The organism is Mesorhizobium sp. M0019 (assembly GCF_040323975.1).
GTDB lineage: Bacteria > Pseudomonadota > Alphaproteobacteria > Rhizobiales > Rhizobiaceae > Mesorhizobium.
Genome location: NZ_JAMYVK010000041.1, coordinates 1 through 55,214 on the forward strand (window position 1 = coordinate 1; position 55,214 = coordinate 55,214).

The 55,214-nt window shown below is 62.3% G+C and carries 55 protein-coding genes and 8 pseudogenes (1 of these 63 running past the window's edge); 26 read left to right on the forward strand and 37 right to left on the reverse strand.

Going from position 1 to position 55,214, the window contains the following annotated elements; all coding sequences use genetic code 11:
* The first annotated feature begins 364 nt into the window (after positions 1–364).
* Positions 365–1,054 carry a phytochelatin synthase family protein gene (locus tag NKK47_RS25175; protein ID WP_502896499.1) on the forward strand — a complete coding sequence of 230 codons (690 nt, stop codon included), beginning with the start codon at positions 365–367 and terminating at the stop codon, positions 1,052–1,054.
* Positions 1,055–1,431: 377 nt separating this feature from the next.
* Here the strand turns inward: NKK47_RS25175 and NKK47_RS25180 are convergent, their stop codons facing one another.
* Positions 1,432–1,752, reverse strand: a complete 321-nt coding sequence (locus NKK47_RS25180; protein ID WP_352578635.1) for a hypothetical protein — start codon at positions 1,750–1,752, stop codon at positions 1,432–1,434.
* 74 nt (positions 1,753–1,826) lie between these two features.
* Between NKK47_RS25180 and NKK47_RS25185 the strand changes: the two are divergent.
* The 7 genes and pseudogenes from NKK47_RS25185 to NKK47_RS25220 form a co-directional block, all read left to right on the forward strand.
* Positions 1,827–2,498 (forward strand): annotated as a pseudogene (locus NKK47_RS25185) (IS256 family transposase); the annotation flags it as partial.
* A 323-nt stretch (positions 2,499–2,821) separates the two neighbouring features.
* Positions 2,822–3,673: pseudogene (locus NKK47_RS25195) on the forward strand (type IV secretion system protein); the annotation flags it as partial.
* Between the two features lie 78 nt (positions 3,674–3,751).
* A complete protein-coding gene (locus tag NKK47_RS25200; RefSeq protein ID WP_352578636.1) occupies positions 3,752–4,459 on the forward strand; it encodes a VirB8 family type IV secretion system protein in 708 nt (235 codons plus the stop codon).
* Entirely contained in the window at positions 4,456–5,253 is a 798-nt protein-coding gene (locus tag NKK47_RS25205) for a TrbG/VirB9 family P-type conjugative transfer protein (RefSeq protein ID WP_352578637.1), read from the forward strand. The genes NKK47_RS25200 and NKK47_RS25205 overlap by 4 nt, the downstream gene beginning before the upstream one ends.
* Positions 5,253–6,716 (forward strand): type IV secretion system protein VirB10, encoded by a 1,464-nt coding sequence (gene virB10, locus NKK47_RS25210; protein WP_352578638.1) that lies wholly within the window; start codon positions 5,253–5,255, stop codon positions 6,714–6,716. Before NKK47_RS25205 ends, virB10 begins: the two co-directional genes overlap by 1 nt.
* A complete protein-coding gene (virB11, locus tag NKK47_RS25215) occupies positions 6,713–7,738 on the forward strand; it encodes a P-type DNA transfer ATPase VirB11 (RefSeq protein WP_352578639.1) in 1,026 nt (341 codons plus the stop codon). The genes virB10 and virB11 overlap by 4 nt, the downstream gene beginning before the upstream one ends.
* 12 nt (positions 7,739–7,750) lie before the next feature.
* Complete coding sequence (locus tag NKK47_RS25220; protein WP_352578640.1) at positions 7,751–9,901, forward strand: type IV secretory system conjugative DNA transfer family protein; 2,151 nt, start codon at positions 7,751–7,753, stop codon at positions 9,899–9,901.
* A gap of 186 nt (positions 9,902–10,087) precedes the next feature.
* Here the strand turns inward: NKK47_RS25220 and NKK47_RS25225 are convergent, their stop codons facing one another.
* From NKK47_RS25225 to NKK47_RS25250, 6 genes are read right to left on the reverse strand one after another with little or no spacing between them, the layout of a single operon-like run.
* A complete protein-coding gene (locus NKK47_RS25225; protein ID WP_352578641.1) occupies positions 10,088–10,294 on the reverse strand; it encodes a TOBE domain-containing protein in 207 nt (68 codons plus the stop codon).
* On the reverse strand, positions 10,284–10,604 hold the full coding sequence (locus NKK47_RS25230; RefSeq protein ID WP_352578642.1) for a P-loop NTPase family protein: 321 nt from the start codon (positions 10,602–10,604) through the stop codon (positions 10,284–10,286). The genes NKK47_RS25225 and NKK47_RS25230 overlap by 11 nt, the downstream gene beginning before the upstream one ends.
* Before the next feature lie 38 nt (positions 10,605–10,642).
* Positions 10,643–10,837 (reverse strand): hypothetical protein, encoded by a 195-nt coding sequence (locus tag NKK47_RS25235; protein WP_352578643.1) that lies wholly within the window; start codon positions 10,835–10,837, stop codon positions 10,643–10,645.
* A gap of 54 nt (positions 10,838–10,891) precedes the next feature.
* The gene (locus NKK47_RS25240) at positions 10,892–11,047 is read right to left on the reverse strand and encodes a hypothetical protein (protein WP_352578644.1); all 156 of its coding nucleotides are present in this window, start codon (positions 11,045–11,047) and stop codon (positions 10,892–10,894) included.
* Positions 11,047–11,457: a TroA family protein gene (locus NKK47_RS25245; protein WP_352578645.1), complete on the reverse strand. Its 411-nt coding sequence runs from the start codon at positions 11,455–11,457 to the stop codon at positions 11,047–11,049. Before NKK47_RS25245 ends, NKK47_RS25240 begins: the two co-directional genes overlap by 1 nt.
* Positions 11,458–11,513: 56 nt before the next feature.
* Positions 11,514–11,726 (reverse strand): TroA family protein, encoded by a 213-nt coding sequence (locus tag NKK47_RS25250; protein ID WP_352578646.1) that lies wholly within the window; start codon positions 11,724–11,726, stop codon positions 11,514–11,516.
* Between the two features lie 331 nt (positions 11,727–12,057).
* On the opposite strand from NKK47_RS25250, the gene modA reads away from it, so the two are divergent.
* The 5 genes and pseudogenes from modA (at position 12,058) to NKK47_RS25275 (ending at position 14,036) form a co-directional block, all read left to right on the forward strand.
* Positions 12,058–12,858: a molybdate ABC transporter substrate-binding protein gene (gene modA / locus NKK47_RS25255; RefSeq protein ID WP_502905043.1), complete on the forward strand. Its 801-nt coding sequence runs from the start codon at positions 12,058–12,060 to the stop codon at positions 12,856–12,858.
* Positions 12,859–12,874: 16 nt separating this feature from the next.
* Positions 12,875–12,999 (forward strand): annotated as a pseudogene (locus NKK47_RS25260) (molybdate ABC transporter permease subunit); the annotation flags it as partial.
* Between the two features lie 57 nt (positions 13,000–13,056).
* Positions 13,057–13,298: pseudogene (locus NKK47_RS25265) on the forward strand (IS6 family transposase); the annotation flags it as partial.
* An 87-nt stretch (positions 13,299–13,385) separates the two neighbouring features.
* Positions 13,386–13,571 carry a hypothetical protein gene (locus NKK47_RS25270; RefSeq protein ID WP_352578696.1) on the forward strand — a complete coding sequence of 62 codons (186 nt, stop codon included), beginning with the start codon at positions 13,386–13,388 and terminating at the stop codon, positions 13,569–13,571.
* Positions 13,572–13,799: 228 nt separating this feature from the next.
* Positions 13,800–14,036: a hypothetical protein gene (locus NKK47_RS25275; protein WP_352578647.1), complete on the forward strand. Its 237-nt coding sequence runs from the start codon at positions 13,800–13,802 to the stop codon at positions 14,034–14,036.
* Positions 14,037–14,423: 387 nt separating this feature from the next.
* Here the strand turns inward: NKK47_RS25275 and NKK47_RS25280 are convergent, their stop codons facing one another.
* Together NKK47_RS25280 and NKK47_RS25285 are read right to left on the reverse strand one after the other, a co-directional pair.
* Entirely contained in the window at positions 14,424–16,025 is a 1,602-nt protein-coding gene (locus tag NKK47_RS25280; protein WP_352578648.1) for a relaxase/mobilization nuclease domain-containing protein, read from the reverse strand.
* A 635-nt stretch (positions 16,026–16,660) separates the two neighbouring features.
* A complete protein-coding gene (locus NKK47_RS25285) occupies positions 16,661–17,068 on the reverse strand; it encodes a hypothetical protein (RefSeq protein ID WP_352578649.1) in 408 nt (135 codons plus the stop codon).
* A 372-nt stretch (positions 17,069–17,440) separates the two neighbouring features.
* Between NKK47_RS25285 and NKK47_RS25290 the strand changes: the two genes are divergently transcribed.
* Both NKK47_RS25290 and NKK47_RS25295 read left to right on the forward strand, forming a co-directional pair.
* Entirely contained in the window at positions 17,441–18,121 is a 681-nt protein-coding gene (locus tag NKK47_RS25290; protein WP_352578650.1) for a nucleotide-binding protein, read from the forward strand.
* A gap of 44 nt (positions 18,122–18,165) precedes the next feature.
* Positions 18,166–18,528, forward strand: coding sequence for a hypothetical protein (locus NKK47_RS25295; protein ID WP_156942713.1), 363 nt, complete (start codon positions 18,166–18,168; stop codon positions 18,526–18,528).
* Between the two features lie 118 nt (positions 18,529–18,646).
* On the opposite strand, the gene NKK47_RS25300 is transcribed toward NKK47_RS25295, so the two are convergent.
* From NKK47_RS25300 to NKK47_RS25345, 10 genes and pseudogenes are all read right to left on the reverse strand, one after another.
* Positions 18,647–18,988 (reverse strand): hypothetical protein, encoded by a 342-nt coding sequence (locus tag NKK47_RS25300; protein ID WP_352578651.1) that lies wholly within the window; start codon positions 18,986–18,988, stop codon positions 18,647–18,649.
* A 58-nt stretch (positions 18,989–19,046) separates the two neighbouring features.
* Positions 19,047–19,370, reverse strand: coding sequence for a DUF736 domain-containing protein (locus tag NKK47_RS25305; protein WP_352578652.1), 324 nt, complete (start codon positions 19,368–19,370; stop codon positions 19,047–19,049).
* A gap of 711 nt (positions 19,371–20,081) precedes the next feature.
* Positions 20,082–20,492 carry a hypothetical protein gene (locus tag NKK47_RS25310; protein WP_352578653.1) on the reverse strand — a complete coding sequence of 137 codons (411 nt, stop codon included), beginning with the start codon at positions 20,490–20,492 and terminating at the stop codon, positions 20,082–20,084.
* Positions 20,493–20,801: 309 nt separating this feature from the next.
* Positions 20,802–21,305 (reverse strand): GNAT family N-acetyltransferase, encoded by a 504-nt coding sequence (locus tag NKK47_RS25315; RefSeq protein ID WP_352578654.1) that lies wholly within the window; start codon positions 21,303–21,305, stop codon positions 20,802–20,804.
* On the reverse strand, positions 21,306–21,587 hold the full coding sequence (locus NKK47_RS25320; RefSeq protein ID WP_352578655.1) for a type II toxin-antitoxin system TacA family antitoxin: 282 nt from the start codon (positions 21,585–21,587) through the stop codon (positions 21,306–21,308).
* A gap of 160 nt (positions 21,588–21,747) precedes the next feature.
* Positions 21,748–22,167, reverse strand: a complete 420-nt coding sequence (locus NKK47_RS25325) for a hypothetical protein (protein WP_352578697.1) — start codon at positions 22,165–22,167, stop codon at positions 21,748–21,750.
* The gene (locus tag NKK47_RS25330; RefSeq protein WP_352578656.1) at positions 22,157–22,417 is read right to left on the reverse strand and encodes a type II toxin-antitoxin system prevent-host-death family antitoxin; all 261 of its coding nucleotides are present in this window, start codon (positions 22,415–22,417) and stop codon (positions 22,157–22,159) included. Before NKK47_RS25330 ends, NKK47_RS25325 begins: the two co-directional genes overlap by 11 nt.
* Before the next feature lie 62 nt (positions 22,418–22,479).
* Positions 22,480–23,421, reverse strand: coding sequence for a DUF2493 domain-containing protein (locus NKK47_RS25335; RefSeq protein WP_352578658.1), 942 nt, complete (start codon positions 23,419–23,421; stop codon positions 22,480–22,482).
* Positions 23,422–23,660: 239 nt separating this feature from the next.
* Entirely contained in the window at positions 23,661–24,719 is a 1,059-nt protein-coding gene (locus tag NKK47_RS25340) for a DUF7146 domain-containing protein (protein ID WP_352578659.1), read from the reverse strand.
* 12 nt (positions 24,720–24,731) lie between these two features.
* Positions 24,732–29,240, reverse strand: a pseudogene (locus NKK47_RS25345) (strawberry notch-like NTP hydrolase domain-containing protein).
* 185 nt (positions 29,241–29,425) lie between these two features.
* Here NKK47_RS25345 and NKK47_RS25355 point away from each other — a divergent pair.
* Positions 29,426–30,619 carry a DUF1173 domain-containing protein gene (locus tag NKK47_RS25355; RefSeq protein ID WP_352578662.1) on the forward strand — a complete coding sequence of 398 codons (1,194 nt, stop codon included), beginning with the start codon at positions 29,426–29,428 and terminating at the stop codon, positions 30,617–30,619.
* A 35-nt stretch (positions 30,620–30,654) separates the two neighbouring features.
* On the opposite strand, the gene NKK47_RS25360 is transcribed toward NKK47_RS25355, so the two are convergent.
* On the reverse strand, positions 30,655–31,338 hold the full coding sequence (locus tag NKK47_RS25360) for a transposase (RefSeq protein WP_352578663.1): 684 nt from the start codon (positions 31,336–31,338) through the stop codon (positions 30,655–30,657).
* A 466-nt stretch (positions 31,339–31,804) separates the two neighbouring features.
* On the opposite strand from NKK47_RS25360, the gene NKK47_RS25365 reads away from it, so the two are divergent.
* Positions 31,805–32,200: a hypothetical protein gene (locus NKK47_RS25365; protein WP_352578664.1), complete on the forward strand. Its 396-nt coding sequence runs from the start codon at positions 31,805–31,807 to the stop codon at positions 32,198–32,200.
* A 546-nt stretch (positions 32,201–32,746) separates the two neighbouring features.
* Here the strand turns inward: NKK47_RS25365 and NKK47_RS25370 are convergent.
* A complete protein-coding gene (locus NKK47_RS25370) occupies positions 32,747–32,872 on the reverse strand; it encodes a hypothetical protein (RefSeq protein ID WP_352578665.1) in 126 nt (41 codons plus the stop codon).
* Positions 32,869–33,225: pseudogene (locus NKK47_RS25375) on the reverse strand (DUF1419 domain-containing protein); the annotation flags it as partial. The pseudogene NKK47_RS25375 and the gene NKK47_RS25370, both read right to left, overlap by 4 nt.
* Positions 33,226–33,371: 146 nt before the next feature.
* On the opposite strand from NKK47_RS25375, the gene NKK47_RS25380 reads away from it, so the two are divergent.
* Entirely contained in the window at positions 33,372–33,512 is a 141-nt protein-coding gene (locus NKK47_RS25380; protein WP_352578666.1) for a hypothetical protein, read from the forward strand.
* A 141-nt stretch (positions 33,513–33,653) separates the two neighbouring features.
* Here the strand turns inward: NKK47_RS25380 and NKK47_RS25385 are convergent, their stop codons facing one another.
* The 3 genes and pseudogenes from NKK47_RS25385 to NKK47_RS25395 all read right to left on the reverse strand — a co-directional run.
* Positions 33,654–33,776, reverse strand: a complete 123-nt coding sequence (locus tag NKK47_RS25385; protein WP_352578667.1) for a hypothetical protein — start codon at positions 33,774–33,776, stop codon at positions 33,654–33,656.
* A gap of 82 nt (positions 33,777–33,858) precedes the next feature.
* Positions 33,859–34,335: a UCP036055 family protein gene (locus NKK47_RS25390; RefSeq protein WP_352578668.1), complete on the reverse strand. Its 477-nt coding sequence runs from the start codon at positions 34,333–34,335 to the stop codon at positions 33,859–33,861.
* Between the two features lie 430 nt (positions 34,336–34,765).
* Positions 34,766–35,965: pseudogene (locus NKK47_RS25395) on the reverse strand (ParB/RepB/Spo0J family partition protein); the annotation flags it as partial.
* 176 nt (positions 35,966–36,141) lie between these two features.
* On the opposite strand from NKK47_RS25395, the gene NKK47_RS25400 reads away from it, so the two are divergent.
* Positions 36,142–36,762 (forward strand): DUF433 domain-containing protein, encoded by a 621-nt coding sequence (locus NKK47_RS25400; RefSeq protein ID WP_352578670.1) that lies wholly within the window; start codon positions 36,142–36,144, stop codon positions 36,760–36,762.
* Positions 36,763–37,526: 764 nt separating this feature from the next.
* Here NKK47_RS25400 and NKK47_RS25405 read toward each other — a convergent pair.
* Complete coding sequence (locus NKK47_RS25405; protein WP_352578671.1) at positions 37,527–38,723, reverse strand: DUF932 domain-containing protein; 1,197 nt, start codon at positions 38,721–38,723, stop codon at positions 37,527–37,529.
* Positions 38,724–39,094: 371 nt separating this feature from the next.
* On the opposite strand from NKK47_RS25405, the gene NKK47_RS25410 reads away from it, so the two are divergent.
* Positions 39,095–39,559 carry a Ros/MucR family transcriptional regulator gene (locus NKK47_RS25410; protein WP_352578698.1) on the forward strand — a complete coding sequence of 155 codons (465 nt, stop codon included), beginning with the start codon at positions 39,095–39,097 and terminating at the stop codon, positions 39,557–39,559.
* Positions 39,560–39,610: 51 nt separating this feature from the next.
* Here the strand turns inward: NKK47_RS25410 and NKK47_RS25415 are convergent, their stop codons facing one another.
* The 8 genes from NKK47_RS25415 to NKK47_RS25450 all read right to left on the reverse strand — a co-directional run bounded on the left by NKK47_RS25415 (position 39,611) and on the right by NKK47_RS25450 (position 47,130).
* Positions 39,611–39,946 (reverse strand): hypothetical protein, encoded by a 336-nt coding sequence (locus NKK47_RS25415; protein WP_352578672.1) that lies wholly within the window; start codon positions 39,944–39,946, stop codon positions 39,611–39,613.
* Positions 39,947–40,081: 135 nt separating this feature from the next.
* Positions 40,082–41,197 carry an ABC transporter substrate-binding protein gene (locus NKK47_RS25420; protein ID WP_352578673.1) on the reverse strand — a complete coding sequence of 372 codons (1,116 nt, stop codon included), beginning with the start codon at positions 41,195–41,197 and terminating at the stop codon, positions 40,082–40,084.
* Positions 41,198–41,270: 73 nt separating this feature from the next.
* Positions 41,271–42,206, reverse strand: a complete 936-nt coding sequence (locus NKK47_RS25425; RefSeq protein WP_352578674.1) for an SMP-30/gluconolactonase/LRE family protein — start codon at positions 42,204–42,206, stop codon at positions 41,271–41,273.
* 29 nt (positions 42,207–42,235) lie between these two features.
* The gene (locus NKK47_RS25430; protein ID WP_352578675.1) at positions 42,236–43,291 is read right to left on the reverse strand and encodes an ABC transporter permease; all 1,056 of its coding nucleotides are present in this window, start codon (positions 43,289–43,291) and stop codon (positions 42,236–42,238) included.
* Between the two features lie 19 nt (positions 43,292–43,310).
* Entirely contained in the window at positions 43,311–44,807 is a 1,497-nt protein-coding gene (locus NKK47_RS25435; protein WP_352578676.1) for a sugar ABC transporter ATP-binding protein, read from the reverse strand.
* Positions 44,808–44,889: 82 nt separating this feature from the next.
* Positions 44,890–45,774, reverse strand: coding sequence for an NAD(P)-dependent oxidoreductase (locus tag NKK47_RS25440; RefSeq protein ID WP_352578677.1), 885 nt, complete (start codon positions 45,772–45,774; stop codon positions 44,890–44,892).
* Complete coding sequence (locus NKK47_RS25445) at positions 45,771–46,298, reverse strand: gluconokinase (protein ID WP_352578699.1); 528 nt, start codon at positions 46,296–46,298, stop codon at positions 45,771–45,773. The genes NKK47_RS25440 and NKK47_RS25445 overlap by 4 nt, the downstream gene beginning before the upstream one ends.
* Before the next feature lie 19 nt (positions 46,299–46,317).
* Positions 46,318–47,130 (reverse strand): SDR family oxidoreductase, encoded by an 813-nt coding sequence (locus NKK47_RS25450; RefSeq protein ID WP_352578700.1) that lies wholly within the window; start codon positions 47,128–47,130, stop codon positions 46,318–46,320.
* Between the two features lie 98 nt (positions 47,131–47,228).
* Between NKK47_RS25450 and NKK47_RS25455 the strand changes: the two genes are divergently transcribed.
* The gene (locus tag NKK47_RS25455) at positions 47,229–48,149 is read left to right on the forward strand and encodes a 2-hydroxyacid dehydrogenase (RefSeq protein ID WP_352578701.1); all 921 of its coding nucleotides are present in this window, start codon (positions 47,229–47,231) and stop codon (positions 48,147–48,149) included.
* Between the two features lie 14 nt (positions 48,150–48,163).
* Positions 48,164–49,195 carry an L-idonate 5-dehydrogenase gene (locus NKK47_RS25460; protein WP_352578678.1) on the forward strand — a complete coding sequence of 344 codons (1,032 nt, stop codon included), beginning with the start codon at positions 48,164–48,166 and terminating at the stop codon, positions 49,193–49,195.
* Between the two features lie 40 nt (positions 49,196–49,235).
* On the opposite strand, the pseudogene NKK47_RS25465 reads toward NKK47_RS25460, so the two are convergent.
* Both NKK47_RS25465 and NKK47_RS25470 read right to left on the reverse strand, forming a co-directional pair.
* Positions 49,236–49,564: pseudogene (locus NKK47_RS25465) on the reverse strand (heme-binding protein).
* A 122-nt stretch (positions 49,565–49,686) separates the two neighbouring features.
* The gene (locus NKK47_RS25470; protein WP_352578702.1) at positions 49,687–50,679 is read right to left on the reverse strand and encodes a LacI family DNA-binding transcriptional regulator; all 993 of its coding nucleotides are present in this window, start codon (positions 50,677–50,679) and stop codon (positions 49,687–49,689) included.
* A gap of 333 nt (positions 50,680–51,012) precedes the next feature.
* On the opposite strand from NKK47_RS25470, the gene NKK47_RS25475 reads away from it, so the two are divergent.
* The gene (locus tag NKK47_RS25475; protein ID WP_352578679.1) at positions 51,013–51,462 is read left to right on the forward strand and encodes a hypothetical protein; all 450 of its coding nucleotides are present in this window, start codon (positions 51,013–51,015) and stop codon (positions 51,460–51,462) included.
* Positions 51,463–51,889: 427 nt separating this feature from the next.
* On the opposite strand, the gene NKK47_RS25480 is transcribed toward NKK47_RS25475, so the two are convergent.
* Positions 51,890–52,453 (reverse strand): SDR family oxidoreductase, encoded by a 564-nt coding sequence (locus tag NKK47_RS25480; protein ID WP_352578680.1) that lies wholly within the window; start codon positions 52,451–52,453, stop codon positions 51,890–51,892.
* Between the two features lie 106 nt (positions 52,454–52,559).
* On the opposite strand from NKK47_RS25480, the gene NKK47_RS25485 reads away from it, so the two are divergent.
* From NKK47_RS25485 to NKK47_RS25495, 3 genes are all read left to right on the forward strand, one after another.
* Positions 52,560–53,219, forward strand: coding sequence for a GntR family transcriptional regulator (locus NKK47_RS25485; RefSeq protein WP_352578681.1), 660 nt, complete (start codon positions 52,560–52,562; stop codon positions 53,217–53,219).
* Between the two features lie 132 nt (positions 53,220–53,351).
* Positions 53,352–53,888 (forward strand): flavin reductase family protein, encoded by a 537-nt coding sequence (locus NKK47_RS25490; RefSeq protein ID WP_352578682.1) that lies wholly within the window; start codon positions 53,352–53,354, stop codon positions 53,886–53,888.
* Positions 53,889–53,920: 32 nt separating this feature from the next.
* A protein-coding gene (locus tag NKK47_RS25495; RefSeq protein WP_352578683.1) for a 4-hydroxyphenylacetate 3-hydroxylase family protein crosses the window boundary here: on the forward strand, positions 53,921–55,214 show its 5' portion. 194 nt of this gene lie beyond the right edge of the window; 1,294 of the gene's 1,488 nt are visible here — the first part of the coding sequence; it begins with the start codon at positions 53,921–53,923; its stop codon lies beyond the right edge, outside the window.

Here is a 55,214-nt window from a genome sequence, read left to right on the forward strand (position 1 = left end):
TGCACGGCGTTCAGATCATTGCTGCACCCTCGCCACGGGGCGCCAGTGCCGCGCGAGCGGCTTCGTCCATGGGTCAGATCGCGTCATGCGACGCTCGCAACTGAACGACCGCCAAAAGGGTCGAACTCGGTCGTTCAGAGCGATTTGGATGGTTTTGGCGGCGAGAGCAGCCGGCCATGAGGAGATCCCGAACTTTGAACGAAGTTGTCGGCCGGGCGCGCCTGATACGGCCCCTCCTCTCGAACCCGACCTTCGACCCTGAACGGGGATGGTGATACACGCCCGTCCTTCTGGTATAGTGGCACGATCACCCAGCGGAGACGTTGCCATGTCTAAGCACTTCGTTCATGGGGCAGTGGTCGCATTGGGGCTGTTCGTCACCAGCGCAAGCGCCGAAACCCTGAAGCTTCCTGACAATCTGGCCGGCTTCAGTTCTGATATTGGCGAAAACTACTTCGTCGAAAGCGATGCACGGGAGGCCTATTTCCCTCTCGCAAGCAACTTTCTGACGCAGAAGACACAGTCCTATTGCGGTGTCGCCAGCATCGTCATGGTGCTGAATGCGCTCAATGTACCGGCGCCTTCGGTTCCGGAGTACGAGCCATATCGCACTTTCACGCAGGACAATGTCCTCGATGAACGAACGGACGCCATTCTCGCCCGAGATGTTTTGGCGAAGAAAGGTATGACCCTCGATCAGATCGGTGGAATTCTTGCGACGCAGCCGGTCAAGGCAGAAGTCCATCATGCCGCCGACAGCTCAGTCGACGAGTTCCGCAAGCTGGCGAGTTCCCATCTCGGCCAGTCGAACCATTTCGTGATCGTCAACTACCTCCGCAAGGCAATCGGACAGGAGAAGGGCGGCCATATCTCGCCGCTAGCAGCCTATGATGGGAAATCAGACCGCTTCCTCATCCTTGATGTCGCACGGTACAAATATCCTCCAGTGTGGGTGAAGACATCTGAGCTTTTCGATGCCATGAACACCCAGGACTCCGACAACGAGAACAAGACCCGCGGCTTCGTCCTGGTATCGGCGGCTTCTGTTCAATAGTGAGTCTGTGAGCGAGGGGTCACGCGCATTGATGCGGGGCCCCACAAACCATCCCGCCCCCGCCCGCCGATGAACCCGGTGGGTGCCGACCCGGCATGCGCTCGCCCCGGCGGCGGTGGTCTCACACGCTGGCGTTCTAGGGTCAAACTCTACCAACTGGCTGCCGCCAATGGCCGAGATGGATGGTTTGTTGCTGTTCGCCTCGTCCACTGGAACGAGTAAGGTGCGCCAGGAGTGGAAGCTTAGCAGGGGTCACGCCAGCGCCCAGTTAGCGCTACGAAGCAGACCTTCAGCCTGTGCCGGAAGCGGGGCCCGGCTTACCAAGTGGCATATCCAGGAAGCGCGTCCCCCTCCTCAGCTAGGCACCGTTTTCGGCTCTACGCTATACCTGCGCGACGAGCCCCTTCCTTAATCGCAGCGAGGGCCAGAGGATTGGTGACGGGATAGGTTCGGATGAAGTTCTCGACGGTGAACCTTGGAAACTCGACGGCAATCCGCCTGGCGATCGACTGCGCCTGCGCCGGCCCTTCGAGCAGCGCGTGGCACAGGGCACGGAACATCAGAGTGACGGGAATATCCGGCGGACTTTGGCACAGCGACGATAGACTGTCGGCATAGCGACCGGCGACGAACCGCGCCTGGGCGAGCTGCGCGTAGTACCAACTCGGAGCCTGGGTAATGTGCTGAGAGTTCTGCAAATTCGCTGAGAGGGGGCGGTCATGGCAGGCTGGTGATGTTCAACGTCACCTGATTCCCGCGAAGGAACGCCACCATGACCAAGACTGAAAGTAAAACCGCCAGCGCCGCCGTCAAAGACATTCTGCTTTCGGATCCGCAAGGTCTGCACGAAGTGATCCGTGCGGTGATGCAGGAGGTGCTCGAGGCCGAGATGGACGAGGCTCTGGGTGCTTCGAAAGGCGAGCGCACACCGGAGCGTCTCGGCTACCGCTCGGGTTATTATGGCCGCACCCTTGTCACCCGTGTCGGCAAGCTGGAGCTGCGGGTTCCGCAGGACCGGGCCGGCCGCTTCTCCACCGAGCTGTTCGAGCGTTACCAGCGTTCGGAGCGGGCCCTGGTGGCCACGCTTGCGGAGATGAATGTGCAGGGCGTTTCGACCCGGAAGGTCAAGGCGATCACGGAAGAGCTGTGCGGCCATGCCTTCTCGGCCTCATCGATCTCGGCCATCAACAAACGCCTAGACGAGAGCCTGAAAGCGTTTGCCGAGCGCCCGCTTCAAGAGCCTTTTGCCTACCTCATCCTCGATGCCCGCTACGAGAAGGTGCGCGAAGCCGGCATCGTCATGAGCCAAGCGGTGCTGATCGCGGTCGGCATCGACTGGGACGGCCGGCGCCAGATCCTGGCCGTGGAGATGGCCAATCGCGAGAGCCGCTCGGCCTGGAAGGACTTTCTCGTCGGCTTGAAGGCGCGCGGCCTCAAGGGCGTCTGACGTCATCGTCATGACCGGAAATGGTTGGTGGACGGCAAGCACAAACATCCTCGCGATCCAAAGGCAAGTTCGCAAGCCTGGGCATCTCTGTTCGGACTGCCGCTCGTGCCGGCGTTCAACCGCTGAGGAAAGAAAAGGTGGCGCTGGCGTCTTGGACGCCGCTGTTGTGGCCTTATATGTCGAGCGCCGGTCGCAGAGAACCGCTGGGCAGACGAATTTGCAACAGTTCCATAAGATAGATTACGCGACTTTCACCTGTAGCAGCTAAGTTAAAATGTCCGGATCTGGCAAAGTAGGAATGTCGCTCCGAAGCGGCCTATCGCCTCGGCCGCGCCGTCATCATCTATCTGCTGCTGACCGGATGGGGCACATTTTCCGCGACGATCTATCAGCTCGTGCAAAGCATTCCAGACGAGGTCGGTAAGGTGATCGTCGGCGCCGTGTCGCGGGCCACCGGCAATCAGCTTAGCGACCAGGCGGCAATTCCAGCGCTGATCGATAATCTCTACCAAGGGGCGCAGGACGTCGCCAATCAGGTCTACAGCGGATCCTTCTATGACATTTTTGGTGCGCTCTTGTCGCTGCTCGTTCTGCTGTCTGCCATCATCTTCGCAGCGCTTGCCGTTGCCGCGATCATCGCCGCCAAGGTGATGTTGTTCATCACGCTGGCCTTGGCGCCGATATGGATCATCCTTTGGCTTTACCGCTGGTCCTCCCGCATGAGCGAAGGCTTCCTTTCGCTCACCACCTTTCTGATGATCCAGCAAATCCTGATCTATGGCTTTCTCGGCTTCTACTTCTCGCTCGTGAATGCGGCGCTGAACACCGCCACGTCTGGCGGAGCGACCATGGACAGCAAAATGTCGCTGGTGCTGCCCTTGGTGCTGGTGACGATCATCGGGATCTACGTTCTCATGCAGATACCCTCGATTGCTTCGATCCTGAATGGCGGCGGGTATCTCAGCACCGTGGGCGCATACAACCCTTATAGAAACTTCGGCAGAAACGCCGTGCGCTATTCCGGCGCGCGATGGGCCGCAGGCCGCGCCGCTCGCGGCGCCCCGCAGCTCGCGGCAAACAGTTTTCGATCTTCGCGAGCAGCGAGGGCCGATGCCGCAGCCCGGTCCGCCATTCAGCAAGGTGCGCGCGATAACTCCAGGCCTCTGGCCTAGAACACAAGAACGGTCACCGATCGCGGCCTGCATCAGGATGCATCGCGCAAACGAGGCAATAGTAAAGTGTCAATTTCAGTGGAAACAGCTGCTGACCGCAGCAGCGAACTCGTCGACAAGCGCTATTACAGAGCGGGTGCGACCTGGGAAGACGACACGCACAGGTCAATGCGTCGATCGCGTACATTGGCCTGGATCGTCAGCGGCGTTTCTGGACTGGTGGCGGTGCTGTCGCTGCTGGCGCTCGTGCTTATCCTGCCGCTCCGGCAGTTCGAACCGTATGTTGTCGAGGTCGACAAATCGACGGGCTACCTCGAGATCATGCGCGCGCTGAAGCCTGGAGATTTGTCGCAGAACGAAGCCGTCACGGCCGCCAATCTGGTGCGCTACATCAGGGCCCGCGAAACCTACGACTCCCGTGAACTGAAACAGAATTACGATCTGGCACAGCTCTATTCGACCGATACCGCGTCCAAGGATTTGACATGGCTTTTCACGCCTGCAAACCCGCAATCGCTGGACAAGATTTTAGGCCGCAATGTCACCGTCTCGGTCGAGATCAAGTCGGTTTCCCTGCTCAATCGCAACACAGCCTCGGTACGCTTTGCCACCACGACGCGGCGGGACAATTCCTCCACGACCGATAATTGGGTGGCGGTCATAAAATTCCGCTACACCTCAACGCCGCTCAAGAACGAATGGCGTTTCGACAACCCGTTGGGATTTCAGGTTACGGATTACCGCCGCGACCAGGAATCGGCGCCGGGCGCGGGGAGCCTGCAATGAGATGGCGCGTGAGCCTTGCCCTGTCGGGCGCACTTCTGCTCGGCACGATCCACGGCGCGGCCGCACGCGACGGCCGCATCCGGTATGTCACCTTCAACAATGACGACGTGACGTCGGTGCGCGCAGCTCTTGGCATTTCGACGATGGTCGAGCTCAGCCCGACCGAAGTCATCGAAACCGTGTCGGCTGGCGACACGAAAGGCTGGTCGATCATCCCCAAACGCGGATCGCGATTTCTGTTCGTCAAGCCGCTGGAGCGCGATGCGTGGACCAACGTCAACGTGGTCACCAACCGGCGCGTCTATTCCTTGCTGCTGCAGGCAACCGACAATGACCGTGACCGGGCATCCTTCCAGGTCCGGTTCAAATACCCGGACGAGGATATCAACGCGCGCCTGCTCTCACAGGCCAAGGAGAGCGCCGCCGATCCGGATTTGAAGGACCTGAATTATGCCGATCTCAATTACGACTACGCCTACAAGGGCGACGACAGCCTGAAGCCGCGCACCGTATTCGACGACGGCACCAAGGTGTTTCTGGAGTTCAAGGGCGACATTCCGGCGATCTTCGTTGTCGACGACAAGCGTCAGGAGTCGCTGGTCAATGTTCGCACGCAGGGCAAATACACCGTCATCGACAAGGTCGCACGGCAATTCACCTTGCGGGCCGATGGCAAGACGCTCTGCCTCTACAACCGGGCGCGACCCAACGAAATCGATCCGGTCGAGCAGGTCTACGGCCCAACGAAACTGACAGGCGGTTCCACCCTGTTCGGATCCAGCGGAGGGCGGTGATGACCCAGATCGACTATAACCAGCTGGACGGCAGCCCGACGGTCGCGCGCCGCGGTGCGGGCGTGGGTACCAGGATCGCCCTGGTCGCCCTCGGCGTGGTGCTGGTTGGCGCGCTGATATGGCTGAACTGGCCTCGAGAGCCGGTATCGCGCGATGTTCGCAGCTACGGCGAGGAAAACTTCAACCCGCCCGAATTCCGCCCGCCGGCGTTGAACGAACCGCCGCAACCTGCCGACGGCACGATCGACCAGATCGTGGTGCCGCCACCGGCCGCCGACCAGAGCGGCACGCAACAAGCCGATAATGTCGATCAGACGGTGCAGGAGGGCGCGGATCTCGATGCGCAGCGGCGGGCGCTAGAGGCGCAAATGGCGGCCGAGGAGGCTCGCCGCAAGGCCGAGGCGGACGAAGCCCGCCGCAAGGCCGCGGCTGAGGAAGAGGCTCGTCGTAAGGCGGAGGCCGCCGAGCGCGAAAAGGCGGTGTGGGAACGCCTGCGGTCGAACCAGATGGTGACGAATGATCAAACTGGATCGACGGATGCCGGCGCCCAGGCGGCGCAGGTCGAAATCGCGCCCGACGGTCAGATCGTCCCGGTCCCCGGCGCCGACAGTGATCCCAACAAGGCATTCCTGGCGCAGTCTGAGGCAAGTTCTTCCGGCATAGTCAAAACCAGGGTCTTCCGGCGTACTGACGCGTTGATCCCTGAAGGAACGATCATTCGCGGCTATTTGGAAACCGCGATCAACACCGACCTTCCCGGCGCCGTGCGCGCTGTCGTGCGTGAGGATGTCTTCTCGCTCGACGGCAGGCGGATCCTCATTCCGAAGGGCTCGCGCCTGACCGGGGAATACCGCTCGGGGCTTGCGCGCGGTCAGAAGCGTGTTTTCATCGTCTGGAGCAGGGTAATCCGCTCGGACGGCATTTCCGTCGACATCAAATCGCCTGGCGCAGACGCGCTCGGCCGCGGCGGCATGGGCGGCCGTGTCGATACGCACTGGGTTGAGCGCTACGGCAACGCCATCATGCTTTCCGTCGTTGGCGGCGTCTCTGAATATCTGTCCTCGCTAGGCGATAGCGGCCAGGATGGACAACAGCGCCAGGTGTCGACGATCGATCCCGTAACCGGTGAGACCACGACCGTGACTTATGGTGGCAATGGCTCGCAGCGCGACGCCCGCAGCATCGCTTTCGACAAGTCATCGACCGCCTTGCAGCAACTCGCGCAGGAGGCGTTTCGCGACACGCAGAACATTGGCCCGACAGTCTACGTTGACCAGGGCACATCGATTGTCGTGCTGGTGCGGCGAGATCTCGATTTCTCGGATTTGTACGCTGATCCCGTTCAGGAAGAAGTTGCACGGTTGAAGGCAGGTGGGCGGCCGAAGACGGCGATCGATCCGACGCCTCTCTATTGGACGCCGAAGGATCATTTCTATCCCGGCTATAAGAGCCCGGTGAAATGAATGCCGTGCATTCCCTCCCCGACCCTTGGGCGAGAGCCCCGGTCCTGCGCGCTCATCTGGAACCGATATGGTCCTATTTGAACGAAGATGCGGTGTCGGAGATTGCGATCAACAGGCCGGGCGAATTGTTCATCGAACGCCTCGGCGCGAAGGAAATGGAGCACGTCGTCAAGCGCGAGGTCACGCCAGGCTGGATTAGGCATATCTCGACGGGCGTCGCCTCGGCGACAAATCAGGTCATCAACGAAGAAAAGCCGGTCCTGTCGGCCGCTCTACCCTCGGGTGAACGCATCCAATGCATCTTGCCGCCGGCGGCTCCCGAAGGTGGGGCGATCTCAATCCGCAAACAGGTCATCATGGATATGAGCCTTGACGCCTACAAGGCTCTCGGCGCATTCGAGAACACGGCAATGGGTAGCGGCCTGGCGCTTTCAACCGAAGAAAAGCGACTTGTCGAGATGTTGCACGACACGTCGCCGATGGACTTCCTGCAATATGCAGTGCGCAACCGGGTCTCAATCGTCGTTTCAGGCGGTACATCCACCGGCAAGACGACGTTTTTGAATGCGCTCTTGAAGGAGATTCCGGCCCATGAACGGATCATCACTATCGAAGATACCCGCGAACTGAGGCTGCCGGCCCCCAACAATGTCACGCTGATAGCCTCGAAGGGCGACCAGGGCCTTGCCAAAGTCTCCGCGCAACAGCTGCTCGAGGCCTCGCTTCGCATGCGGCCCGACCGTCTGCTATTGGGCGAGTTGCGCGGCGCTGAAACCTTCGCGTTCCTCCAGGCGATCAACACTGGCCACCCGGGTTCGCTCACGACCGTTCATGCCAATTCCGCGCGGTCCGCCTACGAGCGGCTGGCGCTGATGGTCATGCAGGGCAGTTCGGGCCTCTCACGAGGCGAAATCCTCGACTACCTGCGCGAGGTCATTCCGGTGGTCGTCCAGATGGTCCGCACCGAAGGCGGACGGCGCGGCATCAGTGAGATCAAGTTCACCAAGGCCGAGACGATCTAGCGGGCCACATCCATGCAGAAAATCGCAACAGCAATTTTCATGGTGCTCATGGCGATAGCCCTGGGCGTCTTGGTCTTCACGGTCGCCTATGCCGCGACAGATTGGTACCGGACTGGCTCCCTCTTCCTGTTCGACCAGCTGAACGCCAATCCCTTGCCGGTCGTTCGTCAGGCCTGGGCGGACACGCTGGCGGGGAATTTTGGCCGGGTGCAATACGCCGTTGCGGCTGGAGCATTAGGGTTTCTCTTGCCACTGGTCAGCTTGTTTCTCATGCGTCCGAGAAAGCGCAATGACTCTCGCTTCATGACGATGAGCGACGTATCGAAAACCACTCTGACGAAAGTGGGCGGCGTCTTCGTCGGTCGAGCCGGCGGCAGGCTTGCCGAAATTCTGTCGCCCAGCCGCGATCACCGCTCAGGCAAGATCCGTTTGACGCAGCGCAAGCTGATCGGCGGCAAGAAATTGTGGATTGACGGCGATGATGTCGGCGGCTTCGTCATAGGGCCGCCGCGCTCCGGCAAAGGCACTTCTCTCATCATCCCGAATGCGTTGACCTGGCCGCATTCGCTCGTGGTTCTCGACCTGCGAGGCGAGACCTATGCGGCGACTGCCGGTTACCGTTCAACCCTGAGTCGCGTGGTGCGCTTCGCGCCGGCTGATCCGGACGGCAATACCGCACGCTACAATCCGATGGACTTCATCTCGCTGGATTCGGCGCAGCGCGACATCGACCTTCGCAATATCGCTGCGGCGCTGTTTCCGCGACCGCCCTCAAATGCAGACCCGTATTGGGTCAACGACGCCCGCCTCCTTTTTACCGGCATAGCGTCCTTCGTCATGGAATCGCCTGCGATCCCAAACGAGAAGAAGACCTTCGCCACAATCCTTGAGATCATGAACGGTGCCGAGCAGCCGCTCCTGGAATTCATCGGCTCGCTCCGCGAGGAACGCCGCCGCGAATGTTCGCATTTCACGCTGCAAACCCTGCTGCCCTATTTTGAGATGTCTGAGCGGCAGTTTTCCGGAATCTACGCCGGCGTCCGCACCGGCATGGCCCCCTTTCTCAACGAGCGCCTGATGCGAGCTACCTCGCGCAGCACGTTCGATATTCGCAATCTGAAGCGCGACCGGATCTCTCTTTATCTCGACGTGCGGCGCGAGCAGATCACCTCCCTCGGACCGTTGTTCAACGTCCTGATTACGCAGATGATGAACTTCATGTCGGAAAGCCTGCCGCAGCCGGGCGAGCATCCGGTGCTTGTGCTGCTCGACGAGTTCCAGAACCTCGGCAAGCTCGAGAACGTGACCGAAATGGCGAGCGTCCTGGGCGGCAACGGCGTTTCGATGTGGTTTTTCGTGCAGTCGCTGAAGGCTGTAGACGAGATCTATCGCCAGGAAGGGCGCAAGACGCTCATCAACGCCGCTCGCGTGCAGATATTTTTCGGTGCGCAGGACGCGGACGATCTGCGCTACGTTTCCGAGCAGCTCGGCGAAACGTCGGACGTGCAAAAGGACGTGACGCGCACCAAGGCAACGTTGTTCGACACTTATTACACGCGCTCTGTCCACCGAAAGGAAGTGCGGCGGCCCCTGATGCGGCAGGATGAAATCCGCACCCTCGACAAGAACAAGGTCATCATATTGCCGCGCGGCGAACTGCCAATCCTCGGCACGCGCAATTTCTATTTCGCCGACGGCCAGCTCGCCAAACGCGCGTTCATGCCCCTGCCCGCCTCTACCGAGGTTTCGCGCACCAAAAGCCCTGCGCTGGACTCCTCTGCGGCGGTTCCATCTCGTGCGCTCCCCACGATTGTGCCGACAGCACCCGCGTACCGCTCAGGCCTCTCGCAGACCCGCCTGCGGCGCGGCGCGACATTTGCCGCAAAAGCAGGCCGGATAGCTCCGCCACCGGGCCGGCGCGCAATCGTAAAAGAACGGCTGAAAGCAACAGACGCTGCAGCTGTGCCATCCTATGCCGCCGTGGATTTTACCGCTTTGGCGGCCAAAGCGGTGACAACACGCATAGCGCCCGACAAGGAAGCGGCGGTTGCGGCGATCCTGAACAAGGTGCGGTCCCTGCGTGCCAGCGCATCCGACACCGAGACTTTCGACAGATATATGAGCGTCGTCGAAGATACCTTGCCTGATGTAGTCGATGGGTGAGCTAGCATTCCGATGCGGCGGAGAGATCATTGTCTACTGCGACCTTGTCGCACAAGTAATGGCGGCGGAGAATACATTGCCGCACGTTTCGGGCAGTGCCTTGAACACGAGCCCAGCATCGGTGGCTGGCGGCGCATCGACTCCCATCTCGCCCAGCCTGATCTCGTTTCGCGAACCATTCGTCAGTCAGTCGATGCCCACCATCACGTCTGACGCCTTTATGACGGCATAGGCTTGCTTGCCGGTTTCGAGCCCAAGGTCGGCGACTGCCTCATTGGTGATGGAAGCGGTAACGACCGAACCGCCAATGTCGATCCGGACATGCGAGGTGGTAGCACCTTTGACGATCTCGGTGATCTTCCCCTTCAGGATGTTGCGGGCGCTAATCTTCATCAGAATGTTCCTTCATTGGTGTTAAAACCACTGGCACACAAACATTATGACCAGCCGCTTCTACAAACGCGATGGCTACATCCACACCGTAGAGGTCCCTCATCGCCGTCGGTGTCAAGACCTCGGTAGGCGACCCTGCCGCAATGAGACGGCCGGCCTTCATCAGCGCCATACGGTTGGTACAGGCGAAGGCCTGGCCGGGATCATACGTCGACAACACGATGGCGAGGCCGCTGGGGGCCAGCGTCCAAATCCGTTCGAGCACACGCGCCTGGTTGCCGAAGTCGAGGCTCGCCGTTGGCTCGTCCATGACGATTATCGCTGGCTGCTGTGCCAGTGCACGGGCAATCAACACATCTGCCGCTCGCCGCCGCTGATCGCCGTGTGGGGCAGGTCGGCCAGTCGGGAAATGCCGAGCGTCACCAGCACCGCCTTTGCGGTCTCGACACGATATCGCGTGGCGAAACGCTGTATTTGCCCGTGCCGAGCGATATCAGGATGACAACGATCAACAGCAGGACAGGAATGCCAAGCGATGGCCAAGCGATCGCCCGTTGTCGGACGGCATGTCAGGCAGTTCCGCTGCGTTGCCAGCCATCAGGGTCTTGCTGAAGCGTCGGCAAGCAGCGTGTCGATTTGCTCGTCGGTGATATCGACGTGATAAAACAGCTTGTAGAAATCGTGAACTTCGGCGCGCAGGTCACCCGTCGCCTTCCCAGGGTAAAGGAGACTGGTAAACCACGCCACGCTCATTACCCTGTTGATTCCGGGCGGCGTGTCGAACCATCCGAACGGGTTTGTCGGCGCACGATAGACTTTGTGGTTCCTGACGGCAGCAATCCCGGCCCACGCCGAATCCTCCAAAACGCCCTCTGGAAGGTGTTGTCGAGCGTCAGGATGACATCCGGATTCCAGTCTTCCAGTGAGACGTTGGCAAGCCCGCCGGAGCCCGCGGTTTCGGCCACATTGGTGGCACCAACAGCCGCAAGCACCTCCATATTGATCGAGCTCGCAAGCCCGGTCTCCAGTCCATTGGGACCACGCCCATAATAGACGCGCGGACGCTCGTTGGCTGGAATGCCGGCGATCACGGCGTCCAAACGTCCAATCGCCGCTTCGGCATAGCTTGCGAGTTTTTCGGCATTGTCCTTTTCGCCGAGCAAATTGCCAGCCTTGCGCAGGGTGGCAGCCGTGTTGGCGAAGCTGCCGTTGATCAGGACTACGGGATGCCGGTCTGCTCCTGCACTCGGTCGGCGAGCGATGCGTAGGTGGGATCTATCGTGCCTACATCGAGGATGACATCCGGCTTCATTGCCAGCACCGCTTCGAGATTGGCAGTGTTGCCCTTGCCGGTCAGGCGGCCATGAACGGGAAGATCGCAGTAGGGTTCGGCGATGAAGGTCTTGTCCTCTGCGGTAGGCTCGCGCACCATCCGACCATCTTTTCCGGCGCGACGGCATAAAGCCGCACGGAAGCTGGGGGGCGGCAGGCCACTCGGTTGACTTGTCGGGCAGGTCGACCTTGCGACCAGCCGCGTCGACGTGACGCGGTGCTCGGCGTTTGCAAGGTCGGCAAATGACCCGAGGCCCAGGATAAGCGATGACAGGGCGAGCAGAACATGACGACGGAGCACGGGCCCTTCTCCATCACACGATGTACATGCTTCCATTGTTATGTTTCACTGGATACATCGGTCAAGAACGCTTTTCGGGTCCGCCGCGTGACAGTCGGAGGAGTGATCATTCATATTGGGAGATTCTGCCATGCTGACATGTAGACGTCTCGGGATAAGGCTTGCCGCAGCCCTTGGCGGCGTCGCGGCCATGCTGTTCGCCGCCATTCCCGGCGCAGTGGCGCAGGAGAAGGTCGCAGTCTTTGCGGCGGCAAGCCTGAAGAACGCGCTCGATGCCGTGAACAAGGCGTGCGAGGCCGATGTCGGCGAAGCGGCAACCATCTCCTATGCGGCAAGCCCAGCACTTGCTAAGCAGATCGAGGCTGGTGCGCCGGCCGATGTCTTCATCTCGGCGGATCTCGACTGGATGAAATACCTTTCCGACAAGAAGCTGACCAAGCCGGACACCGAGGTGAAATTACTCGGCAATGAGATCGTGCTGGTGGCGCCAAAGGATTCCAAGGCGGAAACGAAGATCGAAAAGGGTTTCGACCTTGCCAAGCTGCTCGGTGACGGCCAACTCGCCATGGCTGACGTCAAGGCGGTTCCCGCCGGCAAATACGGTAAGGCGGCACTTGAATCGCTCGGTGTCTGGCCCTCGGTCGAGGGCAAGGTGGCGCAGGCCGAGAACGTGCGCGCGGCGCTCAAGCTGGTCTCCACCGGCGAAGCAGCACTTGGTATCGTCTACGCCACCGACGCGCATGCCGAGCCCGGCGTCAAGGTGGTCGGCACTTTCCCGGAGGATTCGCATCCGCCGATCATCTATCCGGTTGCCCAGACGGCAGATTCCAAGGACAAGGATACGCCGGCATTCCTGAAATGCCTGCAGTCTGCCAAGGCAGGCGAACTCTTCAATGCGGAGGGCTTTACCGTTCTCGCGCCCACCAACTAAGGCAGCGCCCTGACGCATGAACTGGCTGCTGGACCTCACTCCCATCGAATGGAATGCGGTCCGGCTGTCCATCAAGGTGGCATTGTGGCGATGATCGCCAGCCTGCCGCCCGGCATCCTGATCGCGCACGTGCTGGCACGCATATCGGCGATGTCACGGTAACTTTTTGTGAGGAGTCACTGGGGTAGACGCCGGTTCATGAATAACGTGCTCATCAGCTACAAACAACACCGCTTTCCCGCCGAGATCATAGCCCATGCGGCGTGGCTATATTACCGGTCCCCATTGAGCCTGCGCCTGGTCGAGGAAATGCTGCTGGAGCGCGGCATCGTCGCCTCCTATGAAACAATCCGCCGTTGGGGAAGAAATTCGGGCCCGAGTACGTTCGCCGACTGCGCAGGAAGCGGCCCGGCCCCAACGATGTTTGGCACCTGGACGAAGGCCAGCGCCGGCAAACGACAATGTGCGAGCCGGAACCACATTTCTCAGTCCTCGTTCATCCGATGATGGAAGAGAAGGACACAGGGATGGCCACCAAAGAAAAGAAAGAAAAGAGGGAGGCGAGCCGCGTGGTGAAGGGGCAAGAGCTGGAGGTAGAGCACCTGACGGAAATTGCTGACGTCTCGCCGAAACAGGCGCGCGCTTTGTTGCGTAAGCATGGCGCCGACTGGACCAAGCTCAAAGACCAAGCCGAAGATTTGAAGGAAGACTGAAATTCCCGGCGCGGCTTGTTCTCTCCGTCTCTCCGCCCCATTGCGGAGCGGCACTGTCCGGCCCGGCTGGTTAACGCCCTTCTGGCGAGGGCCGCTTTCGCCGTATGAGGCAGCCGGCCGGCCGGAACGCGCGCTGGCGAAGCTCCCATGCAACGTGATTTACTTTCAGCCAATAAAGGTGCTCTGCTAGGCTTGGCAGTGGGGAGCCAAGGACGGGAGCGTTTCGCAATGGATGCAACCGAATTGCAGGCGATCAGCGACACTCTGATGCGGATCGTGACACCGGACATGACGCCTAAGCAATTGATCAAGGCGGCTCGGAAAGAGCACCCGAACGCGTCTAAGAGGGACATCGCTCGGGCGGCGTTCTTTTCGATCATCGCCAACGCCGATCAGGACCACGGCAAGGCAAAGAATCTGCAGGCATTCGCCATCGCGGAACGAACGCAAAATGGGGCCGAGTGAGCCTGTCACATCGACATAACAATTCTCGAGTAGTCGAAAGGGAAGTTCCCAGAACCCGAGCCTCCTTCGCCCCGCCTGTTTTCCTGCAAGGCGGGGCTATTTTTGAGCGATTCCGCGTCGAGCCGCATTCACGTTGGCTGAATGCCGAGTTGCCCGTTCTCGATAGATTAATCGCGCTTCTGGCAAGCAATCCATTCGTGACGCGTGCCGCAACAGAGCGCTGGCTACGGGGCGCGACCGCGACCTCCAGCGCATTCGCGGACGCTATCTGCTTTCGGGCAACTGCAAAACTTACCTTGAACGGCCGACATCAGGCGCATTGCTGCCATCCAGCCTAATGCGCGGTTTCGATAGACCACCTCGGGAGGACGCTGGGTTGGCCCTTGCTCAACGCTCATAGTCGTTGTCGTTTGAGCGCTGTGTCTTGCGGTCCTGCTCTTCTGCCTGATGAGCCTTCTGCTTGTTGGCGTCCTTCTGCTTGGCTCTCACCTTCTCCTGCTCGGTGCCTGTGCGCGGCGGCTCCGGCTGGCGGGGATCGTCCCGAGGTGGAAGGTCTCGCCCTCGCGCCTCGCGCTCGGGGATCGGCTCGCCGCCGCCGCCACTACGACGCTGCTGCTGCCGCTCGAATTGCAGCCGCGCCAGACGGTCATGCATCTTATCGTTGACCTCTTCACGATACTGTTCGAATTGTCCTTGATGCGCCGGCGGCAGCGTCTCGCGCATGTTGTCGAGAGCTTGATTGACGCGGGCCATCTGACGCCGCATTTCCAAGGGGTTTTGCGCCATGTTCAAATCTCCTATTAGTGCATTCAATTCTCTCATACCGGGATGAGACAGAAAAGACTTCTGCCCCGATTGATCAGCTCCACGACCCGCGGCAGGACCTGGTTGCCCCTCCCCTATCCGATCCCGACGGAACTGCAGAAAATTGTTGCCTATCGACTCCGCTGCAGCGAGAGCCTGACCGACTACGCCCGCGGTCCGCATCGTCGTCACAGTCTTTTGCCATGCGGCAGCAATTGCATCGCCGTTCACGACAAGGGACTGCCCATCGATACGGCGTTGCCGCTTGGCCTCCACTCGCTCGATCGTCCTGGCGCTGACTTGGTAGCGCGGATCGCTCTGGGCGCGGCTATAAGCCCCGGCATGCTCCTTCGTGAACGGCCGCGTCATCGCATGATCCATGCGCCGCGTGGCCACCATCGCAATGCCATTCTCGCGTGCCTTTTCCGCAAAGGCCTCGCGCCAGGCGACCAGATCCGGCTTGTAGAATTTCAGGCGCTCGCCGTCGGCTGACCGTGCCTGCACCATTGCATGGATATGGACGTGCTTGGTGTCCTTGTGATGCGCCAGGACGAACTTGTATCCTGGCGCGCGCTCCTCGAGCACGGCGCGCGCCGCGGCCATGACGGCGTTGGCATCGGTGCCGGCTCTTGCCGAGAAAAGCAGGTGATAGGCATTGCGGCGCTCACGCCCCGAAAACTGCGGGCGCCATTGTTCGTAGACCGCAGCCGCCGCCTTGGTCGAATTCTTCACCCCGGGCACAGGCTCGCCATTTGCGTGGCGAACCTGACTGTGGGTGCGGATGAACTTCTGCAGGAAATATTTCGCTTTGGGTTCACGGCTCACGGCTGCCGTTACCTCTGTCTTGGCGACCACCCCCGCCGCGCCCACAGCTTCGGACAAGCGCGCTTCGATCTTGTCGAGCGCCTTGCTGCGCGAATTTTCCCGACCGCCAGCCAGGACTATCGCAAGCGGTCCAGCCCGCTCATCGGTGTGTCCGTAAACCTCCACCGCCTGCCCGCCCCGTGCATAGATGAACGGTTTTGCACCGAAGGCCTTGTTCAACGCCACGCTCACGGCGACATCGGTGACCTCGCCGGCGAGCTCGAAACGAACCTCGATAAAATTGGTGTTTTCCAAGGGCGGTTCGAACGTCTCGCAAAACGTTTCCAGGAACACCTTCCGTGCGCCGCCGGTCGCAAGCACCTGCCCATCCTCGTCGAAAATCTCGATGTCATGTTTCTCGCCTTTTTCGTCCTCGCGCTTTCCGAGGTAATTGAGCAGCCGAGCGGCGGCTTCCTTGGTCGATGGTGGATTGGGCATGACCTTGAACACGGCAGGCTGCGCGCCCGCCGCATAGCCTGCCCGTGCCGCCACGGCCCGCGCCTGATAGCCCACCCGCGCCGCTCGTCCTGGACTGCTCGGGCGCCCAGCACCACGGCCGCCGCCGCCGCGCCGCTTCCAGTCTTCCTCCTCCTCTTCCGGCCGGAAACCGGCGAGCGTGGCGCCATAGACCAGGATCGGCGCGCTAGCGGCCCTGGGCGAGCTCGCAGCAGCAGTGGACTTCGGTGCCCTGCTGGACATGGAACTCCCCGCCGCCGCCAATCCTCGTGGCGACGAACGAGGGGCGTTCCTGCCGCCACCTGCCGTCGAGCCGGCTTGTGCTTGCCCGAGGCGTCCGCCGCCGCCGGTCCGCTCATAACTCTTCATCGCCTGGAATTCACCGGCCTCGCGTCGGGCGCCCGTCAGAGACTTGTCGTCGTCCAGCTCCTCACGCTTCACGCCGGACTCGCCCCGTAGATAGCGTTCGATTTCGGCCGCGTAGCCGGCAAGACGACCGCTCATGGCATGGCCTCCCTCGCCTTGCGGGGCGCCACGGTCATCGCCTTCAGTTCCTCGCGGAACTGCCGCACAAGGTCGCCCACGGCGATCAGCGCCTGCTCAAGATCCTGGTCGTGGCCAACACGGCCGTCGGTCATGGCGCGCACGGCTTGATTGAAATTGACGCCGACGCGACGCAGCTGATCGGTCATGTCCACGATCGCCGGCCGCAACGCCTCTGACGCGATAGGCAGATGCCCGACCTCTGCCCGCACGAGACGCCGGACGACCTCGCTGACGGTTACGCGGTCCCGCTCCGCAATGGCTTTGAGGCTGGCCAGCTCGTCAGCCGAAAACCGGATATGCGTCACCTCGCCGTAGCGTCGTGATGTGCTCTTCACTGCGGCTTTCTGGGCGTCTGCATCCATCTCTCAAGCCCGCTTGCGGGCGCTAAGGCCCGCCAGGGCCGCGCCGCCTATTTCCAAGGAAGGGGCATTTCGCAAAGTTCGTCATTTGCGGTGATGTGCCTATGATACGTTGAGGACTTGTTTCCATGTTAACATGGAAACATCAGAGCGCGGTCCGCACTGCGGTCAGCCGGCCAGACCCTTCCTCACTTGGTAGCAGCTGCGTAATGACTGCACCCCGAGCGGGCCTTACGGCGCGCGCCTGGGTTGCCAAACCGGTTTGCCCCGTTGACTATGCCACATGTTTCGACCGTGACATTATTCCATGTGTCCATGATGGCTTGTTTCCATGTTAACATGGAAACAAGGAGCCCACGCCGGAAGGAGGCCCCCATGATCATTTCCGCTGCGATCCCCAAGGGCGGCACTGGCAAATCGACGATGCTGCGCGCCCTCGCATCCGTCGCGCTGCATCGGGGCTATTCGGTCACTCTTATCGACGGAGACCGGCGGCAGAACATGAACCGCTGGTTCCAGATGCTGGGTGATGCTGGCAATCGCCCTGACAGGCTGCAACTGGTGAGCGCGATGACCCCGCAGGAAATCCTTGGCGCCGCAGCCATTCACAACGGTGAACGCTCCGTTGTCTTGATCGATACGGAAGGGACCACAAACGACAACCTCATGGCCGGGCTCTTCGCGGCCGATATTGTCGTCGTGCCGGTCTATTTTGCCCTCGACGATGTGACCGCCGCCATCCAGATCACCGACCACTACATTCCGCTGGCGGTCGAGAGCCGAGGTAGACCGCTGCCTGCGATATTTGTGCTGACCAAGCAGACCATCATCGATGCCAGGGCGCGGGCCCTGACCGAACTGCGCGCCATCATCCAGGCCAACGGCACGCCGATTGCAGAACACGTCCTGCATAATCGCGTTGCCTACCGCGACCTTCAGACCGGGCAGACGCTTTACAGCCCCGCGGTGCCTGACGCGAAGGCGGTTGCTGAGAGCGAAGGGGTCTTCGACGACCTTCTGCAAACCTTCATCGAAGCCACAAGGAACGCGGCATGAGCGAAGAACCCGCACCGAAACCCGGTGACGACAAGAAAGCCCGCATGATGAAGGCGATTTCCACGCAGCCGCCGGCACTGCCGAGCATGTTCATTTCATCACCGAAAAATGAGGGGCAGAAGCTGGAGCCAAATGCCGGATCGGCCATGCCGCAGACGCTCGAGCCGGCATCGGGTGCAACGCCTGACTTTCGCAAGCTGCTGCGGCAGGGTCAGAAAAAGGATCCCGTCGCCGGCAAGAAGATACGCGAGGAGGAGATGATCCGCTGCGGGTACTACCTGACGGCTGCGGAGCAGCGACAGTTCAAGTTGCTGGCGATCAGCAACGGGCACAGCATGACCGAACTGCTGCGAAGGGCTGTCCAGGATTATATCCGCATTCATAAGCACAAACTGCCGAAGGAATAGTCGGCGGTTTGGAGTCTCCATCGCATGCTGTGACGGGTGATGTTCGTGGCTCTTTGCGACGCGCAAAAAAAGGGCCCGCGACGGAGTGTTCCGTCGCGGGCCCTTTTTTTGCGTTTGCCTACTTGGGCTGGTCGAGGTGTTTCAGCAGCTGACCGAGGATGCCGTCCCGCTCCGGACGCGCGCTTGCTGCCGCTTTGTCCTCGACCAGCATTGCGGCCAATTCGGGCGGCAGCTCCATGAAGTCGTAGCCGTGTGAGATAGCTGCATGGCGAAGATCCTCAAGCGATTCGAAGGGGCGATCGCGGGTGCCAAGCCAGAGCGCGGGCTCGTCGGTTTCTTCGTGCGGGAACGCTTGCAGGAAGTAGGTGCGAAGTGGTGGGTCGTAGCCGATGACTGCGTCTGGATCCGAGCGGATCTGTCTGGTGACGGTGCCAGTGACAGTGATGGTGTAACGGCTCATTGCAACCTCCTTTTTGCCGGTGGGGAGCCGGCGCCTGGCGGGGCCGGTCGCCGATGCCTCACTGGGGGTTGTTCCAGAGGATGACCTTCTTGTTTTCCTCGCCACCCGGGGCGGGAGCGAGATTGCCGAAGATCACGCCGATCTCGGGGGCTTCCAGCTTGACCGAGAGGTATTCCTCGCCCGAACGGTGGGAGGTGCGGTGCCAGCCGGCTCCGATCTCGAAGCCCGTGCGCTTGTTGACGATCCGGTAGTCCGGGGCGTCCTCGCGCGACTTGTTGGTGTTCGGGATCAGGGTGATCGGGGCATTGACCCGGAGCGTAGCGAAGACGCCTTCCATCGAGCCGTCGGCCTTGGTCGTGAGGTTTGCGATCGTGGTGGCCATGGTAGTTCTCCTTCGGTTACATCGGGACCATTCCCGATGGCGCCAAAGGAGAGGGCCGTCCTGCTGCGGTCATCTCGGCGAAAATTCTGGAAAATTCTATTTGCCTAGAAATAACGGGCAGGCCCTTCGCCTGTCCGCAGACAAAAACAGAAATCGAATTTTCCTGAATATTTGCCGAGTGTACCCCCAACGGGGGTTGACCGCACAAAGCAGGCGGTCGTCTACAAAGGCGACATGAAACGGAAATGGCCCCGGATGGGACCGAAGGAAAAGAACTCAGGCCGCCATCACTAGACCGCCGACGCAACGCTGCCGGATCGCAGGAACATGCTGCAGCCTCTCGGGTCATGTCGTCGGCATCGTCAACACATCGAACAGCAGCCCGGCGCGTGACTGCCTTTCGTGTTCGGTATGGCGGCACAGCGGTTTCGAGATCGGAGCCGACTGGCAGCGAACTTCGCGCCCTTCGGGGACGAGCCTCGCAACCAGGTTGGATGACCCGGCAAGCCAGGATGTTGTTCGGCACGCTTGCACCTGCTTCAGAGGCGAGAAGCGTCAGGAGGATCATCCTGCACAACGCCGGCTCTGCGCGTGGGCCGGTTTCGAAAGGGGCCGGCCCATGCCGTTCATAGAAGTGGAGGTGGCGGCGCGGGGCCGGATCAGGCATATCGGAGGTCGGCCCCCCGGGCTGTCGGCGGAACCGCGCGTACATCATCCCGGCAACGCCAGACGCTCGTCCGGCATCATGCGGGCTTCGGCCTGGTGGCGAATGTCGGGACCGGCATGGCGGAGCATGGCGCACCAGTCTTCCACATTGTACGTCGTCGCCATGCTGCCCCTGGCCAGATCGTAAATGACGCACGGCTTGTTCGCGAAGGCGAGCCGAAGCACGTTGACGGCCGTGCCGGGTGATGCGCCGTCCCAGACCATCATCCCAAAGTCGGCGCGCCGCGCCATCTCCCGGTCCTTGGCTGCGTGGACCCAATATCCTCTGGCGCCCTCAGGAGAAGGAACATGGTAGGCAGCCCAATCGCCCAGATTGTTGCGGGGTTCCTTGCCGGTATGGAAGACCCCGACATGCTCGTAGCCGTAGGCCCGCGAGCAGGCCCTGCGCCTCGGCATCGGCTCCGGGCGCGTCGCCAATCAGCACGCCGTGCTCGGCAGCAACGATTGCGCCGATGCGAGCAATGGCAGGTTCCGGCAGCTCGAATATCTCGAATATCATCGACATCGTGACTTTCCCTTCTCTCCAGCGTCCCCCGCCCCGCGCCGGCCGCCCTCTCCCTCTGGCCCTGCGCGAGGGATCGTCACCCGAAGGCCGAGGCGGCGAAGCCGGCTGGAAGAACGGCGGGACGCCGCGACTAGAGCCCGGCCGGCCGCAGGCCGGCGCGCCCGGACCCTGCCGCTGCCGGAGGCGTTACGCGCGTGGAGCTAGTGACCTTTGTCGGCCAGCCAGAGACTCACGTCCTGGATCGAGCGCATAAGCACCGACGGATTGTCCCGCGCGGGAATGAAGCCCGAGTTCTGCCAGTAGCGCTCGGCCTCGGCGTCGATCGCCCGCACCTCCACCGCGCGGCCTCCCACGATGTCGGCGCCGGCGACGCAGCGATGCAGCGCGTCCTTGATCGGGCCGCTGCCGACGCCTTGCTCGGCATGGCGGTGGTCGACGGCGAGTTGTCCGATCAACAGGGTCGGATCGGGCCGCAGGCCGGTGCGGATGGCGCGCGGTGCGCTGTTTGGCTGGATCACGCCCGGCGCGAGGCCGTAATAGCCGACGACTGTGTCCTCGTCGTGAACGATCAGGACGCGGGTAAACCCGCGGGCCTGGTTCGTTCGCGCGAAGCCGGCCAGCCAAGCGTCGAGCGCCGGCTTGCCGCAATCGAAGCTGTCGAGGCGGTGCGCGTCATCGAGGAGTTCGATGCCTGAAAGCGCCACCTAGCGGTCCCAGGGCGGGGATCGGCGCAGCCGCTCGGCCGCCTTCGGTGGCGACGCAGCGGCGGGGGCTGAGATCGCCTGCATGAAGGCGTCATAGGCATCCGGGGAGACGCGGATGACGGTTTCGTTGAGGATGGCCGCCTGCGCCTCTTGGAGGGCTGCGCGCCGCATGAACTCCGTGCGCGACAGGCCGAGCAACTGCGCGCCGCGGTCGATGATGGTGAGATCATTGTCGCGAAACCGCATCGAGACGGATATCTTCCTATTTACGGCGGCGGCCATGGTGCGTTCCTGTGCTGGAATGGACATACGTCGGTGCAATGCAGCATGACACTGGATTTGCGTGACGAAGCCATTCCTGTTCCTGCGACCGGCGTAAAGGCATGCGGAAACGGCGGACTGATCCGATCCGAGGTATGCTCCCTGCCGCGAAAAGAGAACGTCAATCCAGACGGCTGACGCGGCGGCTCTCGCTGCGCGCTTCGATAAAGGCGCCTGCGATCTTCATCATGAATGCCTTGCTGAAACGACCGAGGGGCTTACCGTCGGATTCGATGTACCAGGAGCGTTCGGCAATATCGTAGTTGTATTCGTCAACCATGATCCAGCAGCGTTTGAGATCGGTCAGACCGGCGCGGCGGCACTCGATAGCGGAGACTTCCAAACCGACCCGATCGCCGGGCGGTGGCTGGGTGGTTATCGCCAGGAGCGCGAGATGGGTCAGGCCATCTCTTGCGCCGCCGACAGCGATGACCACGCAGGTCGGCCGGCTCTTGCGGCCTTCCGTTTCGCCGCGCTCGTGTTGCCATGCCCAAAGATACGGGTAGGAGATCACCTGACCAGGCAGAAATCTACCGCTCATCATCGTATCCTTCCCCGTGCGCTAGTCGGTCGATCTCGGCGGCGAAGAGTTCCGTGTGTTCCTCCGGCATCTCGGAGACATGGTATGCGCGGCGGGGATCGCCGCCGATGCGCATCCGTTCGTAATGCTCGTAACTCATCAGCACGAACCGGGGTTTCCGGTGCTTGGTAAGAATAACGGGTTCGCGGCTGGCAACGTCGGTGACGTCGCCAACCTGCTTGTTGAGATCCCCCGTCGTGAACTGGCGCATGGCTGGACTCCTTATCGATCTCCATATTATCTGGATTTTCTTGATTTGCAAGAAAACGGCGCTCACGCGCCGCCCTCCGCGAACCGCCAGACGGGGATGCCGAGCCGACGCGCCTTGTCGGCAAGGTTGTCGGTAATGCCGGAGCCGGGAAAGACGATCAGGCCGTAGGGCACCACGGAGAGAAGCTGGTCGTTGCGGCGGAACGGAGCCGCCTTGGCGTGCCGGGTGCAGTCCGGCTTGAAGGCGATCTGGGTCACCTTGCGGTTCTCGGCCCAGCAGGCGGCGATGCGTTCGGCGCCGCGCGGGCTGCCACCGTGGAGCAGCACCATGTCGGGATGCTTCTCGCGGGCCTTGTCGAGCGCCTCCCAGATCCGGTCGTGATCGTTGCAGTCGAGGCCGCCGGCGAAGGCAATCTTGGTGGCGGCAGGAACGAGCACCTCGGTTTCGGCGCGGCGGCGGGCGGCGAGGAAGTCGCGGCTGTCGATCACCGCCGCGGTCATCGCCTGGTGGGAGATCTTGGAGCCGGTGCGCGGCCGCCATGCCGATCCGGTTTGTGCCTCATAGAGGTCGGCGGCCTCATCGCGCATGATTTCCAGCACGTTGCGGCGCTCAATGTAGGTGATGCCCTCGGCGGTGAGCCGTTCCAGCTCGACGGACTTCACCTCCGAACCGTCCTGTTCCTGCTGGCTCGAACGCTGCGCCTCCTCATTGCGGTCGAGGTTGCGGGCAACGCGCTCGGCGGCCCGGTGGAAGACGTTAGTGAAGGACCAGAGCAGGTCGTCGAGATCGGGCTCGAGCCTGGTGTCGCCGAGCATGCCGGCGAAGGTCTCGACGATCCCGGCGAGGCCGGCCCGGATCACCTCGTCGTCGGGAAGTGGCCGGGGATCGGGTTCGTCCTGATGCGGGCGATGGCCGTACATCTGCAGTTCGAGAATGACGCGGTCGGTCGGCGAGGAGGCGTGGTAGGGCTCGTAGGCGTCGTCGAAAGGAAGCTCGTAGGTCATGGCGTGTCTCCGTCGGTTGCGGCCGCGCCTATCGCGGCCTGACAGCGCATCCCGGCCGCGCCCCGGACGCGGCCGCACCGAAGGCCGAAGCGCGAGCGGAGGACGGCGCAGCCGTTGCGGTCGTGACCGGGGGTGGCAGGGGTCGCCTCTCGGGCAGGCCGCGGGCGCAGCCTCTCCGGCGGACCGCTGCCTTGCCTGCAAGTCTTCCGGTGACGCCACCCGCCTGCCGGCCCACCCGTTCATCCGGGCGGCAGGAAGAGACGGACATCCTCCGGGACGAGCTGATCGCTGAGCCATGCCGCGAGATGGGCCGGGCCGAGATGGCGCAGATCGTCGTTGAAGTCGCCGAGCTGCGGCCGCAACACCAGGCCGAGGATTCCGGCCTCGCCTGCGCGCCGGCTGAGACGCTCGATGCCGTGCCGGCCGGCGGCGTCGGCATCCCCCGCTATGTAGAGGCGGCGGCAGCCAGGCGGGAAGGTCAGGCCGGCCAGGTGATTGGCCGAGGTGCCGGCCGCCACCGGCAGTGCCGGCATCACCGTTCGGAGCGAGGCCATCGTCTCGAAACCCTCGCCGGCGGCCATGACCGGTACGGGCGCACCGGGCTGGTGGCCTAGCCAGATGCCGTTGCCAAGGAGATCCCCCAGCGAGCGGCGTGGATCGGCGAGTTGCGCCTTGCCGACCTTGCCGCTCGGGTCGAGCCCAGGGGAGAGGTAAGTGCGCTGCAGGCCGGTGATATGTCCGTCGAGGCTGGTGACAGCTGCAATCAGCGCAGGAAGCGTGTGCGTTTCGCCCGTAACGAGATCCCTGTAGTAGCAGCCGGGATGGAAGCGCACGGCACGCTCATGCGCGGAAAGCAGGATGCCGCGGCCGGCGAGGTATCGTTCGGCCAACGTGCCGGCGATCGGCTGCGACATGGCGAACAGGCGACGCGCCGCGTCAGGCGAGCCGGGTGCCGCGGCAGGTTGCCGCTGCGCGCCAGGAGCTTGGGGCGGTGGCAGCGGCATGGAGAGGAAGCGACGTGCTTCATCAGCGACCGCGCGGAAGTCGACCAGACCACAGCTTTCGCGAATGACATCGAGCAGATCGCCGAATTCTGTGCTGGCTTCATCGACCCATTTTCCGGCTGGTCCTTTCGCGTTGGCCTTCAGCCGCACATGCATGGAGCGGCCGCGCGCGTTGCGGACATCGCCGACGATCCAGTGATTGCCGGAGCGATGGCCATTGGAAAGATATTCGCGGCACACCGCCTCGGCATGTTCGCCAAGGCGGCGTGCCAGCTCGGAAGCCGAGCCGGTCATGATCGCCTCCCTTCATGCCGCCGAGGTGCGGTCGGTGATCCCGACCAACGCATGGCGATCAAGGAGCGAGGCGAGGATGGCGGACCCTTGCGCGGCCGTCGGAATGAACAGCCGGAGCTTCCAGGAGATGATCTCGGAGATCAGCCCCAGCGCCTTCAGCCGCGGAACAAAAGTGTCGGTGAAGCCGATCAATTCGACACGGTAGTCGTTCATGACGCGGCTGCGGCGCAGAATCAGGCCATCGGCGAGTTGCAGTCCGATCCGTCCGTCGACAAGCCCGGTCCAGGCATCTTCCGGCGCGAGCTTAGGTACATTGTCGAGCCCCAGATTGCGGAACATGGTCGCGACAAGGGTCGGCGCGATGTGACGGCCGATGATGCGTTCGCCGGCATCAGTCTGGATCCGGTACACCTGACAATCATGGTCCGGCAGCCGACGCCAGATCGGCAGCAGCAGACCCGTCACGATGTGGAAGGTGCTGGTGGTAAACTCCGGGACGGCAGCGACTTCTGCCTGCCAAAGATCGCAGAACTGTTTTCGGTTCGTGGGCTGCCAGTGGGTTTCGGCAAGGGCGTCGAGACCGAAGCGCAGCTCGTCGGTCGGCCGCAGCAGCCGCACGCGGTGTTCTATCGTGCCGTCGTCGAGCATCAGGCTCGCCGTCGGCAGCCGGATCGCCGCACGGCTGGAACGGGCGTTCACCAGCAGAACCGATTGGGGCTCCGCCCGGACGATGGCCAGCGCGTCGACGAGGCCGAGCGGCCGGATACGGTCCTTGCGCGCGACGGTCAGCACATGCGACTGCGCGCCCGAGACTGGGTGCGAGTAGAGGGTGCGGCGATCGGTGACGACGATGCTCTCCGCCGTGATGGTCTCCAGGCCCTTGTCGTAGGTGCCGGCGGCGATGGCGCCTTCTATTCTTCCCGCCATCAGCTGCTCGAAGACCTCGAACAGCAGATTCTGGGTTTCGATGCGCAGCGCGAGAAGGCGGTTGAGCCAGGTCGTGATCGGCGGCAGTTCATCGCGCAGGCCACCCTCCTCGGTGGTCAGCGACAGCCCGGTTACCGCTTCGAAGGTCGTGAGTGAGCAGCCCTCGATCTTGCCCTGGTGCAACAGCATATAGAACTGGCGCAGGGCCGCGCGGGCGTAGGGACTTTCCAGATTGTCTTCGGCACGAAACAGACCTGCCCCACCGGTCTGGCGCTGGCCGCGTGTGATCGCGCCGAGTGTGTCGAGCCGGCGTGCAATCGTCGACAGGAACCTTTTGCCGGCCTTTACATTGGCGGCCATGGGCCGGAACAAAGGTGGCTGCGCCTGATTGGTGCGGTGGGTCCGACCGAGCCCCTGGATGGCATTGTCGGCGCGCCAGCCGGCCTCGAGCAGATAGTGCTTGCGCAGCCTCTGGTTCCTGACCCCGAGGTCAGCGTGGTAGGAGCGGCCGGTACCGCCGGCGTCGGAGAAGATCAGAACGCTCTTGTCGTCATCCATGAAACTCTGGGTCTCGGCGAGGTTCGCCGAGCCAGGGCGGTTTTCCACGGCCAGCCGGTCGACGCCGTCGCGGGCGGTCTTCTTCACGATGCGGCGCGAGCGGCCGGTCACCTCGGCGACGGTGTCGGTGCCGAAGTGATGGATGATCTGGTCAAGCGCGCTGCCGACCGGTGGCAACGAGGCAAGCTTCTCGATCATCTCGTCGCGCCGGCGAACCGCCTCCCGACATTGAACCGGGTTGCCATTTTGGTCGTAGACTGGCCGCGAGTAGACGTTGCCCTCCGCGTCTGAATATTCCTCGAACAGTTGGGTCGGGAAGGAGTGCATCAAATACCCGCCGACATACTCGCGCGGCGTCACGTCGACATGCAGGTCCGACCATTCCTCGGTCGGGATCTCGGCAAGGCGTCGTTCCATCAGCGCCTCGCCGGTCGAGACGATCTGCACGACCGCCGAATGACCTTCGAGCCGATCCTGCTCGATCTCGCCGATCAGCGTCGGCGTGATCATCGAGGTGATGAGATGGCTGAAGAAGCGCTGCTTGGTGCTCTCGAAGGCTGAGCGCGCCGCTGCCTTGGCGTTGCGGTTCAGCGTGCCGGACTCACTGGTGATGTTGGCCGCCTCGAGTGCGGCGGTCAGGTTGTTATGGATGACGGCGAACGCATCGGCATAGGCGTTGTAGATGCGGATCTGCTCCTCGGTCAGCGCGTGCTCGAGCAGGTCGTATTCGACACCGTCATAGGAGAGCGAACGCGCCGTATAGAGGCCGAGCGACTTGAGATCGCGGGCGAGCACTTCCATCGCCGCGACACCGCCGTCCTCGATCGCCGCGACGAACTCGGCACGGTTGGCGAATGGAAAATCCTCGCTGCCCCAGATGCCGAGACGTTGCGCATAGGCGAGGTTCTCGACGGCGGTCGCGCCAGTGGCCGAGACATAGACGATGCGGGCGTCGGGTAGTGCATGCTGGAGCCGCAGGCCCGCCTTGCCTTGTTGCGAGGGCGCGACGTCGCCACGCTCGCTTCTGCCGCCAGCGGCATTGGCCATGGCGTGGGCCTCGTCGAAGACGATGACGCCATCGAAAGATTTTTTGGCCCCCGACGGGTTTTCTCCAATCCCTGTCTGGCTTTCTTTAATCCCCGTCGGGCCTTCGTCCCTCCTCGCCTCTTGTCCGACCCAGTCGAGGATCTGAGCGATCCGGGATTTCTTGCCCTGCCGTTCCTGCGAGCGCAGGGTTGCGTAGGTCGTGAACAGGATGCCCTCGGCGAGGCGGATCGGTGTGCCCTGCCGATAGCGTGAGAGTGGCTGGACGAGAAGTTTTTCCTGGCCGAGTGCTGCCCAATCGCGCTGGGCGTCTTCAAGCAATTTGTCCGACTTGGAAATCCAGATCGCACGGCGGCGGCCCTGCAGCCAATTGTCGAGGATGATGCCAGCGACTTGCCGTCCCTTGCCGCAGCCGGTTCCGTCACCCAAAAACCATCCACGGCGGAAGCGGACAGCGTTCGCAGCACCTTCTGGCGCGGCGGAGACGGCATCGCGGGTCTCGTCAACCGTCCAGGCGCCGGTGAGATGGCCGCAATGGGCTTCGCCGGCATAAATGACGCTTTCGAGCTGGGCGTCCGACAGCAGGCCCTCGTCGATGATCGCATCAGGAAGAAGCGGACGATAGGAAGGCTTCGGCGGCGCGACGGCGGCCATTGCGGCCGACTGCACGAGCGGCGTTGGATGCGGCTTTGCGCGGGGAATGTCGATCGACTGGAGCGCATATGGTTCGTAGATCGTATCGATGAGCCGGCCGCCCTCTTCTGGCATCCAGTCGCGCAGTTCATAGGCGAGGGTGGCGGGCGGGCTTCGCCCGCGCAATCGGGCGGACCGATTGGATGGCCTTCGGAGCAGCCGTTGAGACAGCGAGGGGTGCGGCTCTCGCTCCCGATCGGGCACCCATGTGCATGGCGGCATTGCGCACGATGCCCTTGGACAATGCACCGATCGAGTTCGGAAAGCCGCCCGGTGTCCGGAGCGGCAGATCCGTGATCCAGGAGAGCAGCGTTTCGACATCCGTGGCCTTGCCGGAGGATGGGATGAAGCCGGTTTGGTCGGTGGCCGGTACCTTGTCGATAATTGTCAGGCGGGTCTCGGCCGTCGTCCCATGGGGCGCGTAGACACGGCTGTCGATCGCTGCGGTGAAGATGACGGTGCCTTGCTGCTGCAGGCGTTCGAAGGCGGGCCGCCATTTGGGGTTTTCGGGAGACAGCCCGGTGCCGGTGACAGCAACAAGGCGTCCGCCGGACGCAGGCGTGCGAACGCGGAAGAGAGGTGCCGCCATGCCGCATCGGCGACATGGCCGTCGACATAGGCGGCGACGCTAAAGGGTGGATTCATCAGCACGACGGACGGCTCAATGGCCGCGTCGAGATGATCGTCGATATGGGCAGCGTCGTGCCGCGAGAGGGAAAACCGTGGAAACAGCAGGCCGAGCAGATCGGCCCGCGTCGCGGCAAGCTCGTTGAGGGCGATCGAGGCGCGCGCCATCTCGGCATGGACGGCGAGTAGACCGGTGCCGGCGGAGGGTTCGAGAACGAGGTCGCAAGATGCGATCGCCGCGGCGTGCGCTGTGACGAAGGCCAGCGGCAAGGGCGTGGAGAGCTGCTGCATGGCCTGGCTCTCGTCGGACCGTCGCGTATGGGTGGGAAGAAGTTCGGCGATGCGCTTCATCATCGCCAGCGTTGCCTGCGGCGTGGTGGACTGGGACAGGATCGCTGGGCCGAACCGGCGCAGAAACAGCACCTGGGCGGTTTCGAGCGCCTCATAGGCGTCTTTCCAGACCCAGAACCCTTGCGCATCGCTGCCGCCAAAACTTGTCGTCATGGCGGTGCGCAGTGCGGCGGTGGTGACAGGCTTGCCCTGCTCGAGGAACGGCAGAAGCTGCATTGCCGCCTGATGGATCGCCCGGGCGGTGTCGATGGCGTCTTGTGCCGGCGCGGCGAGGGAAGCGGCCGTCCGGGCGACGGTCGAAGTGGTCGAAACGATGTTCATGGAGATGTCCTTCGCGAGAGGGGAGTGGCGCCCGCGCCGGCACTCTCTCCGCGCCAGCCGGGCCGCACTCCTCCCGGCTCCCCTCTGCCTCTGGCGCCGATGCACCAAACGGGTTGCGCTCTGCGCAAAGCCATGACTTGAATGCGCGGACAGGGATGCGGCGGCGACCTGGAGCTGCGGAGGTGATGCGACGGTTCAGAATTGGCAGTGAGGTCTACGAGGAGGGAGCGCCTGACCTGCAGACGGGGCTGGCGAACGCCTATGCTCGCACCGAGCGTCCGCTATGCCTGTGCCGCGAGCCGGGCTGCCCGATGTACATCGCCCGCATCGGCGACCTTCACCTGATCAAGCGCATGCCGCTGAGCGGCGGCGGGCATGATCCGTCCTGCGATTCATATGAATCACCTTACGAACTGTCCGGGCTGGGCGCGCTGATGGGCAGCGCGATACAGCTAGATCCGCAAAGCGGCATGGCGGCCCTCAAATTGGACTTCAGCCTGTCGAAGACAGGGAGCCGAGCAGCATCCGTGCCTGCGGGGCAAAGTTCCGCCAGCGTAACCGCCGATCCCAGGAGGATGTCGCTGCGGGGCCTCCTTCATTATCTCTGGCACGAGGCCGAATTGACGGTCTGGACATCCCGATGGGCTGGCAAGCGACATTGGTGGAATGTCCGCTGGCATCTGCTCGAGGCTGCCGGGCAAATGACGGTGAGGGGCGGGCCGCTCGCGGATATCCTGTTCGTGCCCGAGCCATTTCGCGCCGAGAACAAGGAAGCGATCGAGCAGCGTCGCAACGCGGTTCTCGGCACGGCGCTCCCGCCGAAATCCGGCCCACGAAAGCTGCTGGTCATGGTCGGCGAGGTGAAAGAGATTGTTCCTGCCCGCTCCGGTCAGAAACTCGTCATCAGGCACCTGCCCGGTTTTCCCTTTATCATCGACGATGCATTACATCGGCGTTTGCCGGTACGTTTCGAGAAAGAATTGTCGCTGTGGGGAGCAGATTCCAGCTCACATCTGATAGTGATCGCGACCTTCGGACTGAACGCGGCCGGCCTCGCCATTGTCGAGGAGGTCGCGTTGATGGTGGTATCCGAGAACTGGATTCCTTACGAGACGGTTCCGGAGAAGCGGCTGGTCGACGCGCTCGCCCGTCTTCGCGAGAAGAGCGTGAAGGGATTGCGCTACGACCTGCAACCCGACCAGCCGATCGCCAACGCATTGCTCCAGAACAGGGATGAGCCGGTCGCGCTCTTTGTCGTCCCGCCCCGTGCGGACGAAGCGTTCGAGGCTTCGCTCGACGAAATGATCGCCACGCGTCCGGAGATCGGCGCCTGGGTGTGGCGGGTCGGCGAAGGCGATATGCCGCCGTTGCCGCTCTGAGCGTCGGCGGAATTTCCGACGAGGCTCAGTATGTCTTACCCCAGGCCCAGCTTCTTCTTGAGCTCGGCATTTTCCTTGCGCAGACGGTCAGCAAGCAGGTTCTTAAGGCGCTTGTTTTCTTCCTCGAGCGCGAGCAGGTCCTTCAGATCGCCGCTATCTGCGGCTGGCGCTGCAACCTTCTTCCACTGATAATAGGTCTGCTCCGAAATGCCGGCTTGGCTGACCGCACTCTTGCTGGTCGCACCCCCAGCGATCGACCTCTCGATCTGGGCAAGCTTTTGGGCGCGTTCCTTCTCAGAATAGGTCTTCCGGGCGGTCCGCACCGCCACCGCAGGTTCAGCCGCCTGCGGCCCTGGTCTCGCCCCGTTTTTGCGGGTCGGCTTGGCGAGCTCTGCCTTCGCTTTCTTTGCTCGCGGAACTTTCTTCTTCGCTTCAGGGGCTTCCACTTTGGCTGGTGCTACTGTTGTCTGAACAGTTTGAGCTTCCTGAGAATCGGCCATGATATGCTCCGCTTGTGGATTGTCACCGTCTTCAGCATCGATGGGTCTTATACTGGAGTCAATGAGCTCAGAACCTGGCAGCTGAGCACCATCAGACAGCTGCGTCATCTCGGTGACAATTTTGGACAGGTCGAGACCACCCCAGATCGACTGGCTTGGCTTTTGCTTGCCGCGCTTCTGTTTGACTTCCACGATAAATGGCCGGATCTGGCGCTTCATAGTCCCTTCCTTGATGTGAGGACGACTTGCAAGCCAAGTCGCTGTTTCGCGTCGGCGAGTATCCTACGCCAAGGCATCTTATCGCTCTTGCCGAGCTTTATCGGAGAAGGCCCGCGACGAGCAAGCGAGGTTTCACTGATCTCGGGGACTGGCTCGATCACCGGGACGCAAACAGTCTATTGCGAGCCGAGGTCTCATTTGACGCGACCTTCAGAGCGTATCCATGCCCGCCATCCACAGGCGCCACTTCGCTCGATCCACCGGCAGCTGACAAATTTCGACATGCTGACGAGGCTCGCATGCTCCAGCTTCGGTAAAGAACCCCTCCCTGCATCGAGCGCCCCCTACGCCGTCATTCGTTGCCGCCGGGCAAACGGACAAGGACTAACAGCCGTCCGCATCCGATGACTGTGCACAACCGACTGCATCGATTGCAATCCTGATTTTCTTGGGCGCAAATCTTCTCATGGCGGCGGATGAGCTGGACGCGATTGTTTTCGGGATGGCGGTCGACAGCGTCCGTGCGCTTCCTCTTGGATTCACGGAAAAAGTCGCAGAAATTGCCAACCGAAGCCACGGCGTCCTGCTTTTTGATTTGCGCATCGATGGCGACTTGGAAATGCAGCGGATCGCCGCCGTCCGATATCCAAGCAACCAGACAGGCATTCTGGCGCTGGACAAGCAGGGCTCGGCGATCAGCCATTGCATGGTCAACGGCACTTTCTCCAGCTTTATCGCTCCCTTGGAGGACTGGAACACTCTGCCGCTACCGATGCAGGCCAGGACGAGTATCGCCGGCCCGGCCAGCCTCTTCATCGGCGCCTTACGCAATGCCGGATACATCCTGCGCGGCAGGCCCTGATCCGAAGTTTTGTCGGCCACTGGTCGATCATATCGTCGAACGAGTCGGCCACACGGCCTCGCTGTGGGCGATTACCCACGGTGATCAGGTGACCAGGATCATCCGAGTTGAAGTCTGACCCTGATACGTGGCTCGCTGGACTACGAGCACCTGGTCAGTGCTGGCCTCAAATACCGTGAAAATGCGCCGGCCGGCGGCGACGCACTGATCGAGCAATGTCGGTCGCCGTCACGGTATCTTGGAAAGCGATAGGCTGCGTGCAAGCGATCGTAATGTGCGAGAGCGTCTCGCCCGTCGGCGTCCGATAGAACGCCTCCTCGATAGACATCGCGCCGCATAGCCTATCCGACGCGCCCATTTCATCTGAGTAGGCGGACCATGCTAATAGGGGACGTTTCGCTTCCGAGCGGCAGCTCTCAGGGATAACCTTTATCGTCGCCTCCCTTCTTTGAGTTCCGGCTTGATCGGGCGGAGGACAGGAGTTCGTCAATCTCGAGATCCGACAGATCATCAAGCAGCTTGAAGACAGCATCATGCTTTCCGGCGTTAATGAATCGTGCGTTTGCCGCGATGTTCGGCCCACCCGGTTCCGGGATTTGCATTGCGGGCGATGCCCCTGAGTTCGACAGGGGTCATGTTCCAGATCGCCTCGAGCTTCTCCGCGCGGGTCATGCTGTCGCTCGCGCCGGTCTCGTGGGCGATGATGGCGGCGCGCATCTTTTCCGGGATTGCCGGTCCGTGAGGTCGCAAAAACCATGAAAACAGCGTTCGCGGCCCCGGATCCGGATCGCGAAGAATACGCTTGTCACGTTGCCGGCCTTGAACTCCGACAAGCCGAACATGCCGGTGCGCATGAAGAGCGGCGGCAGCAAATCGAGCATGAAGTGATATTCTGACGCGGTGATCTGAAACCACTCGCCTGAATAGGGAGTGCCGGAAAGCGGATCGATGCCGGGAGTATCTTTGTGTCGGCTGAGCTGTTGGAACATCTGCTCGCGGGTGGCGACGCCGTCGAGCACCTTCCTGAAGGGTGGATCTTGCGGTCATGGGGTTCTCCTGAACGCGGGTCGGCCACGCGCGGCATGAACCGCGTCGTCGCAACTGTTTGGTGGTGTTGTGGCTGTCGACTGGCCGAGCCTGCGGCCAGCGTGTGCACCGGCGATGATGGGGTATGCAGGGTTCAGGCGGCGCGTCGCTCGGAGGAACGCGAAACGTCTCGACCAACCCCAGTGATGGCACGCACGGCGGCGGCGAGCGCCGGGATGTCGTCGAGCATGCCGAGCGCGACGAAGTGGTTGGCCCGCCGGTATAGTCCTTGCGGCCCTTGCAGGTGCGGATCAGGATGCCGTGAGCCGATGACAGCCCGAACTGGCCGACCTGAATGTAGGTACGGTGATGGTACAGGGTGACTTCTTCGCCGGAAACGGCAATACCCGCCTTGTTCGAGCGCAGGTCAAAGCAGCCCGATGGCAGGTTTAGTTCGGCGGCGAGTTTCTTCAGCCGTGAACGCGCTGTCGTGTGAAAACGCCTCTTCTGCTTGCTCGTCATAGGAGCAGCTTCTGTTCCAGTCGAACATGTCGATCTCCATGAAATGAACAGGCCCGCGATCGCTCACGCGATCCCGGGCCCGTCGTCGGGGGTTCAATGCGGTGAAGCGATCAGGCGGCCGTGCGGCCCTCGATAACGTCGGCGCCGACCTCGTCCGCGGAGACTTCCTCGAGATAGGCCCGACCATACTGGTTGTTGGCGAGCCAGCGTTCGGCCGCCTCGCGATCCTTGGCGAGATAGAGCAGCTCCGGGCTGTCGCCGAGTTCCTGCAGGACGCGGACCATGCCGATCGTGGGACGCTCGACGATCTCGAAACCCAGGTCACTCTCGACGGACCAGGTGCGCCTGACCGAGACGACGATGATGCCGCCCTGCCCGAAATCGCCCTCATGCAGGTTGAAGTAGGCGGGCGAGCTATAGGTCGCGCGCTCGCGCGGCGGTTCCTTCCTGACCAGGCGACCGACGCCGTTGCGGCTTTCCCAGGCCGCGAATTTTTTGGTGAAGCGAGCCGGCGGTTTCGCGGTGCCGTCGCTGTACCGGATAACGCTCCCCAGAGGAGCGGATTCGTACACGATATGTGCGGACATGCGGGTTTCTCCATGTCGGAAAATGAGAAAGGGCCCGGCGGGAATGCCGGGCCCGGTGCGAGCGTGAGGCCGATTATTCGGCGGCCTGGAGGTGGTCGGCCTCGTCGCCGTCGATGGTCACCGGCTCTTCGGAGGACGGATCCGCATCATCGGCGAGAAAGGCCGGCAGCTCGGCGGCATCGCCGTCGAGAGCTGCCTCGTCCGACATGTCGCCGGCGACAGCGTCGCCAGCATCGGTAGCCACTTCATCGACCTCAAGGCGCAGCGGCTCGGGCAGCCAGTTCGATCCTTCGAGAAGACGGGCGGCTTCACGGGCCATGATGTCCTTCTTCATGTGGTCGATCAGCTGCGCGGAGTCTGCGCCACGCGCTTCACGGACAGCCTGTAGAATCCGTGCCTTGGTGAGCCGCCCGAGGAACTCGACGGTAGGCGTTTCGGTCCGCGGCTCGTCCTCGGACCGCACGAAACCGGCGTCGACCTGGAGCTTGCCGTTCGCGGCAAGCGTAACGAACACCCCGGCAATGGCCTTCTGGGCGGGATGGTAGCTTTGGGGACGATCATCGATCGCATCGAGCTCGGCACCCAGCTGGTCGAGCTTCGCCTCGATTGCTTCGTCGGCGTCCTCGGCATGGGCGTAGTCCGCATCCAGCTTGTCGTATTCGGCCTTCAGCGCGTCGTAGCGTTCGATCTCCTCGGCGCTGAGCTCCTGCGCCTCGGCGTAGATGCGCTGCATGCCGGAGGTGTGGCCATAGGGAAAGCTGATTGCCGCCTCGACCCATTTCCAGCCTTTGGCGCGGATCGCCTCGGCGTCGGCCGTCAGCCTGTCGAAGACAAGCTGCTCAAGAAGTGCGGCATCCTGGAACCAGCCGCCAGAATCCTGTTCGAACAGGTCGCGCAGGATGACGCCGCCAGCTGCTTCATAGGCTTCCGCGCCGACATAGACGGCGCGGCGATCGTCGGCCCGGACCGTGGTCTCCGTCAGCAGGCGCCTGATGTAATAGGGTTCCTGCATGTGCGAGCTGCCAATCCGCTCCCAGACCTGCTCCTGGCGCGCGTGATCGTCCGAGATCGAAAACGCCATGATCTGCTCAAGCCGGATTTCGTCCTTCTCGTAGAGACCGAGAAGCCTCGGCGACACCGATGCCAGCCGCAGGCGCTGCCTCACCGTCGCAGGCGATACGAAGAAGCGGGCGCCAATCTCCTCCGGATCGAGGCCCTGATCGCTGAGCGTCTTGAAGGCCCGGAACTGGTCGAGCGGGTGCAGGTCGGCGCGCCGCAGGTTTTCGGCAAGCGAATCCTCTTCGGCCGAGGTCTCCTGCTTACGGTTGACGATGCAAGGGATCGGCTCGTTCTTCGCCAGGCGCTTCTGCTTGATGAGGATGCCGAGCGCGAGATAGCGACGGCCGCCGGCGGGCACCTCAAACATGCCGGTCTCCTCGCCCTCGCCGTCGAGCACGGGACGGACGTTCAGGCTCTGGATGAGCTTTCGCCGTCCGATGTCTTCGGCCAGCTGCTCGATCGACACGCCGTCCTTGATGCGCCGAACATTCTTTTGCGACAGCATTAGCTTGTCATAGGGAATATTCTCCGCGGCGTTCATCGCGATCTTCTGAATGGCGTTCTTTGCCATGGTCAGGTTCTCCATGACGGGCGGCCCGGGGCCTCTCCCCGAACCTCTACGGAATCTCCCCTCCCCCCTCTGCCTCCAGGCCTCGCGTCGGCGCCGGCCGCCTGCCGCAAAGCTTCGCTGGACTGCAGACGGCAGAGTGACTATATGTCTTCCATGAACGTGGAAGGATTATTGTCATGCCGGGGTTGAGTACCGAAGTGCTCACCGCCAATGAGGCGGCGGCGGTAACGCAGGTGCCGCTCAAGCAGGTGCATCGCATCATCGATGCCGGATTGCTACGCGGCCGTGTCGAGACACGCCGCGGCAGCCGCGTCATCATCGGAGCGGGTCTCGTCGGCCTACGCCTCGCCTGGCTGACGGCGGAGACGCTGACGCCTGCCGCGCGGCGGCGGATCGTTGAGCACGCCATTGCCGATGATGCTGCGCCCGTAGTCGCGGACGATCCGCTTAAGGTCGACCTGAAGCCGATCACTGCCGGGGTAAGGACCGGCCTCAGCCGGCTGAGGAAAGCCAAGGCCATGGTGGCGCGCGATCCAGCGGTACTTAGCGGTCAGCCGGCCTTTGTGGGAACACGCGTGCTTGTTCATGACATTGCCGACATGCTCGCCAATGGCGATACGCCCGAGACGATCCGTGCCGCCTATCCGCAACTGACTCTCGACCAGATTGGGCTCGCGGCCGACTATGCGCTCGCCTATCCGCGGCGTGGCCGTCCGCCGGTCAAGCCGGCGTGGCGCAGCACGGCGGCGAAGTCGACACGCACAATCCGTCTCGACGATCTGCCGGCCGTTTCGTGACATTCCTGATCGACGAATGCCTGAGCCCAGAGCTTGCGAAGCTGGCGCGCGAACGGGGTTTTCCCGAGTGAGCCATGTGCGCTGGCTGGGCCTCGCCGGCGCCAAGGACCATATGGTGACCCGGCGTCGATGACGGCTATGTGCTCGTCACGCACAACACGACCGACTTTCGTGGCCTCTATCGCCTCGAGGAGCTGCATGTCGGGCTGGTCGCCTTCAACACCGCCCTGGCCTGATGAGCCTCGATCTCCAGCACAGGCTCTTTCATCTCGCCCTTTCGGACCTCGGTGGGGAGGAGGCATGAAACGAAGTGCTGGAGATTACGGTGGATGTCGCGCGTACCATCACCATCGAACGGTTCAACCTACCCGACTGACGGACCTCCGAATTCGTTTCCTGCAATCGGGCTGCCAGAAGCCGCCGCTCGCATAACGAAAAAGCCCGCCGCGGGAGGAGGTGCGGCGGGCTTGATTTGGACGACAGCATTCGGGAGGAATAAATGCCGTCCCTGATCGCCAAGGTCGGGAGGAGGTGACCCGGACGAAACTCGATACCGACAGGCTACTCCCTTCCGCGCAGCCGAGAAGCATTAATTGTGCATAGCAGCATTGCGATTTTGTGCGGCGCACAACTAGACCTGAGAGATGTGTTTGCCAGACCGGCAGCGCAGGCCGTGTGCTGCGCGCCGCAGCGATGCACATGTTCGGACACTGGCAGCCTCAGTAGCCCAGTGACGTTCATACTCCTCGCGCAGCATTGCGGTATCATGCTGCCAGATCGAGCAGCTTCTTGGCCTTGCCCTCCATCTCCAGGCGAACATCCTGATGCGGCTTGTCGCGCGCTACCCGCGTAATGCCCTGCACGAAGTCGAAAATCGAGGCGGGCGGGTGCCCTTCCTCCGAAAGCACGGCATCGATGATCCTCGTGGTCTCCGCCTTGGAGAAGCCGCGCTTGCGCAGGAAGCTCTGGCGATCTTCATCGTCGCGAGCGACGATCCGCTCCCGCGAAGCCTTGATGCCATTGACGAACGGCATGGGCGAAGACTCCGCGAACTGGATCAGCGCTGGTTCGGCTTCCAGGGCAAAACGCGAGGCGGCATATTTGGAATGCCGGATGGTGATTTCCTCGAAATTTTCCACGCCCCACAGACAACGATTCTGGCAAACTGCACGTAGATAGAAGCTGGCGATTCCGAGCGTTCGGGCGCCGACTTCGGAGTTCCAGCAATAAACCCCCCTGAAAAAGACGTCGGGCGAGCCATCGGGCAGCTTGCCGGCTTCGATCGGATTCAGGTCGTCGACGAGGAAGACAAAGACATCACGGTCGGATGCATAGAGCGTTGTCGTGTCGTTGGAGATGTCGACGTTCGGATTGTAGATTCCCGTTGACCAGTCGAGCACGCCAGGCACTTTCCAGCGCGTGTCGCCGCTACCGTTGCCGGCGATCTTCTGCACGGCATCGACCAGTTCTGAGTCAAATATTCTGCCGTAGTCGGGGCCTGTTACCGCCCGCAACTCGAGGCGTCCGTTCTCGATTTCCAAGGTCTTCATCTGCTCGGCGCGATGATTAAGGAGACCGTGCTGAAGGTTGATCGCCGCAAGCGGGGCCGGAAGCTGGCGCAGATAGGCCGCTGGCGCGCCGACCAGGCTGGCGAGTTGGCCAAAGCTCCAATGCGTCGGGGCCACAGAGGCATGCGCATCGGGCAGCATCAGCCTCAGGCGCTCCGGGTCGTCGCGGCTGGCCTCGACGCGGATCAGCTCACTTTCAACGATGCGGGTCTTGCTGCGTTCGGACCGCCGCTTCACCGAATTATGGAGATCGGTGAGAGAAAGGTAGCGCTCGTCCGCCGGCCGGTTGAACCACTCGGAAGAAACGCGACCGACACGTTGGCCACGGCTGACATCCACCTTGTAACCGTCCCGTGGATTCACCGCAGGAGCGAGAACTTGCAACTGGGTCATGGAACTTTCTCCGCGACGGGCGCCGGAAGCCTCTCTTCCAGCCCTCGACCCGTCACGCGGGCCATCCAGCCTCTCCCTCTGCCGTCCGGCAAACGGGCAAACGCCGCGGCCGCACCTCCGCAAGGAATACACGTCAGAGAATCGATTTGACCGCGTGCTTCAAAGCCGGGACGCCGGAAGCGATGGTCCTGCTGTTGCGGAACCGCACGCGGCAATCGCTACAAGGTCGTCGCCGGAGCGGATCGGCCATGTCGACCAGTGTCACGCGATGCCGAAACAACAGAAATGCAACAGGTTCGTTGCTATCGGAAGCGGTCGTCATTATGAAACGACTGTTCGACGCCAATCGTTTGATCCGCCAGGAGTATTTCGTGACAGAAGAAACCGAGAGCAATACGGACAAGCTCATCGAACTCACGGCTGATGTAGTCTCAGCCTATGTTTCAAACAATCCGGTGCCGGTCGGTGAACTACCCGCCCTCATCGGACAGGTCCATGCCGCCCTGAAGGGCACGACCGGCGGTGTGGTGTCGGAAAGACCTGAAGTTCTCAAGCCTGCCGTGCCGATCAACAAGTCAGTGACGCCCGACTACATCATCAGCCTGGAGGACGGGAAGAAGTTCAAGTCGCTGAAGCGGCACTTGTCGACCCATTATGGCCTGACTCCGGATGAGTATCGCGCCAGATGGGGCCTGCCGGCGGATTATCCCATGGTTGCGCCGAACTATGCCGCAGCGCGTTCTGCCCTTGCTAAAACCATAGGGCTCGGCCGCAAGCCGAAGGAGCCCGAAAAGCCAACGCCAGCGAAACGTCCCCGCAAGAATGCCACAGCCTGAACTCCAGTTTTGGACGTGCGTCGGCGATCTTGTGAAGCCTTTTTGATCATCCTATCGAGCGGTTGGATACTCGTTGGCCTCGAAAACATGGTGATGCACGCGCCCGGTGAACATCTTGAGCAGCTCTCCGGTCACATCGCGGCTCTGAAAGCGAACGTCGGACTGCAGCGCCTTGTTGCAGGTGTCCATGTCGGGATAGCGGATGGCGAGCGCCATGGCATAGACGGGAGCGCCGTCGTCCCGCGCGGTGCCGTCCAGGACGCGCACCTCTTCCGCCCCAGGAAACTGTGTCCACAGCGGCACCAGCCTCTCCTTGACGAAGCGCCGGAACTCGCTCTCGCGCTCGGCGTGGATTTCCCCTTCGAAGAGGGCGTAGCGGATGATCATGGCGGAGATTTCCTGGTTTCTGCGGTTAAGAAAGCTGTCGCCCGATGCGGAATGTCAAGGAACCGGACAATTCCGGATTTGCGGTTGGAATGACGGTGCGAGCGTATCACTTGAAGCGCCCGCACCGCTGCGCGCCTACTTGCCCCAGATCTTCTTATACTCGTCCCGGTAGCCATTGCCGGGATCGAATGCGTTCTTCGGCCCACCGTCGAACTCGACATTGTCGGCGGTCACGACATGCAGCGGCGACAAATAGCCCGACCATTTTTCGCCAGCGATGGCGCGGTTGAGCTCGTCGACCAATTGCCAGCCCTGCAAGTTGAGCGGTTCGGCGACCGTCACTTTCTGGAACTGGCCGGCGCGAATGCGCTGATAGGCCGATTCCGAACCGTCGCCGGCGGCGACATTGATCGGCGCGTCGGTGCCGGCTTTGCCGGCGGCGGCAAGCGAGGGTCCCATGAAGTCGAAATAGAGGTCGTTGATCGCCAGTGAATGCGTCCAGGCATCGCCGTACTTCTGCAGCAGCGAAGTGGTCAGCTGCGGCATGCGCTGCGAGGTCTCGGCGATCGGCGTGTCGACATATTCGAGCACCTTGCCGCCCAGCCGCTCGATCTCCGCCTTCATCTTGTCGGCTTTGGCGATGGCGATGGCGTAGGTCGAATCGGTGAAGATAACGACGCCGGGCTTGCCCTTGGCATCGGCGTAGGCCCAGTCGGCCGCGGCCGTGGAGACTTGCATGGCGTCCGTCGACACGTTGGCGAACACGCCGCTCTTTTCGTCGGGTCCGATCACCGGTCCGGCATGCCAGGAAACCAGCGGGATGCCGGCGGCCTTCGCCTGTTCCAGCGCCGGCGCCTGCTCGACCGCGTCAAAGCCGTTGATGACGATGCCATTCGGCTTCAACGCCATGGCCTGGCCGAAGGCAGCGGTGCGGCCGCCAATGGAGCCGGCGCCGTCAATCACCTTGACCTCCCAGCCGATCGCCTTGGCCGCTTCCTCGACGCCGTTGGTAACGCCCAGAATGCCACCGTTCTTGAGGTCGCCGGCGAGCACGACGATCGTCTTGCCTTGCTGCGCCTTCGGACCGGTGGTCGGGCCATCCCAGCCCGTGACCTTCTGCGCATATTTCTGGACGACCGCCATGGCGTCGGCCATCGCGTCCGCCCGAGCCTGGCCGGCCAACAGGGCCGGAGCAGCGATCGCGATCGCCATCAAGGCGACGGATGATTTCAGGAATGTTCTGCGTTGCATGTTGATACCTCCCTTGGTTTCAAGAATTTGCATGGTCTTTCAAACGCGGCTTTCGATTGGAGTTGGCGACATGTTACCGGCTGATGTCGCCCGCCACCGGACCAGCGCCGGCCGGATGAGCATTGACGTAGATGGCGTAGAGGGATGTCTGCGCGGTGATGTAGAGGCGGTTGCGCCTGGGACCGCCGAAACAGACATTGGAAACGAGCTCGGGAACCAGGATACGGCCGATCAGGGTTCCGTCCGGTGCATGGACGCGCACCGAGTCGGCGCTGGAGGCCCAGATGTTGCCGTCGCGATCGACGCGAAAACCGTCGAAGAGGCCTGCCCCGCATTCGGCGAAGATGCCGCCTGCACGCGCCGACCGGCCGTCGGCGGCAAGGTCATAGGCCCTGATCGCGCGCGGTAGGCCGGGCACATGGCTGGCGCCGCTGTCCGAGACATAGAGCATCGTCTCGTCGGGCGAAAAAGCCAGGCCGTTCGGCTGCACCATGTCGGTGACAACGGCGCTCACCTCACCCGAAAGCTCGTCAAACCGGTAGACATGGGAGCCGCCGATCTCCGCTCTGGCGATCTTGCCTTCGTAGTGGCTTTCGATGCCGTAGATCGGGTCGGTGAACCAGATCGTGCCGTCGGATTTGACCACCACGTCATTGGGTGAATTGAACCGCTTGCCTGCAACGGTTTCGACAAGCGTCTGCCAACGCCCGTCATGCTCGAGCCGGGAGACACGGCGCCCGCCATGCTCGCAAGCAACGACGCGGCCTTCGCGGTCGAGTGTGTGGCCGTTCTGGTTGTTGCAGTGCGTTTCGAAGACACTTACCGAGCCGTCGCCTTCGTCGTAGCGCAGCAGCCGATCGTTCGGGATGTCCGACCACAGCAAATGCCTTGCGGCCGGGACGTACACCGGTCCTTCCGCCCAACGGCTGCCGGTCCATAGCCGCTCGAGCTTGGCGTGACCGATCGTCAGCTTGCCGAACCGATCGTCGAGAACCTCGTAGTCGCTCATTCCGTGATCCACGGGTTTGGCTCGATTTGTCACTTCGAGGACTGCGCGACAGTCTTCGTCCTGTTTCTTTGCGCCGCGCCGCGCTTGCGCTGGGCATAGCCGGCAATGCCTATCGCGACGAGCAGCGTGACGCCGTTGAACAATGGCTCGACGAAGAACGAGCCGCCGAACTGCTGGATGCCGGAAATGCCGACCGCCAGGATGATTACGCCGGTCATCGTGCCCCAGACGTTGACACGTCCAGGCTTGATCGTGGTCGAGCCGAGAAAGGCGCCGACGAGAGCCGGCAGCAGATACTCCAGCCCGACGCTGGCTTGGCCAATGCGAAGCTTGGAGGCGAGCAGCACGCCTGTCAGCGCCGTCAGGAACCCCGAGGAGATGAACGCCCCAATGACGAAGCGGCGCACCGGAATGCCATTGAGAGCAGCCGCCTTCGGGTTGGCGCCGATGGCATAGACATAGCGGCCGATCGGCAGATATTCGAGAATGATCCACAGTGCGACAGCAATGCCCAGCACGTAGAGGCCGGTGATCGGCAGCCCGAACACCATCGTGCCGTTGAGCGCGTAGAAGCCGTTGGGCAACACGCCGACAACCTGCCGGCCGCCAGTGTGCCAAAGCGCCAAGGAATAGAGCACGGTGCCGGTGCCCAGCGTGGCGATGAAAGAGTCGATGCGGGCGACTTCGACCAGCAGGCCGTTGAGGAAGCCGGTCGCGGCGCCGAGAACCAGCACGATCATCACTGCCAGCGGCCACGGAATGCCGAACATGGTTTGCAGACTGATGGCCAGGATGTGCCACAGCACAATTCCGTAGCCGACGGTGAGGTCGATGCGTCCCGACGCCATCGGGATCATCGCCGCCAGCGACAACAGCGCAATAATCGCCTTGTCGGAGATGATCGAGCGCAGGTTAAGCAGCGTCGGGAACGTGTTCGGCAGCAGGATCGAGAACAAAAGGATCAGCAACACCGTCAGGATCACCAGCCCGTAGACCGGTAGCAGCCGGATGACCTTCTGCCCCATGGACAAATCAGCCATCTCGCCGCGGGTCGGTTCGAGGGCGCTGGATTCGATCGATTGCATGAGTTCGCTCCCAGAAAGATCAGGCGGCTTCGGAAGCCGATGCCGCGGTGATCACGGCGGATGTGGTGAGGTCCTTGCCAGTGAGTTCGCGAACAATCTGTCCTCGCGAAAACACCAAAGCGCGGTGGCAGATGTGGGCAATCTCCTCGAAATCGGTCGACACCACGACGACGGCGAGGTCGGCTTCAAGCGCGCGGCCGATCAGCCGGTAGATCTCAGCCTTGGCGCCGACATCGACGCCGGCAGTCGGATCCTCGGCGATCAGCAATGTACGGCCGGTGTGGAGCCAGCGCCCGACGACCACCTTTTGCTGGTTGCCGCCTGACAGCGCCTCTATCGGCAGGTTCGGATCGTTGGGGCGCAGCCCGACGGAACTGCCGATCGCCTGCGCCAGCGCAGCCTCCTTGTGAGGCGCAAGGAAGGAAAACAGGCCGCGCTTGCCGGCGCCGGGATTGAGGAAACTGTTCTCACGGATCGACAAGGATCCAGCGATTGATTCTTCGGTCCTGTCACGCGCGATCAGGCCGATGCCGGACGACATCGCCGCGATCGGGCTGGACAGGTCCGGCACAGCCCCGCGGATCGTCACCGTGCCGGAATAGGCCTGGCAGCCAAACAGCGCCCGGCCAACCAGTTCCTGCCCGGCGCCGCGTAGGCCGACCAGGCCGAGCAACTCACCCTTGCGAATGTCGAAAGACACCGGGCCGGCACCGGCACAGACAAGGTCGCGCACGGCGCAGATCGTCTCGCCGGCCTGCGTTTGAGCCTTGCTGAAAACCTGGCTGACCGGACGGCCGACGATCATCTCGACCAGTTCGTCCGGTTTTGTATCGGCGACCTTCTTCTGGCCGACCAGCCTCCCGTCGCGCAGCACGGCGACGCGATCGGCGATGCGGAAAATCTCATCCAGGCGATGCGAGACATAGATCATGCCGACGCCGTGCTGCTTGAGCGGACGGATGGCGTCGAACAGCCGCTCGACTTCGTCGGCGGGAAGACTGGCCGTCGGCTCGTCGAGCACCAGCACATCGGCCTCGGTAGCCAAGGCGCGAGCGATGGCGACCAGCGATTTTTCGGTGCGCGTCAGATCCTGAACGCGTGTCGTCGGATCGAAATCGCAGCCGACGAGCTTGAGAGCCTCCTGCGCCCTCGCCTCGGTCGATCGCCAGTCGATCAGGCCAGAGCGAAGCGAAAAGCCTTGGGCCAGGCCGACATTCTCGCCCACCGTCATCCATTCGATAAGACCGAGATCCTGGTGAATGAAGGCGACGGGCTGGCGCTGGTTCGGCCGCGGCGGGCGATGATGGTAGGGCTCGCCGCGAAACAGGATTTGGCCGCTATCCGGCCGATAGATGCCGGCGAGCGTCTTGATCAGCGTCGACTTGCCGGCGCCATTCTCGCCGAGCAGCGCCAGGATCTCGCCCTTGTGCAAATCAAGCGTCACGTCGGAGAGCGCGCGGGTGCCGCCGAACTCCTTGGTAATTGACTTGAACTCGATCAATTTTTCCTTGGCCACAATGCGTTCCTCCCAAGATCGCCAAATGATGTTATCGATAACATTTCTGGGCGTCAAGCAGTAAAGAAATAAGGCCCACGGATCAGCTGATCTTGCCGTCGAGCAGACGCATCATTTCGGCCGAATCCCTTGGCCCCAGTCCTGCGGTGCAGAGCAGGCGGTGGATCTCGACCACCTGCCCGGTCATTGGCATCGGCGTCTTGGTCTTGAGCGCGAAGGCCTGCAGCGAATCCAGGTCCTTCAGCATGTTGTCGATGCGGCCGGTGGCTGAAAAATCGCGGGCGGCAAACTTCGCCATGAACTCCTGCATGATGTTGGAATCGGCGCGTCCGCCCTTGAGCGCCGCCGGGATGGCTTTGGGATCCACGCCGCCGGCTTCAGCCAGTTTCACCGCCTCGGCGACGGCCTGGAACAGAACCGCGCAGAACAATTGGTTGATCAGCTTGGTTGTCTGCCCTGCCCCGCTTGGCCCCATCAGCGTATAGTTGGCGCAGAGATGCCGCATCACCGTGCGCGCCTGTTCGAAGTCTTCAGTCTCGCCACCCGCCATGACGGTCAGCCTGCCGGCTAGCGCGCCGGGAACGCCGCCCGAAAGCGGGCAGTCGAGCCATTTCATGCCGGTCTCGGCAGACAGCTTCCTGGCCATCTGCGCGGTGTCGACAGGATCGATCGAAGACATGTCGATCAGCAGCTTGTCGGGCGATGCCGCAGCAGCGACACCGGCATCGCCGAACACCACCGAACGCACGATATCGGCATGGTTGAGACTGAGAATGACGAAGTCGTTCGCTCGCGTTGCCTCGGCGACCGACGCGGCGGCAGCCGCACCGCTTGCAGTCAGCGCTGCAACCTTGACCTTGTCCAGATCGAACACCGTCACGGCTAACCCAGTCTCGATCAGGCGGGTGATGATCGCCGACCCCATGATGCCGGCGCCGACAACGGCGACTTTTGCTGGTTGCGTCATCTCAACGTGCCTTCTTCCTTGATCCTTACAGGGTCGACCCCAAGTGCCCCCAGACCCTGCAACACTCTATCGGCAATCGTGTCGACAGGCGCATCGATGTCCACTGTGACCACCAGCGGTTCGTCGCCTGGATGCTCCAGTGTGGCGAACTGGCTGTCGAGCAACGCCGGCGGAAAGAAATGGCCGCGGCGCTCGGCGAGCCTGGCTTGCAGCACCGCACGCGACCCGTCCAAGAACACGAAAAGCACTGGCCCGATAGCACCATGGCGAAGGCGATCGCGATAGGATTTCTTCAGCGCCGAGCAACTCGCGACGAGCCCGCGGCCCTCCTCGCACGCCTGGCGCAGGGCTGCGCCGACCATATCCAGCCAGGGCCAACGATCCTCGTCGGCAAGCGGGATGCCCGCCGACATTTTTTCGACATTGCCACGCGGGTGCAGCGCGTCGCCTTCGACAAACGCGAGCCCTAGACGAGCCGCGATCGCGACGCCAATGCTGGTCTTGCCGCAGCCGCTGACACCCATCACGACGATGGGCCAGGACTCAGAGGCAGGTTGTGATGCCGCCATCGACATAGAGCGTGTGTCCATTGACAAAGGATGAGGCCGGTCCAGCCAGAAAGATCGCCGCGCCGACCAGTTCGCCGACATCGCCCCAACGACCCGCCGGTGTGCGGTTGGTCAGCCAGGCTGAAAACTCGGGATTGTCTACCAGCGCCTGGTTGAGCGGCGTCTTGAAGTAACCCGGCGCGATGGAATTGACCTGCAAGCCATGCTTCGCCCAATCGGCACACATGCCGCGCGTCAGGTTGCGCACAGCGCCTTTCGTGGCCGTATAGGGCGCGATGTTCGTCCGTGCCAGTTCGCTCTGCACCGAGGCGATATTGATGATCTTGCCGCGCCGCCGCGGGATCATGTGCCGCGCCACCGCTTGTCCCACGAAGAACACGCTGGAGATGTTGGTGCGCAAGAGTTCCTCCCATTTGTCAGCGGGGAAATCCTCGAGCGGCATTCGGAACTGCATGCCGGCATTGTTGATAAGGATATCGATGGCGCCGATCGTCGCCTCGATCTCCGCGACGCCGTTCGCCACCGCTGCATGATCGGTGACGTCGAAGACGGCGCTATGGACCTTGTATCCCTTCGCTGTCAGTGCATCCGCAGCCGTTCTCATTTTTTCGGCACTGCGTCCGTTGAGCACAATTTCGGCGCCGTGCTGTGCCAACCCCTCGGCCAGCGCCAGGCCGATCCCCTGTCCCGAACCGGTGACCAGCGCCCGCATGCCGGTCAAATCAAACAACGAACTGCCCAAATGCTCCTCCTGAGCAATGTTTGCTGAAGCGGCCACGATTTCCATCATGCCGCCGCCAGTCGCTATTGACATGAATGTTATCGATAACATAGTCAATGGAAAAATGAATCCGCATAGGAGACGACGCCGTGACCGACATTTTGATGACAGGCCCCTATCCGGATTGGGACATGGGAGATCTTGAGGCGAAATATCGCGTCCATAAACTTTGGCAGTCCGAGGACAAGGACGCGTTGCTCTCAAGCCACGCCGGCGCGATCCGCGCCATCGCTACGCGCGGCGAGCTTGGCGCAAGTGCTGCGCTGATGGCAAAGCTGCCGCAGCTCGAAATCGTTTCCTGCTATGGCGTCGGCACCGACGCCATCGACCTTGCGTACGCCAGGGCGAACGGCATTCGTGTCACCAATACGCCTGATGTGCTGACCGAGGACGTCGCCGATATTGGCATCGGGCTGCTGCTCGCCGTGGCGCGTAAAATCCCGCAGGCCGACGCCTACGTACGCGATGGAAGCTGGCGCAAGGGCAATATGGGGCTGGTCACGCGTGTCTGTGGAAAAAGGCTGGGCATTGTCGGCATGGGCCGTGTCGGTGCGGCGGTGGCGAAGCGCGCCGCTGCATTCGACTGCACGATTTCCTATTTCGACAACCGCAAGCGTGACGATCTTCCTTATATGTTCGTCGGCGATCTGCTCGAACTGGCGCGCGACAGCGAATTTCTGATCGTAACGCTCGCCGGCGGCGAAAGCACGAAACACATGATTAATGAGTCGATCCTGGCAGCGCTCGGAGCAGACGGGATCGTTATAAACATTTCGCGCGGCAGCACGATCGACGAGACCGCGTTGCTCGCGGCCCTGGAATCCAGTGCCATAAACGGTGCCGGGCTCGACGTGTTCTGGAACGAGCCTACCATCGACGAGCGCTTCCTGAAGCTTACCAATGTCGTGCTGCAACCGCACCACGCCAGCGGCACGGTGGAGACCCGCAAGGCCATGGGTCAGCTCGTTCGCGACAATCTCGCGGCCCATTTCGGCGGACAGACCTTGCTGACACCGGTCGTCTGAGAAGGGATCACATCATGAAGTCGATCGTCATCCACGCCGCAAAAGACCTGCGGATCGAGGAGACCGATCCGGGCTCCCCTGGCGCCGGCCAGGTCGAGATCGCGGTCGAAGCTGGCGGCATCTGCGGCTCGGACCTGCATTATTACAACCATGGCGGCTTCGGCGCGATCCGCCTTCGTGAACCCATGATTCTTGGCCACGAGGTTGCGGGCACGGTGCGGGCCATCGGCGGCGGCGTTTCGACACTTGTTGTCGGCGATCGCGTCGCGATTTCGCCCAGCCGGCCCTGCAACGCCTGCCGCTGCTGCCTGCAAGGCATGCAGAACCAATGCCTCAACATGCGCTTCTACGGCAGCGCCATGCCGATGCCGCACATCCAGGGGGCGTTCCGCCAGCGCCTGGTCGCCGAGGCGTGGCAGTGCCACAGAATAGCCGACCACATCTCCATCAACGAAGCCGCTTTCGCCGAGCCTTTTGCGGTAACGCTGCATGCCATGAACCGCGCCGGCTCGCTGCTCGGCAAGCAGGTTCTGGTCACCGGCTGCGGGCCGATCGGCGCGCTTTGCATCCTCGCCGCACGAGCCCACGGCGCGCGCGAAATTGTCGCCACCGATGTCATGGACGGCGTGCTGGCAAAGGCCCTGGAGATCGGCGCCGACCGCACCATCAATGTCGCGACAGACAGCGAAAAGCTCGCCGCCTACAATGTCGACAAGGGTAGTTTCGACATCATGTTCGAGGCCTCCGGCAACGAACGCGCGGTACGTGCAGGGCTCGATGTCCTGAAGCCGCGCGGCGTGCTCGTGCAGCTCGGTCTCGGCGGCGATCTGTCGATCCCGCAGAACCTCATCGTCGCAAAAGAGATCGAGATGCGAGGCACTTTCCGTTTCCACGAGGAGTTTGCGCTCGCCGTCGACCTGATCAATCGGTGCCGGGTGGATGTCAAACCGCTACTGACGGGCATCTATCCTCTCGACGAGGCGGTCGCGGCTTTCGACATCGCTGGTGACCGAAACAAATCCATGAAGGTTCAGATCGCGTTCTGAAGATCCTTCGGTTGCGCTGGAGGCGCATCGGCACATCGCATTAAATCACGTCGGCGCCAACCGCCGCCAAGGCGGCGTGTGCCACATCGAAATCCTGCTCGCCAGTTCCCGAACCGACGCCGATGCCGCCCGCAAGGCGTCCGCCGAAGCGGATCGGCAAGCCCCGGGCAAATTGGTCACGCCGCCCTGCGAAGCGATACCGGCTGAGAGCGCCGCTTCGAACGCCATGCCGCCAATAGCGGCGTTTATTGACGCTGCGGTGCGCGCCTTCGCCTTACGCATGCTGAGGAACCGCGCGCCATCCATGCGCAGGCTGGCGAGGACTTCGCCACTCGCATCGACGACCACGAGACATTGCGGCACGCCCATCGTGACGGCGCGCGCTGCTCCGGCTGCAACGGCTTTCAAAGCACCGTCATGCGTGAGGGTGATGGTCTCGCGAAACATCGCCACTGGGCTGCCCTTCGCTGCGTTTGAATCGATGCGGGAACTCAGGTGCTTTCGCGCTCGACTACCCGATAGCCGGTGAGCACGATTTCCTGTCCATGCTTCTTCTCGCCGCCGCGGATGATCTGGATAAGCCTGCGGGCGGCCTGTCGCCCGATCCCGTAGCAGTCGACGTTCACGGTTGTGATGCCGGGGTGGCAAAAGGCGGCTACCTCGTAGTCGCCGAAGCCGGCAATGGCGATGTCCTGCGGGATCCGCATGCCCCGGCGCTTGCATTCCATCAGTGCGCCGAAGGCCGAAAGATCCGAAACGCAGAGTACGGCTTGCGTGTCCGGCCAACGCTCCAGCATGCTGACGACGGCCTGGCCGCCCTGCTCGATGGATATCGGCGGCACGCCAAAGGAAACGAGGCGCTCGGTCGGCAGGCCGAGCTCCTCGATGGCTCTGACGAAGCCTTCGCGCCGCTGGCTGCCGCGCGTGTCGCGCGAGGTCGTACCACCGATGTAACCGAATTTTCGGTAACCCTTCCTGGCGAGCGTCTTGACGAGAAGCCCCATCGCCTCCTCGTTAGAGAACCCAACCACTTGATCGATCGGCTTTACCGGCAACTCCCAAGTTTCGATCACTGGAATGCCGGCGCTTTTCAAAAGGCGGCGGGCGCGATCCGTGTGAGCGCCGCCCGTCAGGATGATGCCTTCCGGCCGCCGGCGGAACATCGCCTCGATCAGCTTTTCCTCCTTCTCGACCGTGTAGTCGGTGTAGCCGAGCAGAAGTTGCAGCCCCGTGCTTTCAAGCTCGTCGGTAATGCCGCGGGCGGTGTCGGCGAAGTTGGAATTGTTGATCGACGGGACGATAGCCGCAACGAACCCTGTCTTGCGCGAGGACAGGCTGCCGGCTGACTGGTCAAGCACGTAACCCAGGTCGTTGACCGCAGCCATGATCTTTTCCCGCGTCGCCTTGGAAACGAGGCTGCCCTCTTTCAGGGCGCGTGAAACCGTCATGGTGGACACACCTGCCCGCAGCGCCACGTCAACCATAGTCGGGGTGTAGCTCTCGCTCGGTCTCGATGAGGCTGCCTTGGCCATCACGCTTCTGCGCCAGCCGTGGCAAGCGGCCCACCCTTCGCCGCAAGGAGTATCTGGTTTCCGGCCTTGTTCATTAGCCCGCCTCGCGAAATCAAAATCGGATGATTTGTGTTATCGATATCATTTCTTTGTGACAACGGCCATAACCTAGATTCAGTAAAACTGAAGGATCCCATCTGATCACGCAGCAGGCGGATTTGGCGCCTCTATGATGATGATAGCGCCGAGGGCGCGTCAGAAGTCGGTTATGCCGGCTTTCTGCAAGACCTGATCCGCGATGCCAATTTGCCGGTGCACCTGCACGTTGACGAATTGGGGCCGGGGACCGGCGATCCGTTGTCGCGTATGGAGATGGCGGTGTTGCGCCTGACGCTGCTCCAGAGGAAACGCAGTGCGCCCGCGGAACGCTTCGCGCTTTTGGATTTTGACCAAGCCGAGCGCGATCTGCAGCGCGCCGAGCGAACGCGCAAGCTCGCAGCCGACAACGGAATCACAATCCTGTGGCAACGACCCTGCTTTGAGGCGATGCTGCTGCGCCATCTGGAGGGCAAGGCGGCCAACCGTCCGCCCGATACGCCGGGAGCGGTTAAGGCGCTCGAAAAGGAATGGCCGGAATACAAAAAGCCCATGACGCGCGCCAATCTGGCGCGCCGGATTGATCGGGATGCCGTCCTGCGGGCGGCAGGTGCCGAGGCCGAACTGCAAGCCCTGCTCCGCTGTATCGGGGTGCTCTAGCGATCGGGATACGCGCGAGTTCCGCGCGCGGTATGGTCGCCGGCAGCGGTCAACCGGTGGCAACGGCAGCTTCACCACATGCACTCCCGAATCGGACATTCCGGAATCGGCCCCATTTGAATCCTTGTTGCGGCCGGACTGGATCACGCCGCATCTCGGCCGTAAAGATCCGCTTTGCCGTTTCCTGAAAGCTGACGTCGCAGGCGACCGCGGAGATCGTGGTGGCGCCACTTCCGGACTCTGCGAATGTTGGCGCGAAGGTCGCGTCTCGACACAATCTCGGACTTGCGCAGCAGGATCGATCGGCAGGCCAGAAAGGCTGGGCGTTCGAGAAGCCTTGCCCCACAAAGTGCTCTGCCTTGGCGCCCTCTCGCCACTACCGAGTTGGCGTGAGCCGCAGCTCGAGACCCATCGCTGGGCCGAGTTCTCACATGATGCTCATGCCGCCATCGATTAGCATTTCAGAACCGACCATGAAACGGCATTCGTCGGACGCCAGAAACACCACCGCATTGGCAATTTCCTCGGCGGTCCCAAAGCGGCCTGCCGGGACCATCCCGACGACAGCTTTCGCCCGAGTCTTCGTTTCCGCCGGACCCAGACCAAGCTTGTCGTTGAGCGGCGTGTCTATCGGGCCCGGGCTGATCACATTGGCGCGGATGCCGCGCCCTATCAGCTCACCGGAGAGCGTTCGCGCCAATGAAATCATTCCGGCTTTTGCCAACGAATAGACGTGCGTTCCAGCCATTCCCATATGTGCGTTGACGGAGCCGCTGAGAATGATGGATGCCGGATTCGAAAGGAGCGGGACCAAGGCCTTGACCAGGAAGTAAGGTCCTTTCAGATCGATGGCAACGCTCCGGTCAAAGGCCGCCTCGCTCCAGTCGGCAAGCGGACGCAAGTCAACGATGCCAGCGTTGACGAAGACAGCATCGAGCTTGCCGAATGCCGCTCCCAGCTGCCGTTGGCGCTCGGCGCAGCCAGGTTGCAAGTTGGCTTGAATTTCTAATCAACAACATGTATACATAGTGTCTATGAGTGAGCGGCATCAATCAGAACGCACTGCGACAGGGCAACGAAGCGATGCTGCGCAGGACGTGGTCTACCGCTGGCTGAAGCAGCATGTGCTCACCTTGCCCAGCCGCGAGGGCAAGTTCCTTACCGAGGCGGAAGTCTGTCGCGAGACGGGAACGTCGCGGACGCCGGTGCGCGAAGCTCTGTTGCGGCTCGAAGCCGACGGCTTCCTGCAGATCGTGCCGAAGAAGGGCGCCTATGTTCCGCCGATTACCGAGGCGGAGATCGAAGCGGTCATGCAGGCCCGGAGCCTGGTGGAGGAGTGGTGCGCGCGGCAGGCCGCCGGCTTCGGCAACATGCTTGCCGTGGAACTCGACAGGCTGGTCGCCCTCCAGATGGAGGTGCAGCACGACCCTGTTGCGTTCATTGAGCGCGATCGGGAATTTCATCGCACCATCGTGTGCGCCGCTGGCAATCCGGTGCTCGCCGACTTCTATGAGGGCCTGCGGGACCGCCAGTTGCGGATGGGCGTGCACGCCGTCACAATCTCCGGTGGGCGCGGTGACAGGGTGCTTGCCGAACATGCAGCGATCGTCGAGGGCATACGCCGCGGACAGCCCGAACAGGCGGCCGCAGCCGTTGCCCAGCATTTGGCGCGGACGCTGGTCGCCCTGCGGCTGCCGACGGCGGCAGGCTGGGGCGCGGTTGCAACCGGGCGCAGGCCGGCGGTGGCGGCGCAGTGAAAAAGGGGCCGCGGCGTTCGCATCGGCAATGCCGCCGAACAGTCGAAACACACAGTGGCGGCGGGCAGTTGGCCAGCGGAATTGGTGAATTGATTTTTGTGACCTAACAAATCGATGCCGAAAGGGCCGGGCATGATCATCGAAGGAGAAACCGCTTTCGACGTGCGCGCGTTCCGGCAGGCGCTTGGACAATTTCCGACCGGCGTCTGCGTCGTCACCTGTCTGGCCGACGGCGAGCAACTTGGCATGACGATAAGCTCGTTCAACTCGCTGTCTCTCGACCCGCCCCTCGTCCTTTTTAGCATTGACCGTCGTTCAGCCAGCCTGCCGCTCTGGGGGAACGCTGCCAGTTACACGGTCAACGTTCTCTCGGAAAACCAGAAGGACATTTCCAACCGCTTCGCCAAGCCGCTTTCCAACAAGTGGGAAGGCGTGCGGTTCGAGCAGGGCCGCTCCGGCGCCCCGGTGCTACCCGGCGTGGCGGCGCTGTTCGATTGCGAGCCGTGGGCCAGGCACGAAGCCGGGGACCACGTGCTGTTCATCGCCAGGGTGAAGCATTTCCGGTCCTTCGCCGACCGGCAGACGCTGGTTTTCAGCAAGGGGCGCTACGCATCACTGCAGCCAACGGAGTTCACGGCGCCGCTTTGGCCGCTCGACATCCATTATTGATTTCTTGGGCACTACTGATCGCGGAGGGTAAGATGATCAAGACCGGGGCGCAGCATATCGAGATGCTGAGGGATGGAAGGCAAGTCTACATCAATGGCCAGGGCGCCGGCGACGTCACCGCGCATCCAGCCTTCCGCCAGACCATCCGGTCGGTCGGCGCGCTCTACGATTTCCAGGCGCGACCGGACAACCGGGAGCTGATGACCTTCGAGGTTCCCGAAAGTGGCGGACAGCGGGCCAACCGCATCTGGCAGTTGCCGCGCAGCCATGCCGACCTTGTCGAGCGGCGCAAGGCGCTGGAAGCCTGGACGGAGCTTCATTATGGCTTTCTTGGCCGCGCGCCGGATCATGTCGCCTCCTGCATTTCCGGCATGTTCATGGGGATCGAGGTCTTCGAGGCTTATGACAAGGCGCGCGCCGCGGCGCTTGCTGACTATTACCGTTACGCCCGGGACAATGAGCTCTATCTCACCTATGTCATCATCAATCCGCAGGCCGACCGCTCGAAATCCGCGGGCGAGCAGCAGGACCGCTTTCTCACCGCCGGTGTCGTCGACCAGGACGCTGCAGGTCTGACGATCCGCGGCGCCAAGATGCTGGCGACCGGCGGCATCATGGCAAACGAGGTGTTCGTCACCTGCATCCAGCCGCTGCGGGAGGGCGACGAGTCCTATGCGATGTCTTTCGCCGTGCCGATGAATGCCGGCGGGCTGAAGATCCTGTCGCGCAAATCCTACGAGGAGAGCGCCGTCAGTGTCTTCGACAATCCACTCGCCAGCCGCTTCGACGAGAACGATGCCGTGCTCTACTTCGACGATGTGAAAGTTCCCTGGGACCGCGTCTTCATCAACCAGGACATCGCCATGTGCCAGCGGCAGTTCCATGCCACCCCGGCGCATGTGTTCCAGAATTATCAGGCACAGATCCGCCTGATGGTGAAGATGCGCTTTCTCGTCGGCATCGCCCGGCGCATCGCCGAGACCAATGGCGTCATCAACTTTCCGCAGGTGCGCGAGACGCTGGGAGCGCTGGCGGCGCAGAACACCATGGTCGACGCGCTGGTGCACGCCATGGAGGTGAAGGGCAGCATGCTTGGCGGCTATTTCGTGCCCGACGCACATACGCTCTATTCGGCTCAGGTGCTGACACAGCAGCTCTATGCCGGGGTGATTTTGGCCTTGCGCGAGTTGGCGGGCGGCGGACTGATCATGCTGCCGTCCTCCGTCCAGGATTTCGCCGATCCGGAGCTGCGCAGTCTGATTGAAAGGACGCAGCAATCGCCGGTCCTCTCGTCGGAGGGCCGGGTAAAATTCTTCAAGCTGGCCT

Excerpts from the sequence above, each read along its gene's own strand:
- NKK47_RS25205 (WP_352578637.1), top strand. The coding sequence starts at position 4,456 with ATGAGATGGCGCGTGAGCCTTGCCCTGTCGGGCGCACTTCTGCTCGGC.
- virB10 (WP_352578638.1), top strand. The coding sequence starts at position 5,253 with ATGACCCAGATCGACTATAACCAGCTGGACGGCAGCCCGACGGTCGCG.
- virB11 (WP_352578639.1), top strand. The coding sequence starts at position 6,713 with ATGAATGCCGTGCATTCCCTCCCCGACCCTTGGGCGAGAGCCCCGGTC.
- NKK47_RS25220 (WP_352578640.1), top strand. The coding sequence starts at position 7,751 with ATGCAGAAAATCGCAACAGCAATTTTCATGGTGCTCATGGCGATAGCC.
- NKK47_RS25225 (WP_352578641.1), bottom strand. The coding sequence starts at position 10,294 with ATGAAGATTAGCGCCCGCAACATCCTGAAGGGGAAGATCACCGAGATC.
- NKK47_RS25230 (WP_352578642.1), bottom strand. The coding sequence starts at position 10,604 with ATGGACGAGCCAACGGCGAGCCTCGACTTCGGCAACCAGGCGCGTGTG.
- NKK47_RS25240 (WP_352578644.1), bottom strand. The coding sequence starts at position 11,047 with ATGAGCGTGGCGTGGTTTACCAGTCTCCTTTACCCTGGGAAGGCGACG.
- NKK47_RS25250 (WP_352578646.1), bottom strand. The coding sequence starts at position 11,726 with ATGGTGCGCGAGCCTACCGCAGAGGACAAGACCTTCATCGCCGAACCC.
- modA (WP_502905043.1), top strand. The coding sequence starts at position 12,058 with ATGCTGACATGTAGACGTCTCGGGATAAGGCTTGCCGCAGCCCTTGGC.
- NKK47_RS25270 (WP_352578696.1), top strand. The coding sequence starts at position 13,386 with ATGGCCACCAAAGAAAAGAAAGAAAAGAGGGAGGCGAGCCGCGTGGTG.
- NKK47_RS25275 (WP_352578647.1), top strand. The coding sequence starts at position 13,800 with ATGGATGCAACCGAATTGCAGGCGATCAGCGACACTCTGATGCGGATC.
- NKK47_RS25285 (WP_352578649.1), bottom strand. The coding sequence starts at position 17,068 with ATGGATGCAGACGCCCAGAAAGCCGCAGTGAAGAGCACATCACGACGC.
- NKK47_RS25290 (WP_352578650.1), top strand. The coding sequence starts at position 17,441 with ATGATCATTTCCGCTGCGATCCCCAAGGGCGGCACTGGCAAATCGACG.
- NKK47_RS25295 (WP_156942713.1), top strand. The coding sequence starts at position 18,166 with ATGATGAAGGCGATTTCCACGCAGCCGCCGGCACTGCCGAGCATGTTC.
- NKK47_RS25300 (WP_352578651.1), bottom strand. The coding sequence starts at position 18,988 with ATGAGCCGTTACACCATCACTGTCACTGGCACCGTCACCAGACAGATC.
- NKK47_RS25305 (WP_352578652.1), bottom strand. The coding sequence starts at position 19,370 with ATGGCCACCACGATCGCAAACCTCACGACCAAGGCCGACGGCTCGATG.
- NKK47_RS25310 (WP_352578653.1), bottom strand. The coding sequence starts at position 20,492 with ATGCCGAGGCGCAGGGCCTGCTCGCGGGCCTACGGCTACGAGCATGTC.
- NKK47_RS25320 (WP_352578655.1), bottom strand. The coding sequence starts at position 21,587 with ATGGCCGCCGCCGTAAATAGGAAGATATCCGTCTCGATGCGGTTTCGC.
- NKK47_RS25325 (WP_352578697.1), bottom strand. The coding sequence starts at position 22,167 with ATGAGCGGTAGATTTCTGCCTGGTCAGGTGATCTCCTACCCGTATCTT.
- NKK47_RS25330 (WP_352578656.1), bottom strand. The coding sequence starts at position 22,417 with ATGCGCCAGTTCACGACGGGGGATCTCAACAAGCAGGTTGGCGACGTC.
- NKK47_RS25335 (WP_352578658.1), bottom strand. The coding sequence starts at position 23,421 with ATGACCTACGAGCTTCCTTTCGACGACGCCTACGAGCCCTACCACGCC.
- NKK47_RS25340 (WP_352578659.1), bottom strand. The coding sequence starts at position 24,719 with ATGACCGGCTCGGCTTCCGAGCTGGCACGCCGCCTTGGCGAACATGCC.
- NKK47_RS25355 (WP_352578662.1), top strand. The coding sequence starts at position 29,426 with ATGCGACGGTTCAGAATTGGCAGTGAGGTCTACGAGGAGGGAGCGCCT.
- NKK47_RS25360 (WP_352578663.1), bottom strand. The coding sequence starts at position 31,338 with ATGAAGCGCCAGATCCGGCCATTTATCGTGGAAGTCAAACAGAAGCGC.
- NKK47_RS25365 (WP_352578664.1), top strand. The coding sequence starts at position 31,805 with ATGGCGGCGGATGAGCTGGACGCGATTGTTTTCGGGATGGCGGTCGAC.
- NKK47_RS25370 (WP_352578665.1), bottom strand. The coding sequence starts at position 32,872 with ATGACCCGCGCGGAGAAGCTCGAGGCGATCTGGAACATGACCCCTGTC.
- NKK47_RS25380 (WP_352578666.1), top strand. The coding sequence starts at position 33,372 with ATGCAGGGTTCAGGCGGCGCGTCGCTCGGAGGAACGCGAAACGTCTCG.
- NKK47_RS25385 (WP_352578667.1), bottom strand. The coding sequence starts at position 33,776 with ATGTTCGACTGGAACAGAAGCTGCTCCTATGACGAGCAAGCAGAAGAG.
- NKK47_RS25390 (WP_352578668.1), bottom strand. The coding sequence starts at position 34,335 with ATGTCCGCACATATCGTGTACGAATCCGCTCCTCTGGGGAGCGTTATC.
- NKK47_RS25400 (WP_352578670.1), top strand. The coding sequence starts at position 36,142 with ATGCCGGGGTTGAGTACCGAAGTGCTCACCGCCAATGAGGCGGCGGCG.
- NKK47_RS25405 (WP_352578671.1), bottom strand. The coding sequence starts at position 38,723 with ATGACCCAGTTGCAAGTTCTCGCTCCTGCGGTGAATCCACGGGACGGT.
- NKK47_RS25415 (WP_352578672.1), bottom strand. The coding sequence starts at position 39,946 with ATGATCATCCGCTACGCCCTCTTCGAAGGGGAAATCCACGCCGAGCGC.
- NKK47_RS25420 (WP_352578673.1), bottom strand. The coding sequence starts at position 41,197 with ATGCAACGCAGAACATTCCTGAAATCATCCGTCGCCTTGATGGCGATC.
- NKK47_RS25425 (WP_352578674.1), bottom strand. The coding sequence starts at position 42,206 with ATGAGCGACTACGAGGTTCTCGACGATCGGTTCGGCAAGCTGACGATC.
- NKK47_RS25430 (WP_352578675.1), bottom strand. The coding sequence starts at position 43,291 with ATGCAATCGATCGAATCCAGCGCCCTCGAACCGACCCGCGGCGAGATG.
- NKK47_RS25440 (WP_352578677.1), bottom strand. The coding sequence starts at position 45,774 with ATGACGCAACCAGCAAAAGTCGCCGTTGTCGGCGCCGGCATCATGGGG.
- NKK47_RS25445 (WP_352578699.1), bottom strand. The coding sequence starts at position 46,298 with ATGGGTGTCAGCGGCTGCGGCAAGACCAGCATTGGCGTCGCGATCGCG.
- NKK47_RS25450 (WP_352578700.1), bottom strand. The coding sequence starts at position 47,130 with ATGGAAATCGTGGCCGCTTCAGCAAACATTGCTCAGGAGGAGCATTTG.
- NKK47_RS25455 (WP_352578701.1), top strand. The coding sequence starts at position 47,229 with ATGACAGGCCCCTATCCGGATTGGGACATGGGAGATCTTGAGGCGAAA.
- NKK47_RS25460 (WP_352578678.1), top strand. The coding sequence starts at position 48,164 with ATGAAGTCGATCGTCATCCACGCCGCAAAAGACCTGCGGATCGAGGAG.
- NKK47_RS25470 (WP_352578702.1), bottom strand. The coding sequence starts at position 50,679 with ATGGTTGACGTGGCGCTGCGGGCAGGTGTGTCCACCATGACGGTTTCA.
- NKK47_RS25490 (WP_352578682.1), top strand. The coding sequence starts at position 53,352 with ATGATCATCGAAGGAGAAACCGCTTTCGACGTGCGCGCGTTCCGGCAG.